Origin of the sequence: Nostoc sp., from assembly GCF_036917635.1 — a bacterium.
In the GTDB taxonomy this organism is placed as follows: domain Bacteria; phylum Cyanobacteriota; class Cyanobacteriia; order Cyanobacteriales; family Nostocaceae; genus Nostoc.
The window spans coordinates 173,015-230,559 of sequence record NZ_JBALCW010000019.1 but is presented as its reverse complement, the minus strand read 5'-3'; the positions used below and the strand labels follow the sequence as shown (position 1 = coordinate 230,559).

General features: G+C 41.0%; 58 protein-coding genes and 1 pseudogene (2 of these 59 running past the window's edge). 33 read left to right on the top strand and 26 right to left on the bottom strand.

Annotated elements, in window-relative coordinates:
* Positions 1–20 carry the end of a hypothetical protein gene (locus tag V7K32_RS05880; protein WP_334991156.1) on the top strand. 106 nt of this gene lie to the left of the window's left edge, so 20 of the gene's 126 nt are visible here — the last part of the coding sequence; its start codon lies off the left edge, out of view; its stop codon occupies positions 18–20.
* A 279-nt stretch (positions 21–299) separates the two neighbouring features.
* Here V7K32_RS05880 and V7K32_RS05875 read toward each other — a convergent pair whose 3' ends face one another.
* Entirely contained in the window at positions 300–1,607 is a 1,308-nt protein-coding gene (locus V7K32_RS05875; RefSeq protein WP_334991154.1) for an Nramp family divalent metal transporter, read from the bottom strand.
* A 308-nt stretch (positions 1,608–1,915) separates the two neighbouring features.
* Here V7K32_RS05875 and V7K32_RS05870 point away from each other — a divergent pair, with 308 nt between their 5' ends.
* The 3 genes from V7K32_RS05870 to V7K32_RS05860 all read left to right on the top strand — a co-directional run bounded on the left by V7K32_RS05870 (position 1,916) and on the right by V7K32_RS05860 (position 4,849).
* A complete protein-coding gene (locus V7K32_RS05870) occupies positions 1,916–3,724 on the top strand; it encodes an ABC transporter ATP-binding protein (protein ID WP_334991152.1) in 1,809 nt (602 codons plus the stop codon).
* A gap of 55 nt (positions 3,725–3,779) precedes the next feature.
* A complete protein-coding gene (ccmS, locus tag V7K32_RS05865; protein WP_334991150.1) occupies positions 3,780–4,208 on the top strand; it encodes a beta-carboxysome assembly chaperone CcmS in 429 nt (142 codons plus the stop codon).
* An 80-nt stretch (positions 4,209–4,288) separates the two neighbouring features.
* Positions 4,289–4,849, top strand: a complete 561-nt coding sequence (locus V7K32_RS05860; RefSeq protein WP_334991148.1) for a shikimate kinase — start codon at positions 4,289–4,291, stop codon at positions 4,847–4,849.
* Between the two features lie 26 nt (positions 4,850–4,875).
* Here the strand turns inward: V7K32_RS05860 and V7K32_RS05855 are convergent, their stop codons facing one another.
* The gene (locus tag V7K32_RS05855) at positions 4,876–5,307 is read right to left on the bottom strand and encodes a biotin carboxylase (RefSeq protein WP_334991146.1); all 432 of its coding nucleotides are present in this window, start codon (positions 5,305–5,307) and stop codon (positions 4,876–4,878) included.
* A gap of 135 nt (positions 5,308–5,442) precedes the next feature.
* On the opposite strand from V7K32_RS05855, the gene V7K32_RS05850 reads away from it, so the two are divergent.
* Complete coding sequence (locus tag V7K32_RS05850) at positions 5,443–6,054, top strand: hypothetical protein (RefSeq protein WP_334991144.1); 612 nt, start codon at positions 5,443–5,445, stop codon at positions 6,052–6,054.
* 127 nt (positions 6,055–6,181) lie between these two features.
* Here the strand turns inward: V7K32_RS05850 and V7K32_RS05845 are convergent, their stop codons facing one another.
* The 4 genes from V7K32_RS05845 to V7K32_RS05830 all read right to left on the bottom strand — a co-directional run bounded on the left by V7K32_RS05845 (position 6,182) and on the right by V7K32_RS05830 (position 9,110).
* Entirely contained in the window at positions 6,182–7,384 is a 1,203-nt protein-coding gene (locus V7K32_RS05845; protein ID WP_334991142.1) for an alpha/beta hydrolase, read from the bottom strand.
* A gap of 93 nt (positions 7,385–7,477) precedes the next feature.
* Positions 7,478–7,849 carry a DUF5615 family PIN-like protein gene (locus V7K32_RS05840; RefSeq protein WP_334991140.1) on the bottom strand — a complete coding sequence of 124 codons (372 nt, stop codon included), beginning with the start codon at positions 7,847–7,849 and terminating at the stop codon, positions 7,478–7,480.
* Positions 7,846–8,076, bottom strand: coding sequence for a DUF433 domain-containing protein (locus V7K32_RS05835; RefSeq protein WP_152589829.1), 231 nt, complete (start codon positions 8,074–8,076; stop codon positions 7,846–7,848). The genes V7K32_RS05840 and V7K32_RS05835 overlap by 4 nt, the downstream gene beginning before the upstream one ends.
* Positions 8,077–8,225: 149 nt before the next feature.
* Entirely contained in the window at positions 8,226–9,110 is an 885-nt protein-coding gene (locus V7K32_RS05830; protein WP_334991134.1) for a shikimate dehydrogenase, read from the bottom strand.
* A 106-nt stretch (positions 9,111–9,216) separates the two neighbouring features.
* On the opposite strand from V7K32_RS05830, the gene V7K32_RS05825 reads away from it, so the two are divergent.
* The gene (locus V7K32_RS05825; RefSeq protein WP_334991132.1) at positions 9,217–10,155 is read left to right on the top strand and encodes an alpha/beta fold hydrolase; all 939 of its coding nucleotides are present in this window, start codon (positions 9,217–9,219) and stop codon (positions 10,153–10,155) included.
* A gap of 201 nt (positions 10,156–10,356) precedes the next feature.
* On the opposite strand, the gene V7K32_RS05820 is transcribed toward V7K32_RS05825, so the two are convergent.
* The 3 genes from V7K32_RS05820 to V7K32_RS05810 form a co-directional block, all read right to left on the bottom strand.
* Positions 10,357–11,007, bottom strand: coding sequence for a sigma-70 family RNA polymerase sigma factor (locus V7K32_RS05820; protein WP_334991130.1), 651 nt, complete (start codon positions 11,005–11,007; stop codon positions 10,357–10,359).
* A 224-nt stretch (positions 11,008–11,231) separates the two neighbouring features.
* Entirely contained in the window at positions 11,232–12,632 is a 1,401-nt protein-coding gene (locus V7K32_RS05815) for a DUF2330 domain-containing protein (RefSeq protein ID WP_334991128.1), read from the bottom strand.
* Between the two features lie 84 nt (positions 12,633–12,716).
* Positions 12,717–13,595: an RnfABCDGE type electron transport complex subunit D gene (locus V7K32_RS05810; protein WP_334991126.1), complete on the bottom strand. Its 879-nt coding sequence runs from the start codon at positions 13,593–13,595 to the stop codon at positions 12,717–12,719.
* 325 nt (positions 13,596–13,920) lie between these two features.
* Between V7K32_RS05810 and V7K32_RS05805 the strand changes: the two genes are divergently transcribed.
* Complete coding sequence (locus V7K32_RS05805; RefSeq protein WP_334991124.1) at positions 13,921–14,604, top strand: polysaccharide deacetylase family protein; 684 nt, start codon at positions 13,921–13,923, stop codon at positions 14,602–14,604.
* A gap of 85 nt (positions 14,605–14,689) precedes the next feature.
* Here the strand turns inward: V7K32_RS05805 and V7K32_RS05800 are convergent, their stop codons facing one another.
* Entirely contained in the window at positions 14,690–15,667 is a 978-nt protein-coding gene (locus V7K32_RS05800) for a carbohydrate kinase family protein (protein ID WP_334991122.1), read from the bottom strand.
* A 362-nt stretch (positions 15,668–16,029) separates the two neighbouring features.
* Here V7K32_RS05800 and V7K32_RS05795 point away from each other — a divergent pair, with 362 nt between their 5' ends.
* The 4 genes from V7K32_RS05795 to rfbB all read left to right on the top strand — a co-directional run bounded on the left by V7K32_RS05795 (position 16,030) and on the right by rfbB (position 19,477).
* Entirely contained in the window at positions 16,030–16,293 is a 264-nt protein-coding gene (locus tag V7K32_RS05795; protein WP_334991203.1) for a helix-turn-helix domain-containing protein, read from the top strand.
* A 283-nt stretch (positions 16,294–16,576) separates the two neighbouring features.
* The gene (locus V7K32_RS05790) at positions 16,577–17,278 is read left to right on the top strand and encodes a DUF6391 domain-containing protein (RefSeq protein WP_334991120.1); all 702 of its coding nucleotides are present in this window, start codon (positions 16,577–16,579) and stop codon (positions 17,276–17,278) included.
* Between the two features lie 87 nt (positions 17,279–17,365).
* A complete protein-coding gene (locus V7K32_RS05785) occupies positions 17,366–18,361 on the top strand; it encodes a glycosyltransferase (RefSeq protein ID WP_334991118.1) in 996 nt (331 codons plus the stop codon).
* A 54-nt stretch (positions 18,362–18,415) separates the two neighbouring features.
* Entirely contained in the window at positions 18,416–19,477 is a 1,062-nt protein-coding gene (rfbB, locus tag V7K32_RS05780) for a dTDP-glucose 4,6-dehydratase (protein ID WP_334991116.1), read from the top strand.
* 289 nt (positions 19,478–19,766) lie between these two features.
* Here rfbB and V7K32_RS05775 read toward each other — a convergent pair whose 3' ends face one another.
* The 4 genes from V7K32_RS05775 to V7K32_RS05760 form a co-directional block, all read right to left on the bottom strand.
* The gene (locus V7K32_RS05775; protein ID WP_334991114.1) at positions 19,767–19,922 is read right to left on the bottom strand and encodes a hypothetical protein; all 156 of its coding nucleotides are present in this window, start codon (positions 19,920–19,922) and stop codon (positions 19,767–19,769) included.
* Positions 19,923–20,003: 81 nt separating this feature from the next.
* Positions 20,004–20,672, bottom strand: coding sequence for a peptide-methionine (S)-S-oxide reductase MsrA (msrA, locus tag V7K32_RS05770; RefSeq protein ID WP_334991112.1), 669 nt, complete (start codon positions 20,670–20,672; stop codon positions 20,004–20,006).
* Between the two features lie 130 nt (positions 20,673–20,802).
* Positions 20,803–21,432, bottom strand: coding sequence for an RNA-guided endonuclease InsQ/TnpB family protein (locus V7K32_RS05765; RefSeq protein ID WP_334991201.1), 630 nt, complete (start codon positions 21,430–21,432; stop codon positions 20,803–20,805).
* A 234-nt stretch (positions 21,433–21,666) separates the two neighbouring features.
* Positions 21,667–21,948 (bottom strand): helix-turn-helix domain-containing protein, encoded by a 282-nt coding sequence (locus V7K32_RS05760; RefSeq protein WP_334991110.1) that lies wholly within the window; start codon positions 21,946–21,948, stop codon positions 21,667–21,669.
* A 73-nt stretch (positions 21,949–22,021) separates the two neighbouring features.
* Here V7K32_RS05760 and V7K32_RS05755 point away from each other — a divergent pair.
* Positions 22,022–22,456, top strand: a pseudogene (locus V7K32_RS05755) (YidH family protein); the annotation flags it as partial.
* A 108-nt stretch (positions 22,457–22,564) separates the two neighbouring features.
* Here V7K32_RS05755 and V7K32_RS05750 read toward each other — a convergent pair.
* Positions 22,565–24,748 (bottom strand): recombinase family protein, encoded by a 2,184-nt coding sequence (locus V7K32_RS05750; RefSeq protein ID WP_334991108.1) that lies wholly within the window; start codon positions 24,746–24,748, stop codon positions 22,565–22,567.
* Positions 24,749–24,835: 87 nt separating this feature from the next.
* Between V7K32_RS05750 and V7K32_RS05745 the strand changes: the two genes are divergently transcribed.
* Entirely contained in the window at positions 24,836–26,176 is a 1,341-nt protein-coding gene (locus V7K32_RS05745) for a proton extrusion protein PcxA (protein ID WP_442938696.1), read from the top strand.
* Positions 26,177–26,263: 87 nt separating this feature from the next.
* On the top strand, positions 26,264–27,535 hold the full coding sequence (gene mltA, locus V7K32_RS05740) for a murein transglycosylase A (protein ID WP_334991104.1): 1,272 nt from the start codon (positions 26,264–26,266) through the stop codon (positions 27,533–27,535).
* Positions 27,536–27,781: 246 nt separating this feature from the next.
* Here mltA and V7K32_RS05735 read toward each other — a convergent pair whose 3' ends face one another.
* From V7K32_RS05735 to V7K32_RS05725, 3 genes are all read right to left on the bottom strand, one after another.
* Positions 27,782–28,015 carry a DUF3134 domain-containing protein gene (locus V7K32_RS05735; protein ID WP_334991102.1) on the bottom strand — a complete coding sequence of 78 codons (234 nt, stop codon included), beginning with the start codon at positions 28,013–28,015 and terminating at the stop codon, positions 27,782–27,784.
* 202 nt (positions 28,016–28,217) lie between these two features.
* Positions 28,218–28,646 carry a hypothetical protein gene (locus V7K32_RS05730; protein WP_190890924.1) on the bottom strand — a complete coding sequence of 143 codons (429 nt, stop codon included), beginning with the start codon at positions 28,644–28,646 and terminating at the stop codon, positions 28,218–28,220.
* A gap of 794 nt (positions 28,647–29,440) precedes the next feature.
* Positions 29,441–30,460, bottom strand: a complete 1,020-nt coding sequence (locus V7K32_RS05725; protein ID WP_334991100.1) for a substrate-binding domain-containing protein — start codon at positions 30,458–30,460, stop codon at positions 29,441–29,443.
* Positions 30,461–32,358: 1,898 nt separating this feature from the next.
* On the opposite strand from V7K32_RS05725, the gene V7K32_RS05720 reads away from it, so the two are divergent.
* From V7K32_RS05720 to V7K32_RS05670, 11 genes are all read left to right on the top strand, one after another.
* Complete coding sequence (locus V7K32_RS05720; RefSeq protein WP_334991098.1) at positions 32,359–32,976, top strand: hypothetical protein; 618 nt, start codon at positions 32,359–32,361, stop codon at positions 32,974–32,976.
* 25 nt (positions 32,977–33,001) lie between these two features.
* Positions 33,002–33,373 carry a hypothetical protein gene (locus V7K32_RS05715; protein WP_100900009.1) on the top strand — a complete coding sequence of 124 codons (372 nt, stop codon included), beginning with the start codon at positions 33,002–33,004 and terminating at the stop codon, positions 33,371–33,373.
* Positions 33,327–36,074 carry a hypothetical protein gene (locus tag V7K32_RS05710; RefSeq protein WP_334991096.1) on the top strand — a complete coding sequence of 916 codons (2,748 nt, stop codon included), beginning with the start codon at positions 33,327–33,329 and terminating at the stop codon, positions 36,072–36,074. The genes V7K32_RS05715 and V7K32_RS05710 overlap by 47 nt, the downstream gene beginning before the upstream one ends.
* A 168-nt stretch (positions 36,075–36,242) precedes the next feature.
* Positions 36,243–37,124 (top strand): hypothetical protein, encoded by an 882-nt coding sequence (locus tag V7K32_RS05705; RefSeq protein WP_334991094.1) that lies wholly within the window; start codon positions 36,243–36,245, stop codon positions 37,122–37,124.
* 176 nt (positions 37,125–37,300) lie between these two features.
* Entirely contained in the window at positions 37,301–38,362 is a 1,062-nt protein-coding gene (locus V7K32_RS05700) for a hypothetical protein (RefSeq protein WP_334991092.1), read from the top strand.
* A 238-nt stretch (positions 38,363–38,600) separates the two neighbouring features.
* Positions 38,601–39,428 carry a hypothetical protein gene (locus V7K32_RS05695; protein WP_334991090.1) on the top strand — a complete coding sequence of 276 codons (828 nt, stop codon included), beginning with the start codon at positions 38,601–38,603 and terminating at the stop codon, positions 39,426–39,428.
* Positions 39,429–39,544: 116 nt separating this feature from the next.
* A complete protein-coding gene (locus tag V7K32_RS05690; RefSeq protein ID WP_334991088.1) occupies positions 39,545–40,249 on the top strand; it encodes a hypothetical protein in 705 nt (234 codons plus the stop codon).
* Positions 40,246–41,880, top strand: a complete 1,635-nt coding sequence (locus V7K32_RS05685) for a hypothetical protein (RefSeq protein ID WP_334991086.1) — start codon at positions 40,246–40,248, stop codon at positions 41,878–41,880. Before V7K32_RS05690 ends, V7K32_RS05685 begins: the two co-directional genes overlap by 4 nt.
* A 124-nt stretch (positions 41,881–42,004) precedes the next feature.
* Positions 42,005–42,574, top strand: a complete 570-nt coding sequence (locus V7K32_RS05680; protein ID WP_334991084.1) for a hypothetical protein — start codon at positions 42,005–42,007, stop codon at positions 42,572–42,574.
* Between the two features lie 425 nt (positions 42,575–42,999).
* Entirely contained in the window at positions 43,000–43,239 is a 240-nt protein-coding gene (locus V7K32_RS05675; RefSeq protein WP_334991082.1) for a hypothetical protein, read from the top strand.
* A 63-nt stretch (positions 43,240–43,302) separates the two neighbouring features.
* The gene (locus V7K32_RS05670) at positions 43,303–43,560 is read left to right on the top strand and encodes a hypothetical protein (protein WP_334991080.1); all 258 of its coding nucleotides are present in this window, start codon (positions 43,303–43,305) and stop codon (positions 43,558–43,560) included.
* 170 nt (positions 43,561–43,730) lie between these two features.
* Here the strand turns inward: V7K32_RS05670 and V7K32_RS05665 are convergent, their stop codons facing one another.
* Positions 43,731–45,470, bottom strand: coding sequence for an ABC transporter ATP-binding protein (locus V7K32_RS05665; RefSeq protein WP_334991078.1), 1,740 nt, complete (start codon positions 45,468–45,470; stop codon positions 43,731–43,733).
* A 100-nt stretch (positions 45,471–45,570) separates the two neighbouring features.
* On the bottom strand, positions 45,571–46,785 hold the full coding sequence (locus V7K32_RS05660; RefSeq protein WP_334991076.1) for a lipid-A-disaccharide synthase-related protein: 1,215 nt from the start codon (positions 46,783–46,785) through the stop codon (positions 45,571–45,573).
* Between the two features lie 109 nt (positions 46,786–46,894).
* Between V7K32_RS05660 and V7K32_RS05655 the strand changes: the two genes are divergently transcribed.
* Complete coding sequence (locus V7K32_RS05655; RefSeq protein WP_334991074.1) at positions 46,895–47,164, top strand: hypothetical protein; 270 nt, start codon at positions 46,895–46,897, stop codon at positions 47,162–47,164.
* Between the two features lie 2 nt (positions 47,165–47,166).
* Positions 47,167–47,361: a hypothetical protein gene (locus V7K32_RS05650; RefSeq protein ID WP_334991072.1), complete on the top strand. Its 195-nt coding sequence runs from the start codon at positions 47,167–47,169 to the stop codon at positions 47,359–47,361.
* A gap of 101 nt (positions 47,362–47,462) precedes the next feature.
* Here V7K32_RS05650 and plsY read toward each other — a convergent pair whose 3' ends face one another.
* The 5 genes from plsY to V7K32_RS05625 form a co-directional block, all read right to left on the bottom strand.
* Entirely contained in the window at positions 47,463–48,140 is a 678-nt protein-coding gene (gene plsY, locus V7K32_RS05645; RefSeq protein WP_334991070.1) for a glycerol-3-phosphate 1-O-acyltransferase PlsY, read from the bottom strand.
* A 78-nt stretch (positions 48,141–48,218) separates the two neighbouring features.
* Positions 48,219–49,481 carry a DUF3086 domain-containing protein gene (locus tag V7K32_RS05640; protein WP_334991069.1) on the bottom strand — a complete coding sequence of 421 codons (1,263 nt, stop codon included), beginning with the start codon at positions 49,479–49,481 and terminating at the stop codon, positions 48,219–48,221.
* 134 nt (positions 49,482–49,615) lie between these two features.
* Positions 49,616–50,002, bottom strand: a complete 387-nt coding sequence (locus V7K32_RS05635; RefSeq protein WP_334991068.1) for a DUF3119 family protein — start codon at positions 50,000–50,002, stop codon at positions 49,616–49,618.
* A 131-nt stretch (positions 50,003–50,133) separates the two neighbouring features.
* Complete coding sequence (locus V7K32_RS05630) at positions 50,134–50,928, bottom strand: MlaE family lipid ABC transporter permease subunit (protein WP_334991066.1); 795 nt, start codon at positions 50,926–50,928, stop codon at positions 50,134–50,136.
* Positions 50,925–51,098: a hypothetical protein gene (locus V7K32_RS05625; RefSeq protein WP_334991064.1), complete on the bottom strand. Its 174-nt coding sequence runs from the start codon at positions 51,096–51,098 to the stop codon at positions 50,925–50,927. Before V7K32_RS05625 ends, V7K32_RS05630 begins: the two co-directional genes overlap by 4 nt.
* 306 nt (positions 51,099–51,404) lie before the next feature.
* Between V7K32_RS05625 and V7K32_RS05620 the strand changes: the two genes are divergently transcribed.
* From V7K32_RS05620 to V7K32_RS05600, 5 genes are all read left to right on the top strand, one after another.
* Positions 51,405–51,701: a hypothetical protein gene (locus V7K32_RS05620; RefSeq protein WP_334991062.1), complete on the top strand. Its 297-nt coding sequence runs from the start codon at positions 51,405–51,407 to the stop codon at positions 51,699–51,701.
* Between the two features lie 529 nt (positions 51,702–52,230).
* Entirely contained in the window at positions 52,231–53,052 is an 822-nt protein-coding gene (gene sppA, locus V7K32_RS05615; protein WP_334991060.1) for a signal peptide peptidase SppA, read from the top strand.
* A 102-nt stretch (positions 53,053–53,154) separates the two neighbouring features.
* The gene (gene aroH, locus V7K32_RS05610; protein ID WP_334991058.1) at positions 53,155–53,568 is read left to right on the top strand and encodes a chorismate mutase; all 414 of its coding nucleotides are present in this window, start codon (positions 53,155–53,157) and stop codon (positions 53,566–53,568) included.
* A 605-nt stretch (positions 53,569–54,173) separates the two neighbouring features.
* Positions 54,174–54,389, top strand: coding sequence for a hypothetical protein (locus tag V7K32_RS05605; protein WP_118167444.1), 216 nt, complete (start codon positions 54,174–54,176; stop codon positions 54,387–54,389).
* Between the two features lie 6 nt (positions 54,390–54,395).
* Positions 54,396–54,800 (top strand): type II toxin-antitoxin system VapC family toxin, encoded by a 405-nt coding sequence (locus V7K32_RS05600; RefSeq protein WP_334991056.1) that lies wholly within the window; start codon positions 54,396–54,398, stop codon positions 54,798–54,800.
* Between the two features lie 516 nt (positions 54,801–55,316).
* On the opposite strand, the gene crtR is transcribed toward V7K32_RS05600, so the two are convergent.
* Entirely contained in the window at positions 55,317–56,207 is an 891-nt protein-coding gene (gene crtR / locus V7K32_RS05595; RefSeq protein WP_334991199.1) for a beta-carotene hydroxylase, read from the bottom strand.
* Positions 56,208–56,586: 379 nt separating this feature from the next.
* On the opposite strand from crtR, the gene pyk reads away from it, so the two are divergent.
* Positions 56,587–57,545, top strand: the 5' portion of a protein-coding gene (gene pyk / locus V7K32_RS05590; RefSeq protein ID WP_334991054.1) for a pyruvate kinase. Its footprint extends 811 nt past the window's final position; only the first 959 of its 1,770 coding nucleotides appear in the window; it begins with the start codon at positions 56,587–56,589; its stop codon lies off the right edge, out of view.

Here is a 57,545-nt window from a genome sequence, read left to right as displayed (position 1 = left end):
ATAGCTGGATTTTTATTTGACAATCCTAGTAGTCTGACAAGTCAACAATGCTTGGTTTGTAGTGAGCGCTTGGGCGCTCAAATCAAGGATTAAAGTCCTTACTACCAAGTTATTCACAATAATTTTACATTACTTAAGTAGGTAGACAAGATAAAACCAAACCATGTAACGAAAAGTAAAATCTCTGTATTTGGCTCGTAGTTGCGCCCTCTTGCGCTTTAGCGCAACTACGAGCCAGTGATGATTATTTGCGCCCACTTACTTAATATAGTTCGATTTATTCACACCGACTTACTTAGTCATCCCAAAAGAGTTTGTAATAGCAACCAAACATTTAAGCCAAGGATAACAATCGCAACTAACCAAGCTAAAGATTTTAACCACAAGGGATTCACAAACTCACCCATCAAACGGCGATTACTCGTAAACATCACCAATGGAATCACTGCAAACGGTAACTGTAAGCTGAGGATAACTTGACTCAGAACTATGAGGCTGCTTGTACTCTTTTCCCCAAAAAGAATGATTGCAATTAACGCTGGAATAATGGCAATTAGACGGGTTATTAAACGGCGTAACCAAGATGGAAAGCGAAATTGCAAAAAGCCTTCCATAACAATTTGTCCTGCGAGAGTTGCAGTTAGCGTTGAACTTTGCCCAGAAGCAAGTAAAGCGATGCCAAAAATAGCACTAGCAGCACTAACTCCTAACAATGGTGAAAGTAATTTATAAGCATCTTGAATTTCTGCCACATTCTGATTACCAGAAAAATGGAATGTTGCAGCAGACACAATTAAAATTGCTGAGTTGATAAACAATGCAAATGACAAAGCAAAAGTTGAATCAATTGTGCCAAACTTAATTGCTTCCCATCTTTTTTTAGTATTAGGTTGCCAATCACGCGTTTGGACAATTGAGGAGTGTAAATATAAGTTGTGAGGCATCACTGTTGCCCCTAAAATGCCGATCGCAATGTAGAGCATTTCTGGATTCTGTAAAATCTCTCTTTTGGGTACATATCCCAACAAAATCCCCTCCATATCAGGGCGGGAGAAAAGTACTTCTGTTGTAAAACAGATGCCTACAGTTGCTACCAGCATTATTACTAGGGCTTCTGTATAGCGAAAGCCTTTATGTTGTAAGAATAACAATACCAGAACATCCAGTGCTGTGATGCAAACACCCCACACTAAGGGAATACCAAATAAAAGTTGTAGCGCGATCGCACTTCCTAGTAGTTCTGCTAAGTCACAAGCTGCGATCGCAATCTCACATAGTACCCACAAACAAAAATTTACCCTGCGGCTGAAATAGTCTCGACAAGCCTGCGCCAAATCTCGCCCTGTTGCAACACCCAAACGTACACATAGTGATTGGAGTAATATCGCCATCAGGTTCGACAGCAGGATTACTGTTAATAGAGTGTACCCAAATTTTGACCCCCCAGCGATGTCTGTTGCCCAATTTCCAGGATCAATGTATCCGACTGAAACCAGATACCCTGGCCCTGTATAAGCCATCATCTTGCGCCAAAAGCTTCTGCTGTTAGGGACTCTAATACTGCGGTGAACCTCTGGTAAACTAGGTTTGTTTTCTGGTGGAATCATTTACTTTGCCCTTAAATATTCTCATATTGTTTTCATAATCCTATAAAATATAAAATAAACATCAACCTTGGGCGAGTAGGATCAATACGCTTGGGTTAGTTATATTTCAATTGCCCCACTTAGAGAGTACTTTGGATCATTAGTAAAGACCTTGAGGATAGATAATAAAATAGAAGCGGTAATCGAGCGATCGCCCGAACGAATTGCAGTAGAACCACTGGTAATGGTGCAGCAATTCCTTCTAATTTGTTGGAAATTCTTAATAGTGAAAGTAATTATTGCTATATTAAAAGAAACAGCAAAAAACTGTGGCTACTGTATTAAAATCTCATCGGATATCAAGAAGGCGTAAACATTCAACGCATCCTATCTGGCGTTTGCTTGAATATGGACACCAGTATCGTAAACAAATTTGGCTGGCGACTACTTATTCTACCCTCAATAAATTTTTCGACTTAGCACCACCCGGCTTAATTGGCGTCGCGGTGGATGTGGTAGTTAAGCAGCAGGATTCCATGATTGCTCAGTTAGGGGTACGCGATGTCTTTCAACAATTTTTGATTATTTCCTTCCTGACTGTGATCATTTGGATACTAGAATCTGTTTTTGAGTACGCCTACGCTCGACTTTGGCGCAATTTGGCTCAAAATATTCAGCATGACTTGCGTTTAGATGCATACAAACATTTGCAAGAATTAGAATTGGCTTATTTTGAAGAACGCAGCACTGGCGGTTTAATGTCTATCCTCAGTGATGATATTAACCAATTAGAGCGGTTTTTGGATGGAGGAGCGAATGATATTATCCAAGTTTCCGCAACTGTTCTAATTATAGGCGCGGCTTTCTTTATTTTGGCTCCTAGTGTAGCGTGGATGGCTTTATCACCGATGCCATTTATCCTCTGGGGTTCCTTTGCTTATCAACGACTCCTTGCACCTCGCTACGCCGATGTCCGCGAAAAGGTAGGTTTCCTAAATTCGCGTTTGTCAAACAATATCAGTGGAATTACTACTATTAAAAGTTTCACTGCTGAAACTTATGAAGCCTCTCGTTTGGAATTAGATAGTGAAGCTTATCGCCGCAGTAACTCTAAAGCAATTACTCTTTCTGCTGCTTTTGTACCGTTAATCCGGATGCTGATTTTGGTGGGTTTCACTGCATTACTTTTATATGGCGGAATGGCAGCAGTTTCTGGAAAAATGTCTGTAGGTACTTACAGCGTATTAGTGTTTTTAATTCAGCGATTGCTGTGGCCTTTAACTAGATTAGGCGAAACTTTTGACCAATATCAACGAGCAATGGCTTCTACTAATCGAGTCATGAATTTGTTGGATACTCCTATCGCTATTCATACAGGTGATGTATCGTTACCTGTAAATGAAGTGCGCGGTGAAGTCCAATTTAAAAATGTTTATTTTGCCTATAAAGATAGATTTCCAGTTATTAAAAATCTGTCTTTGGATATTCCGGCGGGGAAAACCATTGCAATTGTCGGTTCAACTGGTTCTGGTAAAAGCACTTTAGTTAAACTTTTGTTGCGGTTATACGAAGTGCAAACGGGAAGCATTACTCTCGATGGCATTGATTTGCAAAGTTTAAATTTAAAAGATTTACGCCGTTGCATTGGTTTGGTGAGTCAAGATGTCTTTCTATTTCATGGCACCATAGCAGAGAATATTGCTTATGGTAGCTTTGAGACTACAGAGCAAGAAATTATCACGGCGGCGAAGATAGCCGAGGCGCACGAATTTATTATTGAATTGCCCCAAGGTTATGAGACAATTGTGGGGGAAAGAGGACAAAAGTTATCTGGTGGGCAAAGACAACGGATTGCGATCGCCCGTGCAGTCTTGAAAAATCCCCCGATTCTGATTTTAGATGAGGCTACCTCGGCAGTGGATAATGAGACAGAAGCAGCAATCCAGCGATCGCTCGAACGGATTACAGTAGATAGAACTACAATTGCGATCGCTCATCGTCTTTCCACAATCCGCAATGCCGATTGCATTTATGTCATGGAACATGGGAAATTAGTAGAGTCGGGAACCCATGAGCAACTGTTGGAGAAAGACGGGATTTATTCCGGTCTCTGGCGTGTACAATCAGGCTTGAGGTGAGTCTCACTCATTCTTTGTCAATTACGAATTACGAATTACGAATTACGAATTATTTATGTTTTTTGCCAATAATCAACCAGAATCAGGTGATAATAAGTGGCGTCGCCAGTTGGATAAGTTTGTCAAAGCAAATCAGCAAGAATTGGCGGCGCTGTTTTGGGGATTGTGGTTAGCAAATGGTGACAGTCAAGGTACTGTTGGTATTGATTTGCAACCAACGCCGCATTTTGTTTATTGTCCGAAAGAGCAGATTGAGAAGTTAAATATTCAAGTTGAAAATCGACTTCAGGAAATTTTGGGAATTGTGGAGAATCACAAGCCGGATGTGGAAGTTGTGATGATTGGGATTGGGAAGGGGGAAATTAAGTTAGTTCAGTTTGCACCGGAACCAGCGCCACCGATTTGTTTTGAGGAAGTTGGGAAGGATGTGGATGGGTTATTGGAAGTTTTGGAACAAAAGATGACTGAAGAGTTGAAGTTATGAATATACTAAGCCTTCAATAGTAGTAGTGCAGACAGAATTTATTTGTATAGCAGTTATTTATCATCTTTAGGCTTTTAAAAATGAGTCGTAATATTTCAGATATTATTCTCATTGGCCCAATTAGTACAGGTAAAAGCACGCTTGGAAAACTTCTTGCCGAGAAGCTAGGAATTCCACAGTGTTCTATGGACGATGTACGATTGGATTATTATAAAGAAATAAATTATGATGAAAACCTGGCAAAGCAAATAAGAGAAAAAGAAGGGCTTCAAGGTATTTATCGATATTGGAAACCCTTTGAAGCCTACGCGGTTGAAAGAGTACTTTCTGAATATAGCAATTGTGTTATTGATTTTGGCGCAGGCCATTCTGTTTATGAAGATGATGAACTTTTCAGACGGGTGCAACAAGTTTTAGAGCCATATATAAATATTGTGTTGATTCTTCCCTCTCCAGATTTAGAAGAATCTATCCAAATACTTAACGAACGCAATGGTGGTATTGTCAGTAATGGATTTGATTTGAACGAACATTTTGTTAAGCATCATTCAAATTATGATTTAGCAAAACTCGTTGTTTATACAAAGGCTAAGTTACCTGAAGAAACAGGAGACGAGATACTTAAAAGTGTAAAACTTTAAAGCTGATTCCTTGTTATAAATTGGTATTACCTACGGACTTGGCCGCTAAATCCAGCTGCTTTAAACTGCTTCAGCTTCAACGGAGTAGGCTGATTCGCAGGTACAGAAATTCTCAATTCAAAATCGCTAATTCCTGGTGGTACTTCAGCAATAGAACCTAAGCGAGTCCGGTTTTGCATTATCGAGTCATTGTTGGCATCATAGATGCGTCCAAAAATATCTGCGTCGTAAACTGTTTTATAAGTGCCATTTTCTGCTTTGCCAATGACAAGAAAACAATTAGCAGCCGCGCTACCACTACTGAGAACAGCCCCTTTTGCTAGTTCTGGTGGACAATCTTTATAAGAAACATCAAATAATCTAATCTGTGTCAGTGCTACAGCAGGGGGAATGCTCACCCACGATAGAAAGGTGATGAGGCAGGAAATAAAAACAACCGTGAGTGAGCGCAAGCGCATAAAAGACTCCGTGACTTAATTTAACAATATGTAACTTATAACCTCAGCTTACCTGAATTTAAGTACAAGGGATTGAAGACTTTAATTTAACCTTTGTAATAATTAGGGAAATAAACCCTCAATTGCTATTAACTTATGACTCCAGATGAGATTGAAGCATCTATGCTCGCAGCCTTTAATGATTGTGATGCAGCAAGCTGTCCTCTCACTGACACGCAGAAAGAGATATTACTGCAAGTCGTGGAGCTAATTCAGGGAAATTCTCCGTATAGAGCATCAACTATTGCTAATCCCTTAGACGAACTTACCCCAGAGGAGTTAGAAGCATTTTTACAATTTGTTAAGGATGAAGAACAACTCAACCGCACTTGGAAAGTGCAATTACTCAACGACTGGCTACAGCAAAATGACTCTGGAAGAGTACAATTTATCCGGCAACGCTATGGTTTACAGTGGCTCAATCGTGTAGAGTCATATCATTTTGATAAGTATTCTTATTTTGAGGATGCACTAAAGCTAAGAATAGGCGATCGCATTGAAGTTTCCAATGCACTATGGGAATGGGTGCAAGAAGATGGCCCTTGTAAGCGCGAATGGTTTCCCTGTATGGTGATCAAGGTCGAGGAAATTAGCAACGGTGATGATACATCTACTCACTGCGTCGTCCGCTTCTTCAACGGCGCTGAGTATGAAATTCAAGGTATCTACGAATGGAATCGCTATAACTGGCGCTGGCCGCAGAAATAGTTAGGAGTTAGGAGTTTGGAGTTAGGAGTTTGGAGTTTGGAGTTAGGAGTTAGGAGTTTGGAGTTTGGAGCCTTTGAACTCCGTTAATGAGCCTTTAGACTCTGATTCCTGCTCTATGTTAATAAAATTATTGCTTGAACAACGCCCACGCCAAAAACCTCTCGGTATAATATAACGCTAATTGATTGCTCACACCGTTGAAGACGGCATCAAAAGCGTGTTCTGCCCAAGGAATTTCTAGAAAAACCGCAGTATTACCAGAATCATGTAAACGTTCATACATTTGTCTACCAAATCGCGCTTCCACCAAATGATCGCGACAGCCGTAAATTAATAAAGTTGGTGGTAAAGGGTGCGTTAGATAATTTATCGGTGAAGCAATTTCATACTGATTAGGCAATTCTTCTAAAGAACCGCCGATAAATGCTTTTAAAACAGCGCGGGTGTTGATAGGATCGGGATTTGGTGGTGTTTTGTATCCTTCAGTTAAGTTAACAGGTCCGTAATAGTTCACCACACCACGAATAGGTGGTGCGTCTGGTTGATAAGCCGCTAACATTGCTAGGTGCGCTCCCGCAGAACGCCCTAAAAGTACCATCCGTTCTGGATCAGCTTCATATTCTGCTGCATGTTTGCGAATAAAATTTAGGGCTGTACGCACGTCATCTAACTGAATTGGAAACCGATATTTAGGCGCGTGTCGATAAGCGATCGCAAATACCGTATATCCCTGATGAGCGATATATTGATTAAACTCCGAGTTTGCATGAGGGTTGCCATATTGCCAAGCTCCACCATAAATTACTACCACTGCTGGATATTTCCCTACCTCTGAGGGTTGATAAACTTCCATTTTTAAAGGCACTCCCGCAGGAGAAGCAAAAATAATATCTTTTTGATGACGTGTTTTACCTAATGCAATACCCCGGAAGGAATTAACGAAATCAAAGGGATTATTTTGCATCTTAGCCCTTACTTGGACTGGAATTTGCTCTAGATAATTTGCTCCCAATCCTTGTTTCATCGCTTTAGCCATCTGCATTTCAGTTAGTGGAATATTCACTAGCACCCATGCACAAATTAGCAATCCTATTAAGCTGAAAATGCCAGCTAAACGTTGTAATTTACGGCGACGGATGTAGAAAAAAGCAAGTAAGAAAGAGAATAAATTTAATAACAATAACCAAGGACTGACTTCTGGCGCTCCTACTGCTAGCGTCAGTAAAAACATATTTGGAGCCGGAAGAATAATCCAAGAACTAAGAAATAGACTTGCAAAACTTAGTAAAAATACAAGCCCTGATAAAACTATTTTGGGTTTAAGAAACATATATGAATTGACCTAATGCATAAATAAATCCCTCATCATCACTCAAAGTGAATTGAGAAAAACTTATATAGATTCCCAACTCAAAGCACCCAGCTATCCACGTCTAATCGGTAAAATACGCACCCTAGATTGAGCTTGATCAACAGTGACCAATGCACCTGACTCCAGTAAGGACTCAAACTGGTTCAGGGCTGAAATGACTAACTGTTCGATCCTGTTCGGTAAAATATCCTGGGTGCGAACCTGAATGACACTTGGAGTATCAGCATCTGTTGCAGCTAGCAGGGAGCCGAAATCTAAATCATGGGTAAATACGATATACCCATTAGTTCTTGCCCACTCCATAATTACCGAATCTTTCTCACGAGGGTCGCCAACACAAGACCAGTGGACAGAGGAGAAATTGTACTTCTCAAAAACCCCAACCCAATCAGGGGAAAGATTCATATCAATCAAAATTTTCATGCACTTTGGAGCGGGACTTCAATCTCTTCAGCTCGCCATGCAGCATAGGCAAGCGCTTCATAAATATCCGCTTCTTCGAGGTAAGGATATGCCTTGAGGATGTCACTATTACTGTGTCCAGATGCCATTAAGCCGACAATAGTACCAACGGTAACACGCATTCCACGGATGCAGGGTTTGCCTCCCATCACTTCTGGATTGCGGGTAATTCTGGTGAGATTTTGCATGGCTGTTAAAGAGCGGGAACTATTTTATTGGATTGAGAAACCAAAAATGGCTGCGTCAATCAAATTCATTATCGAACTTTCTCCACCTTCTAGCCAGACTGATTGCCAATCGAACCTAACCTGACAAGCTCAGGATAATTATTTCTCCATCAACCTAAACCTAAATGCTTTTGCAATGTTTGGCGCATCACTTCTACAGGTACAGTTTCCTGCTGTAACCAAATTTTTAATGCTGCTACTCCTTGTTGAACTAGCATTTCTAAACCATCGATCGCAATTATGCCTTGTTTTTCTGCCTGCTCTAGAAATTGCGTCGGTTTAGGGATATATATTAAATCGTAAGCGATCGCACCTTTTGGTAAATTCGCTATTTCTTCTCCACTCAAAGGCGACTCATCAACCTTGGGATACATACCTATGGGGGTTGTGTTTACCAGCAGATTAGCTTGGGGAATTAACTTCGGCAATTCTTCCCATTGATGAACTTGTAGATTTTCACTTATAGGTGAATTGCTCCAACTATTGCCAAATTCTTGTAATCTCTGCACATTCCGCCCAACAACATGAATTTTCGCAAAACCTAGTTGGTGACAACCTGCTACAACTGCTCTCGCTGCGCCACCATTGCCTAAAATTACTGCTACCTTCTGACTCCAATCTTGCTTATACGTCGTCTGCAAAGGAGCAATAAATCCTTCTATATCTGTGTTTGTCCCCACCCATTGATTATTTTGGCGACTAACAGTATTCACTGCGCCGATAGCTTGAGCAACAGGGGTAATTTCTGAAAGCAGAGGTATTATTGCCTGTTTATGAGGTATTGTCACACTAAAGCCGACAACATCAATAGCCGCAAAACCTGCGATCGCTATTTCTAAATTCTCTGGTGCTATAGGAAAGGGAAGATAAACATAATCTAATCCTAAATGTGCGATCGCAGCATTATGCATCGCTGGCGAGAGCGAATGCTCCACCGGATGTCCAATTACCCCTAATAGCTTAGTTTTGCCTGTAATTAATCTTTCTTTAGTCATTATTTATTAGTTATTAGTCATTAGTGATTCCCCCCAACCTCCCCTGCTCCCCCACTCCTTGGACTAGCCTACAATTATTAAAAGCTACTTAACATTTCTTTTGATTATGCAGGCAACTACAGCCGCCTCTACAACCCCAATTCCTGGTAAATATTGGCAGTGGCGCGGGCATAACGTTTACTATGTGCGTGCGGGAGAAAAGCAAGCGCAACGTCCGCCTTTGCTTTTGGTACATGGATTTGGTGCTTCTACAGACCACTGGCGCAAGAATATCACAGGATTGTCTCAAGATTTTGAAGTATTTGCGATCGACCTTTTGGGATTCGGGCGATCGGCAAAACCGAAATTGCAGTATAGTGCCGACTTGTGGCGTGACCAACTCCATGATTTTATCAGTGAAGTAATTGGTCAAAAAGCAGTATTAGCGGGTAATTCCCTTGGTGGCTACGCTAGCTTATGTGTTGCAGCCCAACGTCTTGACAGTGCGGCTGGTTTAGTTTTGCTCAATAGTGCAGGGCCTTTTAGCGAAAGCCAGCCGACATCTGAGCCGGAAGCTTTACAATCAGAAGTTCAGGCTCCCAAACAACCCGCTAGTTTACAGAAACTTCTTGGTGACGGCACTAAATGGATTTTTCAACAACCTTTAGCCCAGTCTTTGTTATTTCAATACGTGCGACAAGGTTGGGTAATTCGCCAAACTCTAGAAAAAGTTTATCTTGACAAAAGTGCCATTACAGATCAGTTAGTAGAAGAAATTGCTCGCCCTGCTTACGATCCTGGTGCAATGGAAGTATTTGTGTCAGTCTTTAGCACTCCTCAAGGGGAAAAAGTTGATCTGCTATTAAAGCAATTAACTTGTCCATTATTGATGTTGTGGGGGGAAGCTGACCCTTGGATGAATGCTAGAGAACGTTCGCAAAAGTTTCGTCAATATTATCCTGAACTCAGAGAACATTTCCTAAGAGCCGGTCATTGTCCCCATGATGAAATACCTGATAGAGTAAACCAACTGTTAGGCGATTGGGTTTTGTCTATTACTAAGTAAGTGGGCGCAAATAATCATTATTGGCTCGTAGTTGGGCTTTAGCGCTAAAGCCCAACTACGAGCCTAGTTTGGTTTTATCTTGCCTACTTACTTAAGTGACCACATCTTTTGTAGAGGCAGAGCATTGCTGTGTTCCTACAGCATGGTCTATTTGCGATCGCAAAAGCAGGATAATTAAGAAAAGCCTGAAACAACGTATTTTTATAACAATCCCTGAAATTCGGCGAATTTACGCAAACGTGGTAAACACTGGCGCTGATAAAAACTGCTTAATGTCGGAATTGACAGCCCAAATTCTTCCGATAATTCTTTCCAGCTAACTTCCGGGGGTAGACGTTTAAGAATTAATACCTGACAATTTACATCTGGACGCCCTTTAATACAAGTAGCGCACAATTCTCCTTCAGAATCTGTTTTAGCCCATATCTCCAAGTCTTCCAGAATGGGAGGTGCTTGAGGGGTAGCAGGGAGGTTATCTATAGGATCAATCGTTTCACTTGTTCCACCCGATGTAGACTGACGAACCCAAAGAGGAACTGTTGTGGCTTGTTCCCGGTTTTGGTTAATGTAAAAGTCTTGTAGTCTCCTTTTAAGGTAAGCATTTAGCCAGGTGATGACACTGCCATAAGTGGGGTCATAAGTTTGACCTGTCAAACCTTCACAAACATTGCGGCAAAAATACAACCAAGTTTGTTGTAGTGCGTCTTGATAATAAGGGGTACTTTCTCTCCAGAGTCTACTTGCACTCAAGCGAATAATTTGCGTGAGCAGCTTCTGACGCTGAGGACTTCCTGATGGGTGTTCACAAGCTTCGCTAACTAAGCGGCGTAGCTGTTCATCGAATTGAACCATGAGAATCTTGGCGAAGAAAGCAAGAATATCTTAGTATTGCGTATAACAACAGTGTGAAGTACATACACTTTATCACCTACTTGAAGGGAGGTGAGAGGCTTCTTGCTGTTTTAGCCAAAAAATTTTCGTCAAGATTTTTAGTCATTGGGCATTGGGAAGAGGATAAGGGGAAAGACTTGTTGCAAGTTTTTAGTTCTTGTCCCCTCGTCCCTCACTCCCTCATTTCAATTTACTCCAACGTTATACAAGAAACTTTCCCACAACGAATATGTGAGATTTCCAACACTTAACTTCATTTTGTTGCGAATATCTTGGATATTTCCGTTGGTTAACCTAGCTAGAGTTTGCGCTTCTTGTTCAAAACGCTTGGGTAAAGACCGTTTGTATTCTTTACCCGCCTCACACTTAAGATCCCCTTCAAATGGATATTGCAAAACATAACGCCCTTGGAATAATTCACGGTTGGCAGTTTGTAGGAAAATCAAGTCTTCAGGGAATGTGTCGCGGGTGTAGCGAACATGCAGACGGGAGATGAAGACGTTACTGTTAAAAGCGGGAGGAACAAATTTGCGGATTGGTGTAATCTGGATTGGTTGATTCAGCTTAGTTTGCTTACTTAGAGAATTATCATTTAGCCAAAATACCCCTGCTTCCTTGAGTTCATCTTGGGTAAGGGGATCGGCAGAACAGGGATCGCAACTACCCATGTCCCAAGCGTATTCCAAAAAGCCGACTCTCTTGCCTTCTTTGGTGTAAGCGGTTTGGAACAGGGATTTGTAGAATTCCCCAAATTCATTTTTGACAAACACGGGAATATTAACGTTGGAGGGGATTTTCACCGTCCGATAGTTAGTAATTTGTGCCTCTCCTTGGGGCGAGAGGATATAGACAATTAAATCCTGCTCTGCCGTAGCATTGATCATGCCTAAACGAATTGGCAGCATGAACTTGGGTGATTGATAGGAAATTTGTAGCGGACGGAGTAACTGGTAACCAGATTCCTCGAATTTATCTAAGTTGACTTTGGCAACAAAGAATTTCATTGAGGAACGGATATAGGGCTGAAGTAACTGTTTCGCCCCTTGAGGAATTTTGTAGCCATTTTGTGTGAGCCAAGTTTCCAGTCCGTCAGATTCTTTAGCACTGAGGATCACGATGTCGTATTCGCCCACGTTGAAACTTGCTTCGACCGTCACACCCAAACTGCGATCGCTTCTCTGAAGTTCTGCACTATTATTTACTGCTGCTGATTGTGTAATTACACTATCAAATAGTGGTAGCGGGGTACAAGGATCTGGGTCAAAATATTCCACCAATCGCGGCGCACTAAAAGCATCTAGGCGCTCGATAATTGTGGGTTCAGTCACACGAACTTGCTCTTTTTGCACCACTGTAGGCACTGGTACTACGATCGCAAAATCTTTGACTTCGCCTTGAAAGTCATTTGCCATTGTCAAAACGGTGCGATCGCCATTGCGTGCTATCACCACCTGAGAAGCTTTGTTATACAGCTTCGTATCAGCTTTAGCTACATAAAATCCACAAAATGCCCAAGCTGCGGGTGCAAAGCAAAACACAGCAACAATTGTCAACAGTAATGGCGTTAAAAATCGAAAAATCTTCATTTTTTATACCTCTATATTAAGTGCTGATTTAGGAGTTGGGAGTTGGGAGTTGGGAGTTGGGAGTTGGGAGTTAGGAGTTAGGAGTTAGGAGTTAGGAGTTAGGAGTTCTCCCCCTGCTCCCTCATGTCTCTCATCTCCTTTTTGCCAAGAAAATCGCGGGGCTAACCAGAGAACATCTAGCAGAATGCTCAATGGCGCAAGGATGAACAGCGCCCAGAAGACTGCGGTAGGAACAAAGAAATAATTCCGCAGGATGAAAGTTAATCCAGCGATGCAAGCTGCCCAAACTATCCGCCCAATTCGAGAATTGGGAATCGATCGGGGATCTGTAATCATAAATAGGGCGAACAACAACAACGAGCCGCTCATCAACCGATGCCAGTAAACATCCCAAGTCCAACCCAGCCAGAGATTGCGAATCGCTTCTAGTAAGGAATAGCTACCCAAAAAAGCGGCTGTGGTGTCCCAGCGACCAATGCGCTGCAAAATCATGCCGCCAGTCCCGGCAAATAACAGCGCATACCACCACTCTTCACCCCACTGTCCCGGCGAAACCCAGGCATCAGAGGTGAGAACTAAGGCGGAAATGATGCCAAAATTAGCAGGGTTGAAGAAATGCTTATCATGGAATTGGAAGATAAATTTACTAGCGATCGCACTTGTTGCGGCTATTACCATTGTCGTCCAGTGATCGGCACGCAACAGTAAACTCAGTCCCAGTGAGGTAATTAAAGCACTGCGAAGATTCGTAATTTGTCCTTTGTTATTAGTCATTTGTCCAAAGTCCAATGCTAATGACCAATGACTAATGACAAATGACAATACCGATTGTGTTAATAAACAAGTAGCGATTAATACGCCAATCAACTCTGGCCGCAACGTCCAGTCTCGTGTACTTATTCCCACGACTAGGAACAAGCCCAAAAAGGAAATTTGATAATCTCGTATATCTTTGAACAACATTAACTTTTCATGCAGTGTTTATTCGGAGATTTTTCCTCAATTTAGACAAGTACTAGGTTAAAAAATATTGCTTTTACAGATTTTTTACAAAATAGAGCATTGACATTTTCCAGCCGACTACCGACTGATTTTGCAGTGGTGATTGCTATACCCAAGCGATCGCTCTGATGTTTGAAGCTATAAGGAGGGCTTATACCTGGAACTCTCTGTTTGTCCAGTAAGTTCTAGATATAAGCGATTTAAGCTATGGTTCCCACGTTTAACAGTTATCAACATTAAGTAATCAGTGTATTTATGCAAGATTACGCAAAAAATAAAAAACTTTATGCAGCTAGCTCCCCTGTTCCCAATTTTCTACCGCATTCTCCAGCCGAGTTTTCCCAACTGCCTTTGGGCTGGAAATTCCCATACTAAAGCGATCGCCCTCACATTCGATGATGGGCCGCATCCTGAATACACACCGGAAGTCTTGGCAGTATTAGATCGTTACAAGATTACAGCGAGTTTTTTTTGGTTGGGTGTTTGCGTCAACCGTTCACCAGCCATTGCTAAAGCTGTGAGCGATCGCGGCCACTGGATCGGATTGCATGGCTACGATCATCGCTCTTTTCCGATGCTTTCCCCAAATGACCTGAAGGACAGTTTAGAAAAAACCCAAGCTGCCATCTACAATGCCTGCAATCTGCTACCTGAACAAGTGCGAGATGTCCGCCCCCCCAATGGTTTATTTACACCTACTACTTTAAAATTGTTATTTCAGTGGAATTACCGCCCAGTTATGTGGAGTGTTGTACCAGAAGACTGGGTACGTCCAGGTGTAACTACTGTGGTAGAGCGAATTATGCAGCAGGTCAAAAATGGTTCGTTGATTGTCTTGCATGATGGTGCTTGCGGTGGACAAGATGTTGCTGCCACAATTCAAATTCTGATTCCGAAACTGCTACAACAGGGCTATGAGTTTGTGACTGTTGATACTCTATGGCAATTCTTAATTTTGCGGGGCTGCTAGATCCCCGACTTCTTGAATAAGTCGGGGATCTGAACACCACTAACCTCTCAAAACTTTTGGGACAGACTAGTAGTTGTGTTAGTTCTTAAAGGTGATGAGAGGCTAGAAAAGCTTGGACTTCTGCATCTGTAGGTTGAGAAGCGATCGCACCTGGTTTAATGGTAGTCAGCGCTCCAACAGCACTGGCATAGGTGACGATGCGTTTTGCGGTTTCAGCATCCCGCAAGCTGTGGATGCCATGCTGACTCAACTGGTGGATGAATCCTGCTAAAAAACTATCCCCTGCACCAGTTGTATCAACTACGGGGATAGAAAATGAAGGTAATTTGCCTTCGTTCTCACCCAGACAATAGGCGCAACCGTTTTCTCCATCTGTTACGAGTACTCCGTCAATTGAAGCTAGACGGTAAGTGATGGCTCCGGGATCTGCGGTTTCAAATAGCCATTGGGCTTCTTCTTTGGAGAGTTTGAGGAAATCGACTCGCTTAATTAATTCTGGAATTTTTTGATGAGCGATGTTTGGCTCGTCCCAAAATACAGGCCGCCAGTTGACATCCATCACAATCTTTAAATCGTAATGTTCTGCTAACTCTAGGGCGCGGTGAATTGCCACTTCACTTTCAGGATAGGCTAATTCTAAAGTACCCAAAACCAGAAAATCTGCGTCTTCAAACAGCGAATTTGGCAATTGTTTCGCTTGCAGGCGAGTATCGGCAAACTCTGCGGTATCATACTTACCAAATCCAGCGAAAGTGCGATCGCCTGCTAAATCCCGTGTAACATAAACTTGCCGCGTTGGGGCTGTAGGATGGCGTTGTACGCCTGTTGTCTCTACACCTACATCTTGTAATAGCTTGACCAGTGCATTCCCTGGTTCATCTTCACCAACGGCTCCGATAAATCCTGCTTTAGTCCCCAGCTTGACTAAAGCACAGGCTACGTTAGCTGGTGCCCCTCCTGGATAGGGAGTCCAGGATTTTACTTCTTCCAGCTTTAGCCCCAATTGATCGGCTAAACAATCAAACAAAACTTCACCGAGGCACAAAACACGGGAATTGCTCATTTTATTTTAGATTTTAGATTTCGATTTTGGATTAGTAATTTACAGTATAAAATCTACAATAATTTTCGCTCATCTGTCGCCAGCCCTTCATAGAATGAAATAGCAATTTTTATTACCCCATAACATCTATATGCTTCTGAGTATCATCTACTTTTAATAAGTATATATATGGAGTATATTAGTCTAATTTGTATAATTTATTGCTTTTTAATTTCATGGTTTATATTTTTGCCAACTTGAAATCCAAAGAAAATATTGACAATCGGATTACTGCTAACACTTGAAACCCCCCCCAACAAAAGAATCTTCTAGAATTAGAAAGAGTGATTAAGTACATATACCAAGGGAGGATAGAAATAGTAATGGCTGGTGGCAAGTCTCAGACCCCCGTTAGTCTGTCAGACAGAGAACTGCAAATTATCGACTTAGTAGCCGCTGGCTTAACTAACCAAGAGATTGCAGGAAAACTGGAGATTAGCAAGCGTACAGTTGACAACCATATCAGTAATATTCTTACCAAGACCGAGACAGAAAATCGAGTAGCTCTTGTCCGCTGGGCTTTACAGTGGGGCAAAGTCTGTTTGAATGATGTCAATTGCTGTAATCTGCCTAACCAGATCGAATAAACGATTTATTAGTAGCAACCTAATTGCTCTGGTCTGGTGTAATGGCAAACCAATTTTGAGGTTTAGTGATTATTTCCCTCTTCACGCCTAAATTTTCAGTGTGAACACTCTACCAAAAGTTCCGAGTCCTTCACTCAGCCGGAGTTTATGTTAGTGGAGCCAGCTGACCCTCGGACTCGGAAACTATAAAAGATCAGCACAAAAATTAGTAACAGTTCAGTGGTGCAAACGTTACATTTGAAAGAAATCTATGTTGTCCATTGGCTTTGGGAGCAGTGTTCCAATGAATACTTCCGCTTCTTTTGAGGGTAGCTCGTCTCCCTTTAAATTTTTTAACTTTGATTTTACGACACCTGTATCTGAGAAAATTCCGAATCTTGAAGACCGATTTTCAGAGTTTGTGCAACCCACACAAGATGCCGACTTACTTAGACAGCTATCGTTTATTCCAGGGTTGAAAGAAATTCTGATGATACGGCAGGTTCACGCTTTAGAACACGCTACTGTTTGGGTTCTTAGCGAATCAAAAAGTGCCTATCCTGCCAAAGGGGAACCTACTAACGTTCAACTAGATAACGAACTATTAGGCGGTTTGTCTACTGAGCAAGGATTCTACCTCTATGGTGAGGTGAATATTAGTGATTTGCGGCGTGCGGTCATACTTGCTCGACATCGCCTCACTAGTGGAGAATGGGATTTGGCTGTACATCCCCGTTGCGGCACAAATTTATCAGTAGCAATGCTCTTAACAGCTGGACTAGCTGTCGGTGTGCATCTGTTACTACCATTTCGCCCAATCGAGCAAATTATTGGTTTAGGGTTAGCAGCGACGACAGCCGCCGAACTCGCACCTGATTTAGGTTCTATGGCACAGCGTTACCTAACAACAGCCATTCCTTTTAACCTAACAATTGAAAATATTACCCGTACACACGACGTTTGGGGGCGTGATGCACATTTTGTTAAATTGGGCTGGCAAGAGTAGGGATAAGGGGGACAGGGTAAAATTTTCTCCCTTGTCTCCCCCATCCCCCACTCCCTACTCCCTACTCCCCACTCCCCTAAAAAAATTATGAGAAAACTTTATTTCTTACTCCCCGGTACAGATGGCAAATTTGCCTGTGGTGGTCTTTGGGCTGAGTTAAAAGCACTTAATCTGGCTCAGAATTTCTGTAGTGCTGATGTTGTAACTTACCGTCAACGGGAAAAAGGTAAGCTTTTTATTGATGATTTGCTAAAAGAGAAAAACTTAAATGATGTAATTTTTGTCATCAGTTGGGGATTTGATGTAGCTCAACTCGTAGCTAAACTTAAGCAATACAATGTTGTTTACCATGCACATAGTGCAGGTTATCCATTTAGGCTAAGAGCGAGTATTCCGATCATCACTGTTAGCCGCTATACAATGGGATATTGGGGAGAAAAATCACCCAATTCTCTGATTTATTATTTGCCGAATCAAATTTCTGATGAGTTTAAAAATTTAGGTCGAGAACGAGATATTGATGTTTTAGTTCAGGCTCGGAAATCTTCTGAGTATTTAATGAAAGAATTGATTCCAGCGTTACAAAAACGTTGTAAAGTATTGGTTGTTGATTCATACATAGAGGATTTAACTGGACTATTCAACCGAGCTAAGGTTTACCTATATGATTCGGCTGAGTACTGGGCGCAACAGCGTGTTAGCGAAGGATTTGGTCTACAACCAATGGAAGCTCTTGCTTGTGGTTGTCAAGTATTTTCTAGTGTAAACGGTGGACTGGCTGATTACTTAGACCCTGGGTTTAATTGCTATAAAATTGCTGGATATTCTCAAGAATATGATGTCGAACGGATTCTGAAGGTGATTGATTCTTCAGTAGCTTTTAGTTTATCTGAAGAGTTTTTGGCTGAATATCGAACTGAAAATATTATTAAGCGTTTCCAAGTTATTCTGGATGAGTTAAATGAGTTTTTTGACCATAAGATACAGCAGCCATCTAATATTAAGAGTTTAACGAGAATACGTGTGGTAACATTACTTGCTCAGAGGATATATGGGAAGCTGAGGAAGAAATATTTTAAGTAATAGAAACGAACCGCAGAGGCGCAGAGAACACAGAGAGATAAGAGAGGAAATGGAATGAGTCGGCGGTTATTAGTTACTGGGGGTGCGGGGTTTATTGGGGCGAATTTTGTGCATCACTGGTGTCAGGTTTATCCAGATGACCGGGTGGTGGTGTTGGATGCGCTTACTTACGCGGGAAATCGTCTGAATTTGGCGCTGGTTGAGGGAGGAGAGAATTTTCGGTTTGTGCAGGGGGATATTTGCGATCGCACCATTATAGATGAGTTATTATCAACCGAAAATATAGATACTATCGCCCATTTTGCGGCTGAATCTCATGTTGATCGTTCAATTCTTGGGCCGGCTGCTTTTGTGCAAACTAATGTGGTAGGAACTTTCACCATCTTAGAAGCTTTTCGGCAACATTGGGAGGTAAAAGCACAGCCATCTGATTATCGTTTTCTACACGTTTCTACTGATGAAGTTTACGGTAGTTTGGGCTTAGATGATGCAGCTTTTTGTGAAACTACACCTTACGCTCCCAATAGTCCCTATTCAGCCTCAAAAGCCGGTAGCGATCACTTAGTGCGTGCTTATTACCATACTTACAACCTGCCGACAATTATCACAAATTGCTCTAATAATTACGGACCTTATCAGTTTCCCGAAAAGCTAATTCCTTTGATGTGCATCAACACTTTCATAGGTAAGCCATTACCTGTTTATGGTGATGGTAAAAATGTGCGCGATTGGCTTTATGTGGGCGATCATTGTCGTGCTTTAGATGTGGTAATCAATCACGGTAAACCAGGGGAAACATACACTATTGGTGGCAACAATGAGGTGGAAAATCTCAACCTGGTGCAACTTTTGTGTCAGATGATGGATGAACTAGCACCTGATTTACCAGTACGTCCAGCAAAGCAGTTGATTACTTTTGTCAAGGATAGACAGGGACACGACAGGAGATATGCAATTAATGCCAACAAGATTAAAACTCAGCTTGGTTGGACACCTTCAGTAACAATTGCTGAGGGTTTACGTTTAACTGTTGAATGGTATCTCAATCATCGTGATTGGTGGGAACCTCTGCTATCTGCGGAATATCAAGCTTACTATCGCAAAAATTATCTGTAGAATCACCTAAAATTGCTATCTCGTTAATTTCCCGTACACGGACAACGACTCGCAAGGATGCCAACAAAGTACCGGAATCGTTTTCTTATGCATATTCCTGAAATATCTCAGTCAAATAATCAGCGATTTCTTCCGGGTGCTTGCGGAAGTACTCTTCTTCAAATTCATCAAGTGTCCTAAATTTTCTCACGGATTAGGTACTCCTTTTTCAATAAATTATCTGGCTCCCACAATTTCTCTAGATAATGACTATCCTTGAATATAAGGGAATCAGATGAATTTAGATTTATCAAACTGCTAAAAACTGAAACTCCACAATATGCTCTATCTGATTTGTTTGCTTTAGATAGTCGTGATGACATATATATTGTCCTGAAAGTGTTAAAGCACCTAGCTCATTTAATTCGTAATTCGTAATCTTGTAGGGTGCGTTAGCCAAGGGCATAACGCACCATCCCAATACTTTTGGTATTATTATGCGTAGGCGTAGCCCGTAGTAGACGTCGCTAACACACCCACTCCATTTCTAACTACTAACTTGCGATTCAACTACACCCACGGGACAAGATACGTTTGTCCCTCCTAAACCACAATATCCATTGGGATTTTTAGCTAGGTATTGCTGATGGTAAGCTTCGGCGTAGTAGAATTCAGGTGCATCTAAGATTTCCGTGGTAATATTGCCATAACCTGCACCGTTGAGAGCTTGCTGATAAGCTTCCCGCGATGCTTCTGCTAGCTGCTTTTGACTTTCAGAATATACATAAATTCCCGAACGGTATTGAGTGCCAGCATCATTACCTTGACGCATCCCTTGGGTAGGATTGTGGCTTTCCCAAAAGACTTTGAGCAGTTCAGAATAACTAATTACTTTGGGATCAAACACAACCAGCACCACTTCATTGTGACCGGTTCGCCCACTACATACCTCTTCATAAGTGGGGTTGGGTGTTAAACCAGCAGCGTAACCCACTGCGGTGGTGTAAACTCCTTTAAGTTGCCAGAATTTGCGTTCTGCACCCCAAAAACAGCCCAAGCCAAAAATTACCTTCTCTAATCCATCGGGATAAGGAGATTTTAAAGTATTTTTGTTGACATAATGAGCGGCTGGTACTGACATAGATTGCGCCCTTCCTGATAAAGCTTCTTCAGGTGTGGGGATAACTGCCTTTTTGCCAAATCCGAATAGTGCCATTGATTTTGATAATATATATCTTTACCTTATTTACTATTGTAGTGTTTCCTGCTATATAAAACCTAGACAAGTCTAGACTTTACTTCTTACTTCAACGGGGGCATGGGAGCGGTTATCCCTCAGTAAGCTTTCACGATGAAGCCAACCGCGATAAATTAATTGCCGCGTTTAAATCACGAGCTAAAGAAAACTTACAACTTTCACAACTGTAAGTTCTTTCTTTAAGTGGCATATCTTGAATATGTCCACAGTTTGAGCAAGTTTTAGAAGATGGATACCATCTATCTGCTAGAACTATTTGGGAACCAAACTTCTTGGACTTATACTCAAGTTGACGCTTAAATTCATGGAATCCACAATCACTAATTGCCCCTGCTAACTTATGATTAGAAAGCATCCCAGTAACATTAAGATCCTCTATCACTACTTTTGCGTGGTTTTTGCATAAGTAAGTAGTAATTTTGTGGAGCGTATCTTTTATTAGATTAGATACCTTGGCATGATGTCTAGCAAGTTTTATCTTAGCTTTATGTCTATTTTTAGACCCTTTGGCTTTCCTGGCTAGGGTACGAGATAACCTTTTTAGTTTGGCTAAATTTCCTCTGTAATATTTAGGATTAGGAAAAACTATTCCTGTAGAAAGGGTAGCCAGTTCTTTAACACCTAAATCTACCCCGACGACAGGGTATTGTTTCTCTGATATTTGAAAAACTTGTTCATAAGAAAAAGCAATAAACCAACTATCCGCAGTCCGGGAAATAATAATCTTTGTGCAGGTAGTATGGGGTAAAGCTTCGTAAGTTTTTACTCAACCAATAGTAGGTAACTTAATGCTTTTACCACCAACAGGGATAGGTTTACCCCCATGATCTAAGTAAGTGGGCGCAAATAATCATCACTGGCTCGTAGTTGCGCTGTCTTGCGCTAAAGCGGAACTACGAGCCAAATACAGAGATTTTACTTTTCGTTACATAGTTTGGTTTTGCCTACCTACTTATTGTAAAAGAATCATGATGTCCAATATTAAGAACCTTGGATATTTACCAATACCAGTAAAAAATCTTTGAAAAGCATTACCTAAATTATCAAAAGCGTAGTGGGTTATCTTTTGACAAATACCTTTTTCTTTAATCCATGAATACTCGGTTTTTACATGATTATTAAAGAACTTTTTAAGTAAATATTTGTCAGGTTTTAAACCACTTTTATACAAATCTTGCCAAGTAGCTAAACCCCAATTGTATGTAAACCTTGCGATACCCGCGTGTTTACACATTATTATTTATTGAGCTTTACTTAGTTTTAATTCGGTTTTAAATGATAAAAGCATTACCTAACCTTAGATACTCATGGATAAAATACCAAAAATTGACCGTCAAAGGGAGCATCAAGCGAACGAACGTACTTTTCTGGCTTGGCTACGCACTTCTATTGCATTAATTAGCTTTGGAATTGCTATTGCCCGATTTGGTATATTTTTGCGCCAGCTTAATCTTGCCATTACTCAACAAGAACCTCATGTAAATCCATTATCTAATTCCGAAAATTTGGGTATTGCTTTGGTAATTTCGGGAATTTTCACAATTGTGTTAGCTGCGTGGCGATACAATCAAGTTTTCTGGCAAATTGAACAAGGCGATTATAGACCAACTCGGTTAATGGTTTGGATAATGACTGGAGTAGTAATTATTTTGGGACTTTTCTGTATTCCTTTGATCCTATGGCGTGATAAAATTCCTTATCGTTCTCCTGTTCTAATTCAACCACAGTCCCGAAATTTGCAAAGATTAACCCCAAATTTCAATGTTAGAAAGGGGATAATTACTACTCAATACAAACAAATATTTTATAACAAGATCCCCGATTTATTTAAGAAGTTGGGGATGTGAGCCTTAGTTAGCAGTAGCCTCAGAAATAACTGTTACACAGGCATTTACTAAGGGTAACAATGGCCCTAATTGCTCTTGTCCATTCACGGCTAAATCGCTATGACACAAATAAACTCTTTCAGATACACGAGATAGTAAATCTGTCAATATCCTTCGCAATCTTTGTTCTTCTGCCAATTTCTCATCTTCTGCTGTCCAAGGTTCGCCTAATCTGTCTCGCAGGAAAAACGGCGCACCGAATAAAGTTGCTGCACCACCTTTCGCCCATAGAGGTGAACCAGCATCCAGCCAAAAATGCCAACGGTGCGATCGCCTACTAGATCGATATTGAAATATAGTTGCTAAGGTGACAGCCTTTCTCGCTCCACCAATGGGACGCACAGGGTAAGGGTTGGCGGTAATTGTACCACGTCGCAGTAATTGAATGAATTCGATAATAGTTGTGTGAGGTGTTGTCTCAACTGGGGCAATTTGTCGTAATCTGGTGTCAATTTCCCAATAGTGTTGGGCGGTTTCTAATAATTCTCGCAGTGCTGCTAGTTGTTCGTAGGGAAGATTACTACCATTCCATAAAAAGCGCACAATTGCCCTGTCTAACAGAGAAATGGGACTGGGAATTAACCGCAATTCTTGTTGCGATCGCTGTTGTTCTAACCAGTCTAATATCTCATTATAGGCTGTGGTTGCTGCATAACCGATTCGATCCCAGCGCTCGAAGGCTGATACTGGTAGCAAGTTGGGGCGTGAGGGATGGGGTACAAAGCAGTAATCTGCAATCAAACCAGCGCGTACCGGGTCAATGTCAGTGGTGAGTGAGGAGTTAGATGTTAGGAGTGAGGAGTTTTCTGATGGTTGTTGTTTTCTGCTCAATACAACCAGCATTTCTGCGACGGCATCCCGATCTACCAGTCGTCCCAGTCCGGGATAAACTAGTGCCAACATGGTGAGTAAGGCGCGAATCACGGGCGAACTAATTAGGGGACGTTGGTCATTTAGCGATTCTACTTGGATGTTTTGTTTAACCAGGATTTCTACTAGAGTATAACGAGCGATCGCATCTAAACCTGGTGCAATAATCGCTACTTCTTCTGGTTCTACTTGCTGTGATTGGATGGTATTAGCAATTACCTCTGCTGTTTGTCGCAATAGTTGAGCGCGGGAGGTAGTTTGAATTGAATGTATTGTCTTTGGTAAGCTCAACAGTACCATTGGTTCTGTGAGTAATTCTACCATCTGTTTAGCTTGCTCACCAAGAGACTCTGGAGGCGGCCCAGTCAAGATTTCTACGCGACAACGTTCTGCTAGCCCTTCTAGGTAGTTGGGATCTGCTCCCAATCCCAATCGCACTGCACCATCGGGATTGTAGCTAAACGCCCCGACTGCGCCTCGATCTAATAGCAAGTCAAACAAAAGACGCGCTACGCTTGGATAATCATCTACATCATCCGCCAGTACCGCCTGATAGCGTTTAGTTAAATGCTGTTGGTAATTGCGATCGCTTAACAAATGCTGACTATACAGTTCGGTAATAATCCCATAAGTTAGTAACCCCCTCTCTAAACACCAGTTACGCCAATCTAGGAGCAAAGAGGCGAGAAATTCCGGCTCTAAATTTGTAGTATTTTCTCCCAAACCCCTTGTCAAAATCTGGGCAATATCTTCGCAAGGTATACCACTGTAAGCTGCTAATTGCAATAAATCTAGAATGCGACGCACCAAGCGAGATTCATTCACTCCCGCAACACGTAAAATTTCTTCGTCTAATTCGGGACGCCAAAGTTTGGTTGCTAACTCTTGCTCTGTTTCTGGGCGCAATCTTACCGGAAACTGGGCCTTCAGGCTCAAAGAGTTAATTAGCAATGGCCAAAATAAAATAACTTCATCCTGGAAAAAACCTAGCGGTGTCTTGGCACGCACCGGATATTTTCCTAATGTGGATGTAACAATTATATCTCCCAATTCTCGCCGATTATCATCATTAGCACCTAAGACTAAAACTCCTGGCTCTGTTTGTTTAAGATATAAAAATTCCGGTAGATGAACGCCTTTTTTACGTCCTGGTTTTTTAGTATAAAATGATGCACTATACTGCTTCTCAGGTTGTACCCAACTAGAAAATTGCTCTACCAAACGAGCTGTCTTACCACTGCGGCTAGTGCCAACAATCCAAACCGAATGAGAAACCACAAACTTTCTCCTTGTAGATTTGCTAGTATACCTCGTGCGTTAACTTAAGGTTAATAGTCACCAAATAATGCTGGATGATTGTCTCCAATGAAAAACTCTGTTTTTAGCCAAAAAATCTATTCTTTCTTACTTGATACTTACCGATGGTACTTACAAACTCCTGAACGTTCTTTATATCAAGCTTACGATGCAGCATTAAAAATTAAGGAAATAGAAGATAAGCATTTCAATGGTAATAAAATAGACATGAACTCAGCCATGTACAGTAACAGTGTCATGGATTATTTTGAGTCAGACCTAAAAAAGCTATTAAAAACTGTGCGGATGCGGCTTACAGAGTTGAAAGCAAGCCGTTGGTTTCTAAATGAAGAAAATCAAAAAGCTGCCCAGAAAGCAGGTATAGAGTATCTCAGTCCTTCTTTAGTTTTGGAAAAGCTAAACTTTATCGATCAAGTTATATCCAAATACAAAACAATTTCCGATCAAAGAAGTTCTAAAGCTTTAATAGTTCAACCTCCAAATCTAGCAGCTAACCCTGTGATATCTGACGACAAATCATTGCTCGTCAATAATCCAACGTTATTACCCAAAATACAAACTCAAGACTGGGAGACAAAAGCAAAGGGTAAAGTTGATACAACAGGCGTTTTACCCCGCTCTATTTTAAGTACTATCACTCGTTTGCAAGTTGAATTAGATCCTAATTCGGAACAAGAGGTAATCCAAAGTTTTCGTCAAGCTCAAAGAAGAACAATAATATCTATCAGGTTTATTTTACTATTAATTATCGTACCACTTCTGACGCATCAGATAGCAAAAGCTTTTGTAGTAGGGCCAGTTGTTGAGAAGTTTAGAGGTACTGAGCAAATGCAAGTATTCCTAAATTCTGAAATGGAAGAGGAAGCCCTTGGACAATTACAAAGCTTTGAAGAAAAACTCCACTTTGAAAATTTCATTAAAAATGCCCCGCCACTTTTGCCTGAACAGATAGAAGTTGAAATGAAAAAGAGGGCGGTTGAGCTTGCTGAAGAATTTCGTCACGAAAGCTCTAATGCTATCAAAAATGTTTTTGCCGATATTTTCTCGGTGGGTGCTTTTATCTCGCTTTTACTTGTCAGCAAGTCTTCTATTGCTGTGATTAAAGATTTCTTTGATCGGATTGTCTATGGACTTAGTGATAGTGCCAAAGCATTTATCATCATTTTGTTTACCGATATATTTGTAGGTTTCCACTCTCCTCATGGCTGGGAAGTACTTTTAGAAGGTGTATCGCGTCATTGGGGATTACCAGCAAATCGAGATTTTATCTTCTTATTTATTGCTACATTTCCAGTGATTTTAGATACCATATTTAAATATTGGATATTCCGATATTTGAACCGGATATCGCCTTCAGCAGTTGCAACTTACCGGAATATGAATGAATAAAAAGTAGGGAGTGGGGAGTGGGAAAGAAATAATTAGATTGTTTTTGAATTTGAGGGAAGTGGGATAATATGAAAAATTTGAATTTTGATGAAAAAGACACTTGCTGAGTTAGGAAAGTTTAACAAATTTATCGCCATCAGCTTACCTGTAGTTTTGTCAATTTTCCTGGTGCGTATGCAATCTTTAACGCATCAGGAACTTAGCCCACCTGAATGTCGCCTAAAAAAGTGGGATATACCAGTTTCTTTGACTGCACAAAAGCAAAAAATACCATTAATTCAGAGGTTACCAATCACTTGTTGTCAAAGTGATATCTCTTGTTTGGATGAACATCTCTATGGAGAAATACCAGACAAAAAGGCGCTATTGAGTGCGATCGCTCGCAGTCTCCAATACCTGCAAACGGCTAATGCTGCGGCTGCTTATCAAAACTATCCGGTGGCTGAGATTAAGCGCTCGCGCGTCATCAAAAGCTTGAAAAGATTCCGCGAACTCCTATTAACAACTCATTCTGCAACAGAATTACATCAAGCCATTGAGCGAGAATTTGTTCTTTACCAATCAGTTGGTAAAGACACCAAAGGTTCGGTTTTGTTCACCGCCTATTATGAACCGCTTTATGCAGCCCGTCGCTTTTCCACACCAGAATATCGTTATCCTGTTTATCGATTACCTCCTGATTTAAACTCCTGGCCTAAACCTCATCCTACCCGCGAAGAATTAGAAGGAGCAGATGGTTTACAAGGCGCAAAAGGAAAATTACGAGGATTAGAGTTGTTTTGGTTTAGCGATCGCCTCGAACCATATTTAGCTCAAATTGAAGGTTCAGCCAGACTTCAGCTTCCTGATGGTACTGAAACAACAATAGGTTATGCTGGTCATACTGCTTATAACTACAAAAGTATTGGGCGAGAATTAGTGAATGATGGCAAATTACCGCTAGAAGGTATAACTCTGCCAATTATTCTCGACTATTTCCAAAAGCATCCCCAAGAATTAAATATTTATATTCCGCGCGATCGCAGTTTTGTTTTTTTTCAAGAAAATCACGGGGAACCAGCCCAAGGTTCTATCAACGTACCACTAACAGCAGAGCGTTCTATCGCTACAGATAAATCCCTCATGCCTCCTGGTGCTTTAGCGTTGATTCGCGCTTCTATTCCCTTTGCTAATTCTACCGGAAAAATGCAGGAGCGCATTGTTAGTCGCTATGTTCTTGACCAAGATACCGGAGGTGCAATTAAAGGTGCAGGTAGGGTAGATTATTTTTTAGGTACTGGGAAATTAGCAGGCGATCGCGCTGGTGTTACAGTCAGCAATGGACAATTATTTTATCTATTACTCAAGTCCAAGAATTAAACACACTTGTATTTTAATACTAAAGAATCCCGACTTTTTAGATAAGGGGCTTCCAAATAAAAAAATATTCAATTATTTATTGTGGGGTGGCCCGAAAAGCCCGCCCAGTTTATATGGCTCTCGTGTCGCCCACCCCACAAAATTGGATAATTTATTCCTTGGAGTTTTCTAAGCCGGGATTCTTAGCCTTTCGGGGTAAATCAAATACACATTTCAAATTAATGAAGCGTTTAGGCTAATTACGAATTAGGCTTCGATCTCCATCTCAGCATCATCATCGTCATGATCATAAGGGATATCGTCAAGGTCGATCATTTCTGAAATTTCTTCTACTTCATTTAAATACTCAGATTCTTGATGTTCCCGCTCTATCAAACGACCAGTTGACTTTAACCATTCTAAAAGAATAAATTCATTACTTGTACGAATTACAGGCGCTCGCTGGTTACGAGGTTCTTCACGCAAAGGGCTTATAGGCATAAAAAAAACTCACTTTGAATTATCGGTCAGTGTGCAAAAACAGGAAAATTGTCCCCTAGGGTTAAAAGTCTTGTATCACAAGTCCTTTCTCAACAGATGAAATGTTAAGCATTGGATAATTTATTTTCTTGTCCGTCTAGTTATTTACCACTAAAATGTCTTCGCGTCAGCCCTAATAATAAATCTTCAAGTGGACGCAATCTCACAAAGCATTTGGTAGCTTGGCGAGAGTTTCATACATATTAGATGGTAATGCAGACAATCTGTTCGCTACAGCGACTGCATCAGCTAAGTTGCTAAATTGACACCGGACAATTTCTTGTCCATTTCCTGATGGGAATCGCTTTCTAGCTTTATTAGATACAGCACAAATAATCGCTAAAGCTTTGGCGAATCCATCTTTTGTCAATATTGTTTCTTTAGCGAACCCTTCAACAGGGATAAGGCAGACCTCAAATCGATAGCCCGGTCTGGGAGAAACAGCTATGTCGATATAGGGTTTATCTTCTTTTCTGATTCTGCGTAAATATTGGGCAGTAGAATTTGTATCGTGCAAATCAGTCCCAAGGGCGTAAGTAAAGAAACAATCTTCTGTAAGGGATTCAGGACGGGTAATTATATCCGTTGGCATAAGTTCAAGTAGTATCCGTATATTGTCAGGGTTTGTGACACACTCAACTTGTCCGTCCTAGCACATTTTTGGACAGTGGGATGTATCAGTTTTACACGAAATATTCCAATAAAGTTGCGCTAATTAAAAAATTTCTATTTTTGCAATGCTGAAGACTCTCATCCCTAAAGCATAGATTGGCAATATCAACTGACATAAAACACCTCCAGAATCAAAGGCTGTAGAGATTTAGATTCGGAGAGGTGTCTATATAGTCAGTTACATGACCGAAAATATTTCTCAACTATCTAATTATAACATAGTTGACGGTTGAACTTTTTTAAGTATACTTTAGTTAATATTAATACCCTGGCAATAAGCAAAATACTCAAATCCTCAACCCCTGCGATCGCTTCACTTCGGACAATATTAAAACGCTTAAAAGCGATCGCAATCACAAACTATCTGATATTTATTTATACCCATCTACTTATAAGCTTTGAGGATACTCAATTTACTATCTCTAGTTGAATGAGATCAACTGTTAAAAAAACTTGGCTATGCACTGCTGAAAATACCCTAAATTTGCTAAATCTTAAGGGCATTCTTAAGAGTTATTGCTATAAATCATCGCCTAAATAAATCCCCAGGATTGTAAATATAATCCTGGGGTATAACCTTCATATCCTTACCAAGATATTTATAAACCTAAGAGAGGCAAGGGCGGTTAAGACCAAAAATGGTATTCACGCAATTATGAAGCTACGTAAGTATTGACTAGAGTTGTAGTCTAGGCTGTTGACTTTGTGCATTACCTACGGAGCAGAACCATATCCGAGAGATGGAGCTAAAGCTTTTGCTTTGGTAATGAACCCTTTAAAGTCTAAGTCTGAGTAATACAACAAATAAGTTACTCCGGAAATGGGATAAGCAGTTGCACTCTTGGGATCGGTCAGATTATCAATTTTAGTCAGCTTAGTACCGTATGTTACAACAGTCCCATCTTTAATAGCCGCTGTAATTGAAGCTGGTGAGACAGCAATATACTTACCTGCCTTGTTAAGTAAGAGTGCGGCAGGTAGCTTAGTTAAACGGGTAGCATTATCCACATAACCAATTGCACCAGGAGTAGCTGCGATCGCCTTGACTACAGCACCACCGCCAGTAGCGCTAAGGAAAGCGGTTGGCCATTTAACAGTTGTACCCACTCCATTATTCCATACACTAGCTCCTGGAATACCTGGAGTCGCAGCAGCCTTACATGCAGTATTGAGATGACTACTTAAAACAAAAGTGCTACCACTTGAGTCAGCACGATGTACAACTTTGATGGGTACACTGCCTGCTATTTGGCCACCGTTATCTGCACTAATGCTCTTATCGTTCCAATTTTTGATGCTACCGTTCAAAATACCACAGTAACTAGCTCGTGAAAGCTTAAGTCCACCTGCTGGTACAGTAAGACCACTAGCGTTATAAGATAATGTGATTCCGACACCGACCACAGGCACTTGAACGTAACCACGACCGCCAGTAACTTTTTCTGTTCCGGCTACGGGGTCGTCACTAGCTGCAAAAGAGATTGGGCTAGGAATAGCTGCTGGTGCGGTTTGAGTGAAAAAAGCTGTTAACCCTTTGCCACTACCAACTGGAGCATAATTGATTTTTAGAGCTGTAAATAAAGCATTTACAGTGCTTGCACCGGCACCATTAGGAGGGGTCTGAGCTAGAGATTTCTGAGTAGCAGATTGACCTGCTACTAAACCAATTGTGAGGGCAAATAGAGAAATTGAACCTGCCAACTGGGTCAATTTGCGATCGCGATAGAAAACCATATCAAGTTCCTTCAAGTTAATTTTAGGGTTAAACAAACCAACAAATCCAAATCAAGTGTCAAACTGGCAATTATAAATAACCTTCTTTAAGCAGAAATAATTGACCTTAACAAGGTTATTTATAAATAAAAAGCTTGCACAAACCCCTGAAACATGGAGAACAATTAAAAAGCAAATAAAAAATAATATATAGAGCGCATTTAGCTATTGCTAATCGACTCCATTACATATTATTGTTTGCTAGTCAAAAGCTCTACATTTTAAAGTAAGTTTGTATAAATAAACATTCAGTTGCTTTATCAGGGAGTTATTACTGGGTATTATGAATCGTGCCTCAATTCACATTGCCAGTCTTTTATTTTTCCTTAAAAAGCTATGTTTATTTTTACCCACTTAACTTATTTACGATCGCAATTTTATTTCAATTGCAAAAATCACTTTCTTTCATGTAGATGCACAGCAGTTTGCCACAAGCTACTACTAAGGTGCGAAGTAAAGAAAGTCATGATCATTAGTAATCGTTTCCGATTGCTATAGCTAATAGCTATTAAATTTCGCTAACAAAATCAACAATATAATCCTAAGGTAAAGTCCAAGTCATGATTGCATTATGAAATGATTAAGAAATTTAAATATATTTTTGGATAAAAGTATTTTAAAAGTGGTTTTTGTAGCGTTTTTTTATTAATCTGGCCAGAGAAAAATCGGAAGCTTTCGCTTGTATATGGTTTTCGTTAATTAAGCTTTTTTTTAAAGGTGTTAATAAGTATCTTATAGAACTTAGGTAGTTTACAAATTAGTCAGCATGTGTATCAAGGAAAATACTTTGTTTCAACATTTTATTTAGTTGCTGCGGCGTAGCCCAACCCAGGCGTCGCAAAAAAATAGCTGATAAATTTAGCTAATAAGTTGTTTCAGGCTTTTTTTAATTATCGTGCGATGCCTACGCCGGTAAACTACGCAAATAGGCCATACTGTAAGGAACTGAAGTTCCTTGCTAATAACAAAAGTCTTCTGTTGATAACTAAATATACCTAAAAGTCTTTAGTATACTTTAGTAAACTAAAGCTTGTAGCCTTGAACTTTAGTTATAGACGGGTGAATAAGCCAACATTTAAGCTATTTCTAGGCTTTTCTTGACACCAATAAGCAATGCTGTACTGTTAGGTAAAGATGTGGTTTTTAAAATTAATTTAGTATTTCTTGTCAATGCGTAAGTCCAATAAACTTTGTTATTGATTTTATCCAGATGACTCACCCTGCACTTAGTCGCAAACATAACTAAAGGGTTTTTAAGTATTTTCTCCCAAATCAAAGGCAAAAGGATAAAGCATTATTTATTTCCTGCTAGTGACGGTAGACTGAAATTAATCACATGTGAATGGTAATGTTAACATAATAAATCTCGATAATTATTCCCAAAAGCCTTGGCAGATGGAATACTTTAATCACAACGCTGTCAACTCCCCCAAAGTTGTAGCAATTAATGTAGTATATTTTGTAAGGTCTGATCCTTACAAAACGGTGACTTGGAGTAATAAAATGTTTCCTATAGAACTTGTAACAATGCTCCCAAGCATTGTCTCGCGTTTCTACCGGATTTACCAACCTCTAATTGAGCCAACGCTGGGATAGAAAGAGCTTAAAAGGACTCTCGCAGTTATGCTTTAAAGCTGGAAACCTAGTTTCTCAAACCCTGCATATTTTCCTTTTAAACTAAAATTAATATTTCATTAACTTAAATGAATAATAATTTGTATCCAACGTAACAATTTTCTGGAAAATTTATAATGTTCTTCAAAAAAAATGTTAAATCATGTTAAATTAATTTAAGTATTGTAAATTTATTGTAAATTTTTAGACAATAAACACTCAAGTAAACTATAGGAAAATTAGCAATGTCTAGACAAAGTTCTCACAAGAGAAACTTTTTCAAAGCTTTAACTGGTAGCGCCCTCAAAGGATCTCAGAAGTTAAGATTGGGATTGGAATCCAGCTTGATGATTCTGGTGGAATCCGTACCCTTTTTGATTGCTTGTGCTGTACTTATAAGCGTTATTAGCCTAAAAAGTCCTATCCTGCTTTTTTGTTTACTAGTTGGTAGTTTAATTACAGTCATCATCCAGCAAATGGGGCAGCAGGTGAATTTACCAAGGCGATCGCTAATATTATTACAAATTTTAGCAGCAGCCGTAATTTTGAGTTTGTATTGGTTAGACTGGTTTGCAGCCCCTGCACAAGCACAGTTTTTTGGGGAAGCTGAAAAGTTTTTCAAAAGAAACTTAGGTGGAGCATCAACAGCTGGTGGTGGTAGTGAGACAGCAATAAGTTTGATATTTAATGTGTTGCGGGCGATTTACTTACTCTATATTGCAATTTCTCTAGTTGGTGTGATTAACGCAGTGCGTAAGGATGAGGATTGGCAAAGTATTGCCAGAACTCCCCTATTAGTCGTTGTTGCTGTTACCATTGCTGATGTACTCACACGCTTTGTAATTGGTCCACAAGGGCAGTAAATAATTCAAATATTTCATATTTCAAATGTCTCAAGAGCGGGAACAAGATTTTCGTCCAGTCAATCAGGTTCTAGGAAGCCAACCCTCATTAGGGCCAATCCCTGCCGATCAAATTCTTCCTTGGACGGTAATTGCCTTAGCATCCTACTTTATTGTCAACGGAGTTTTTGGTGGGATTTTCCAAGAAGAATTTCAAAAGTGGTTGTGGACAATACTAATGACTGGTTGGGGAATCGGAACTTGGTGGATTTTAACTGGTGGTAGGAGTTGGAGTTTTTTAAGTAAATTTATAGGCGTTCCCGCTTGGACAAGAGGCTTTGCTCGTTATCAGAGCTTATTGGAAGTTAACCATGAAGCAAAAAATCGGAAAACAAAGCGTCGGCGTCGCCGGAAATGAAGGTAGATTAACACCATTTGAAGATGCCTTGCACTTGGCGACAATGCTACGTGTCGCAATGAATGGACGTGATATTGGCGCATATCTTTTGACAAAAGGCACTCAAAGAGATCGGTTTTGCTTTGTTTTTGGTTTTGACTGTAAGGGAATTCATACCACTTTAAGAGCCGAACAAATCGATACACTCTTTAATAACATTGAAGCCGGATTAAAAGACATTCCTAGCGGTGAAAGAATGACACTGCATTTGGGATCTTTTAGTTCCGACAAAGAGCGCCAAAAAGAATTAGTATCGCTAATCAGAAATGCGCCATCACGAGATATCAAATATTTGTTGATGGCAGAAAGAGCCAGAGTCAAAGAATTGACTATTTCTGGTATTCGTAAGCCGAAATTCTTACGTATTTATGTCACTTACACCATTGAATCTAACTCCAAAAATGCCGATGATTGGATAGAGAAGCTTTTAGTTAAAGCTGAATCATGGTGGTTAAAATTTAAAGGGGATCTTTCAGAAGTAGAAAATCAGCGCATTGAAACCCTGATAATAAATGCTTATAAGCAGGGTTTTCTGCGTTGGGAACAAATTTTATCTAATCAAATGGGATTGGATGTCAAACCTTTGAAAGCTGACGAACTCTGGGAGGGCATCTGGAAAAGGTTTAATGATACGCAGCCAATCCCGATTCCCCAGTTGATGACTTTAGATGAAGAAGGACTGCACGAGGAAGTTAATTCAGATTTAGCTAGTACTAAATTACTTTTAGATAATATCCACGGCACAACTTTGCTGATGGAGTCTAGCGTACCTTGTGCCGATCGCCGTTGGGTTAATGTTAACAATCGTTATATTGGCGCACTATCATTTCTGGAAAAACCCGGAGGTTGGCCAAATAAATCTACTCAATTGCGATATTTATGGGAACTGTTGGCTAGAGAAACAGTAGTAGATACAGAGATTTTTTGTGAGTTGACTGCGGCAAATCCGGCAATGGTGAAAACTACTTTGCAACGAGTCTTGAAGCAGTCAAACATGACAACAATCATGGCTCAAGAAAAAAGTAAAACTATTGATGTCAACGCGCAATTAAAGCTGAAGAAATCGGTAGCAGCACAAGAACAATTATTTGAAGGTGCAGTCCCGATTTATACGAGTATCGTTATTTTGGTACATCGTCGAACTGTCGATAAATTAGATGAGGCAACAAGATATATTGAAAACTGTTTTCAACGTCCAGCAAAATTAATTAGGGAAACTGAGTACGCCTGGAAAATTTGGCTGCAAACTCTCCCAATAGTTTGGGAAGGTTTGTTAGCTACACCTTTTAATCGTCGCCAGCTATATTTAACCAGTGAAGTTCCCGGATTAATGCCTTTGGTTTTAACTAAACGGGGTGATAAACAAGGCTTTGAGTTGATTGCTGAAGAAGGCGGAACCCCGGTACATTTAGATTTGTTTAATCAACACAAAAATTTAGCTTTGTTTGCGACAACTCGTGCTGGTAAATCGGTGTTGGTATCAGGGATTTTAACTCAGGCTTTGGCACATGGGATTCCGGTTGTGGCGTTAGATTTCCCGAAACCTGATGGTACATCTACTTTCACTGATTACACAGAGTTTATGGGGGCTAATGGAGCGTACTTTGATATCTCCAAGCAATCGAATAACTTATTTGAACAGCCAGACTTACGATCGCTAGATCCAGAACAACAGCGCGATCGCTTTAACGATTATACCGCCTTCCTAGAATCAGCTTTGATGACAATGGTTTTAGGATCATCCACTGAAAGTCAAATTTTATCGCAAACCGTGCGATCGCTCCTCAACTTAGCTTTAGAAGCCTTCTTTGCTGATGAGGGCATAAAAGAGCGATATCGGCAAGCGATGGCGGGAGGATTTGGCACTCAAGCTTGGCAGAAAACCCCTACCTTAAAAGATTTTCTGTTTTTCTGTTCATCCGAACACTTGCAGCTAAGTACTTTAACTGGCAGAGTAGAAGACGCTCTTAGTCAAATTCAGCTGCGCTTGCGGTTTTGGCTTTCGAGTCGCGTAGGACAAGCCATTTCTGCACCATCTAGCTTTCCTACCGATGCACAACTATTAGTTTTTGCTCTCAGAAACCTATCAGATAGTGAAGATGCAGCCGTACTATCTCTAAGTGCTTATTCAGCAGCATTACGACGCGCATTAGGTAGTCCCGCTTCTATATTCTTTATTGACGAAGCACCAATTCTATTTGAATTCGAGCAAATTTCTGACTTAGTTGGCCGAGTTTGTGCAAACGGCGCTAAAGCCGGGATCAGAGTTATCTTATCAGGACAAGATCCTGATACAATTGCCAAATCTAAAGCTGCGTCTAAGATTTTGCAAAACTTGACAACACGATTAATTGGACGCATTCAGCCAGTTGCAGTCGATAGTTTTGCAGATATCTTAAAATATCCCCGCAACATTATTGCTCGTAATGCCTCAGAAAGCTTCTTTCCCCGGAAAGAAGGCGTTTATAGCCAATGGCTGTTAGATGATAACGGTATTTATACATTCTGTCGTTATTATCCAGGTTACGAACAATTGGCCGCAGTTGCTAATAACCCTGCTGAACAAACTGCCCGGAGTAAAATGATGCAACTTCATAGCGATAAATATGAAGCAATTTCTGCATTTGCACGTCAGTTAGTGGCTACTCTGCGTAGTAGTTAATCGGCTTCTGTAAGCAGTTAAGAGTGATTCAAAAAGTTATATAGAACTCCTATTTGATTTTTGAAAAAACTCCGTATAACTCGAAAAAGCTGATTCCCTACTCCCTAATCCCTACCTTGCTATAAATCATAGTTAAAAAGCTAAATTACCTTTTTCAGGCACAAATGTATGCGAAAAACTACCATTTTTACTCTGACGTTGCTATCTCTGGCAATTCTACCAGCAATGGCACAAGTTCAACTGGGATCGGGATTAGGCGAGGTTTGGGCTAATTTTAAATTATATTCCACAGATATGGGAAAATATTTTCAAAATAATGTGAGCGAAAACTTAAAGCCTGTAGAAGCACAGACTCGAAATGCTCTTGAGAGTGCCAAGGGAAATACAGAATTGAAGATACCTAACCCCGTCGATGCCGGACAAAATGTTCGTGATAACATTATCTACGAATCTTATCGTTCAGAATCTAAAGCAAGCCGCTTTGAAAATAATGCAGCAGTACGGGCAAATTTAGTTAGTAATGAACTCAATCGTTTTATTACCCGTGGAGCAGCAGAAGCTATTCTTGGTAAAGATGGACAAAATCGGACACAAGTAAAGTTAGAAAATACTGAAAACACACTAAAAGATATTGACGCAATTACCGATACGGCGGGGGCAGGGAACAACCTAGATAGTGCTAGATTTGATAATTTAAGTAGGGGAGTAACGAAAGCTGTACTAGATTCAACGGGTGTAGGAGCGACTCTTTCGGGTTTATCAGAGCTAGGAAAAATCCTAAATGAAAATAATTTGCAAACTATTAAGATTCAACGCGCACAATCAGCAATTATAGGTGAAACATTTGCTCAGACAATACAAACAAATCAGTCTTTACAATATTCTAATTTAAATTTAGCAAACATTTCTCAGCAGGTAGAAGAGGCGAATCGCGCTCGCAGAGTAGATACATCTACAGAAGCGGCGCGACTTTTACGAGCTACTTCTCAACTAGATTTGTTTGGCAGAGAAAAAGTTGGGAAGTCGGATTTGAGGATAAAAAAACTCTAATTTTCCATACAATCAATTTTTAAAATCCTTAAACTTCTTACAAACCAACAGGAAGTCTAAAAAACAGTTTAGTAGGGTGTCTTAGCGACAGCGTAACGCATCAAAAGCATCCTGGATGATGCGTTATATTCCTAACGCACCCTACGAAATCTAAAAAAACAGCCCATCAACTCAAAATGCAACTTGCTATTCAACTAATTTTTGCCCAAGTAGGTGCCCAAGTAGGCATTGATGAGGTTCTCGATAATGGTGCCGCAACTTCTCGAAGTATTGCCGATGGTTGGAACTATCAATGGAAGGATTTATTACTAAATAACACTAGTAATAACTTGTATGGAGCGCTGACAACTCTGGGTATTTTTTTTGCGGTAGGAACCCTGTTATTTTTTATGATACAATTCCTCAAAGACTTAATATCCTACGAATATAGTCGTCCAATATCAGCTTTAATCTGGCCTTTTGTCGTGGTGATCCTCTTAAGTAATTCAGGTAAAGGAAGTATCCTTTCTAATCTGACACTGGGATTACGGGATTTTTTAAATAGTGTGAATCAGCAAGTATTGGTAACAGCAGATGCGAATAAAATGTATCAGCAAGCACTAAATATGAGTATTGCAGAAGAAGTAACTGGTTCTTTTCTGCGTCCTTGTCAATCGCTTACTGGGGTTCAACAAAATCAATGCTTTGTCAGCGCTGCCGATAAAATAAACATTTTATTGCAAAAATATAGAAATACATACGGAAAAGAACCTTGGATAAATAGGCTACAAACTAAGATAGATTATATTAAATATGACAAAGGCTTTCTATCAGAAACCTCATTTAATTCTTTGTTAGGTTCTACAGTCCAAACAAGCATCAAAAACTTTTTAGTTTCGTTGCAATATGCCTTTCAAAATTTGATAGAAGCTACGATGTTGCTGATAGCACTTTTAGGGCCAATAGCTATAGGTGGATCTTTACTGCCTGTAGCTGGTAAACCTATTTTTGCATGGCTGACCGGATTTTTATCTATTGGAATCGCCAAGATTTCATTTAATATTATTGCTGTGCTGACTGCGGCAGTTATTGTAAATGGTCCAGGTAAAAATCCTAGTGCTGATCCCGACTTAATGTGGTTCATAATTTTTTTGGGAATTTTAGCACCAATTTTATCGTTACTTGTGGCTGCTGCTGGCGGTTTTGCAGTCTTCAGTGGGATCAGCAATACAGCTTCTTTAGTAAGGGAGAGAATATAAATTCAAATTTCAAATTTCTCAAAATGAATAAAGTTTTGATAAATGTCGTAACTGCTGAATTATATGCAAATCGTAATTAATATAAGACCTCTAGCAAAAGTCCCTAACACCCCAACCCGTACCCGATGCTTTGGGGAGGGGAGACAAAGCGTAGCTTTGGCGGGGTGGGGTTCTTATTTTTGATTTACGCAAGAGGTCTATAGAATAGCTGAATTTTTTTGCAGGAGGAGGTGAGTAAATGGTGCGTTTATTAGAAAAAAGACAAAGAACGACGGCAAGTGTTTTGACAATTTTTGCGATCGCAACCTTCAGTTTACATATATTAGTTTTATTTTTATTCTTATTACAAGGGCTAAATATTCGCCAACTCAGTCTCAGAAAAGCTCCTAACTTTGTGCAATTAATAGATGGTAAACCAGTAGCTAATATTGATGATTTAGCAAGAGATCCAGAAGCAATTCGCCAATTCATCAGCAAAACGATGATATCAATGTTTAGCTGGTCTGGAACCTTACCAGCACAAAATATCGAGGAAGTTGCAAACCCTAAACCAGATTTAGGAGTTCTTATTCAAACACCTCAAGGGAGTAGCCAAAAAGTTAGTACCAGCAGTTGGATAGCTAGTTTTGCCTTATCCGAAGACTTTCGCAAAGGTTTCTTAAGCACAGTTGCAGAAATGACACCGGCAGAAGTTTTCTCTGAAAATCCCAGCCTAGCTATGACATCACAATTAGTTATTAAGCGGGTTTATCCGCCAAAAGAAATTGCCCCAGGTAAGTGGCGAGTGGGTATAGTAGCCGATTTAATTCAAAAAAACCGAGTTAGTGGTGCAAAACTCATAACTCCTTTTAATAAAGATTTACTGGTACGTGCAGCAGACTACTTTGGTAATCCTCAAGCCGACAATGGCACAGACTTGCAAAAAGCAATTTATAGTGTCCGCGCTGATAGATTAGAAATTTATGAAATTCGTAACTTATGTTTGCTAGATCGCAACAACAGCCTTAACAATGATAAATTTACACAATGCGGGTCTGGACAAACATCTGATAGCTTTATCAGATGAGTAGGGAGTGCGGAGTAGGGAGTAGGGAATCAGCCTTTTTGAGTTGAGGGCTTTTTTAAAAAATCAAATAAGACCTATAGATTTATAATTCACTAATTCAGTTTATATAACTATTAATGCAATTACTCAAACCAGAAAATAGGAAAAATAACCCATTGCCACTGTTAGCAGTCGGAACATTTGGGTTACATGTATTTACCTTGCTTTTACTACTATTTCACGGGTCTATGTTACAGCAGTTAGGCCGTCAACTCACACCTCAAAGTTTAGTGCAACTTGTTGATGGTCGCGCTATAACCGTAGACCCCGAACCCAATTTAGAGCGACAGCCAGACGCTATCCGGCGGTTTGTGGGTGAAACTATGAGTTTAATGCTTACCTGGTCAGATCAACAGCCACCAATGCAAGTCTGGGAAATTAGTTCGCAACTGGTAGCTGATAATTTTAAACAAAAACTTAAGACAGAACTTACCAATTTAAATCCAGATAGCCAATTTGAAAATGTTAATAGGGGAGCAGAGAATATATTAGTAATCCAAAAAATCTCTCAACCTACACAAATAGGTGATGGAAAGTGGAAAGTGGAGATGTTTGCTAATGAACTAGTATTTAGCGGTTATGATAGGTTGGGAAAATCAACTTCGTTTAATAAACAAATTTTAGTTAGAGCAATAGATCAACCCGCAACTTCCCTACCAAATGCAGCACTACCATTGCACTTCGCAGCTTACCGCCTTGGTGAAGCCAGACTAGAAATTTATAATGTATGTGATATCAAAGATAAAAATTGTTCTGGAAATCCCAATCAAGCTTTACCATGACTAAATACTCAACTCCTGCAGAAACACCTGCTCAAAATGGATTTACTCTAGGCGCTGACGCTCACCAACAAGATGTAGAATCTTTTGATTGGGAATCGCGGATGTCAAGGTTAGTCGGCTTTGAAGAAGAATCTTCTCCCGATACCGAAGGATCAGAAGACTCTGCAACGCCGCAAGAGTCGCTATCTCTTCCACAAGAAGTTCAGACTAAGCAACCTCTATCATCTAATCCCTTTGCAAAGTTAGGCTTGGTAGGAGCTGCTACCTTTGCGATTGTTTTGGTGGGTGGTGTGTTTTTGTCGCAGTTGATGAGTAGCAATCCCAAGCCAAAAACTATTGTTTCTCCACAAGTGCGTGAGCAGCCAACTGATGAATCTACCTCTCAACAGCTAGAAGGCGAAGTAGATACTTTGAAAACTAAATTAGCTTTGACTGAACAAGCAGAGATGGTGAAAGCCGCCCAACAACAGCTCAGAACTGTCAAATCAACGCCGACAGTAGTCTTAAAAGCAGAACCGCCAGTATCTTCTAGAGTTACAGAAAGAGTGATCCCAACGCCCCCACCAACAGCTTACATACCTCGGACAGTGACAGTTGAGCGCATTGTTAAAGTACCTGCTTCTCAACCTTTGCGATCGCCCCAACTACCAGTTGTAACGCCAAACACCCAACCTCAGACTGTAGTCAATATAACACCAGCATCTCCACCAAGTCCACCACCAAGCCCACTTGATGAGTGGAGAAGGTTAGCAAAGTTAGGTAGCTACGGTCAAGTTAATACTACCGATCAACCTAGTAACATCGCAGCTGCTCCTGAACCTGCAAACAATCAGCCGCCGCAACAACAACAGACACCACAACCGCAAACTCCCGCTCCTGCGGAGAGTCAAGCACAACCCGTAGGACAAAAATCCTTAGCAGTAGGGACTAGTGCTAAAGCTGTGTTAGCAACAGCAATATTTGGAGAAACTACTACTAAGTCAGGCGGTGGTGATGAAGGAGGCGGAGGGAAAAACGTATTTGTGATCAAATCGCAAGAAGCACTAAAATCTAAGGATGGTACTACCGTTATACCTGCAAACACCGAATTCCTTGCTGAAATTAGTTCCATTAACGAACAAGGTCTTATGCAGATGAACGTAACCAAACTTATCTCGCAAAATAATGGCAACCCTACCGAACAAAGCTTACCTAACAATGCAATTATTATTCGCGGTACCCAAGGTAAACCTTTAGTAGCAAATAAATATCCCGGTCAAAGTTCGTCTATAGCGTCAATGGATGCAGGACTATTCGTTTTGGGAGGTATTGGTAAAGCAGCAGAGTTAATAAATCGCCCTGATACCAAACTCGTGCCATATACTATAACATCTAGCACCACAGTTGAGAACGGCGAAACGACGACGAACAACAACAACAACAACAACAACACCACCAGTACTGGTCTTACTACTATCACTGAAAATAGACGCAACCTTGCAGCTGCGGTTCTGGAAGGTGGTATGAACTCTGTAGTACCCCAAATTGCCCAACGTAATCAACAAGCGATCGCCCAAATGTCACAACCAACTAATATTTGGTTTATGAAAGCCGGCACAAATGTTGAACTATATGTTAATCAACCAATCTAGTTTTAAGAGGTAGGATTTATACCAATTTTAGATTTTTGATTGGGTAATGGTAATTGGGAATTAGTTTTATTTCTATATTTCCCATATTCTCTTGTTCTATGTACCAATTTCCCCATTTGCAACCATGAAAAATAATCCTAAATTGTCAGGAAATACCTCAGGTAATTCTTATTTACTACCTATAGCTTCCTTAATTTTCTCGGTTGCTATGTTATTGTTGGTAGGCCGCGCCGGTGCTAATAACGCTGTTCTGCGTTCCATATTTTCCTGTCAAGCACAGGGTTTAGGGGGAGCAATACCTACGATAGACGTTTGGTATCAACAAGGAACAAACTTAAGCTTTATTCCGGCTGGAGAAGTAATTAAAAAAGTTTGGTTAAACGATCCATCTCAGGTAACTATTGACTTTGATGGTCCAGTATGTATGCAGTTTGGTCAAAATAATAGTAGTGGAGGAGATTGTAAAAACTCCTCAGCGAATGTAATTCAACTCAGACGAATTCAAAAACTAGATATTCCTGGGCTTCCTCCCACTAGCAATACACTTTTAACAGTTGTTACCGAAGGGCAAGGTAGAAATAAGTTGTATACTTTTCGAGTAATATATAAAACAGATAACCCTGAATATCACACTTTAGCAGTTTTTGCCGATCCTTCTGGTCAAGAAGGAGCTTGTGCTAAAGTTTCACAATAAATTTATAGCAGGGAAGACAACTGAAGTTTGCCTCGACAAAAAGCGCTGAAGCCTACGTATGTCTGCATTGTGAGTTGTCAAAAGCCTTGCTCTAATATCAAGTCTGGGTAATTAGTTATGATTCTAATGGTCAACAAGAGGACAAGGATCTGGCATTTCTAGGCTTTTGTTGACACCTATGGGGGAGGCCAGACAAAGCGTTATGGAGGATCTAAGTCTTTGGGCAGTTTTCTTTCTTTATAGAGCAAGGTTAAGATAGGGTATAGGTATTGATGTAGTTCAATCAATTGAAAAACGCTATAACTCAACTGATTTAACTGACTCAGGCATTTTCAGCCTACATGTTTATAAATCTTCAGATAAAAACTAACCACAAATGCCAAATCCGTGCAAATATAAAGAAAAGCTTAAGAGGTTACAGACTCATGGTCACTGCCAAAATGATGCAACAGCTTTGGGCTGTAATCGAGTCTACCCAGGTCAGCACCCTGCTTCAGTTTGACGATGCTGCTTTAGTACAAGTGCTTCTCCAGCAGTTAAAAGCGAAGCAGACTATTGATCCCCAGGCAGATAGCAGCCTTAATACTTATATAACATCTAAACTGCCCTTGATTCGTGATACGGCTGAAGGTCGGTTATCTTTCGGGCAAGGCGGCAATAATTAGCACTATAAATCAAATAATTCCTCACCGCCAAGCATACGCTCAGAGTTGAAACTGTTGAATATTATGAATAACTGGCTAGTAATTGCCCTAGTAGCTTATCTAATTGGAGCAGCGATTGAAGGGGTGACTACAGCCAGTCAGCTATCTCATTCAGTGCCAGAATTAGCTAAAAGCACACAAGCTCACCCTTCAGATTCTGCCACTGAGTCTAGTTCAACTTGGCGAGTTGTGGCCGCGATCGCCTCAGTAAGTATATGTGGAGCTTTTTTGTGGCCTTGTCGCCTTTTCCACCGTTTAATTAAAGGCAAAGTTAATTCCTAAGGGACTGACAAGAAATAAATTATTCCAATAAACGAACCACTTCAGACAAGGCAGCGCGGTCTTGGGGGTTTCCCCCATGAGCGACTGCCGCACAGAGAACGCAGAGAGAAGAAATAGAGAGAGTTTTTGCGTCAGTTTTGGAACATTTTTTTATTTGTCAGTCCCTAAGCTTAATCCTCATCTGTAGAGTAAAACTGTTGGGCATAAAAACGGGCATAGCGTCCTTCCTGAGACAGGAGGGAGGTGTGAGTACCAGATTCAACCAACTGTCCTTGTTCTAGTACGAGAATGCAGTCAGCCCTACGAACGCTGCTCAAGCGATGGGCGATAACAAACACGGTACGGTTTTGCATGACTCGCTTGATCGCTTCTTGAACTAGTGCTTCTGACTCCGAATCTAAGGCAGAAGTAGCTTCATCCAGGATGAGAATTCGAGGATCATTGACGATCGCTCTGGCAATGGCTAATCTTTGGCGTTGTCCTCCAGATAGGTTAACTCCGCGCTCACCAACCCAGCTATCGTAACCTTGGGAAAACTGGGTGATGAACGAGTGAGCGTTGGCAATCTTTGCTGCTTGCTCAATTGCTGCAAAATTTAATTCTTCTAGACCATAACCAATATTTTGGGCGATCGTTCCTGAAAAAAGGGTAATGTCTTGGGGAACAATGCCAATTTGACGGCGCAAACTGAGCAGTGTGACATCGCGGATATCAATATCATCAATCAAAATTTCACCCACTTGAGGGTCATAAAAACGAAGTAAAAGGTTAATTAAAGTCGATTTGCCCGCCCCAGAAGAACCAACTAAGGCAATGACACTACCACCAGAAGCGTGCAGACAAAGATCCTTGAGGACTGGCTCGCTGGGATTGTAAGCGAAATTGACATGACGATACTCTACCTTACCAGCAATTCGTGGCAGTTCCTTAGCATTAGATTTTTCAATTAAACTAGGCTGCTTCGCCATCAATTCCAAGATGCGTTCGACGGAAGCTTCGGTCTGTTTGTACTCGTTGTAATTGCTAATCATCAAGTCGATTGGCTGAATCAGTAAAGCCACAGCAGCTAAGAAACTGATAAAGCCTTGAGCTGTCAGCTGATTCTGAGAAATCTGCCATCCTCCCAAGAGAAACAGCAGCATAATACTAACTGCTTCCAAAAAACCAACAACGGGAAACTGGATGGATTTGAGTTGTTGAGCGCGATACTTAGTTTGGCGATTGCGTTCTGCTTCCTGATTGAATCGCTTGACTTCATACCCTTGTGCTGCAAAAGCTTGAACGACGCGAATTCCGCTAAATACTTCAGTTAACAAAGCCGATAAATTGGAAACTTGATTTTGACTCTGGCGAGATAGCACAAGTAATCGCTGACCAAATAGCCCAATTAGCCAAGCCATCAAAGGAGCCAAAATCAAACCCGCAAGGGTAAGGGGCCAATTCAGGTAGAGCATGTAAATGGGAATCGCAATTAACTGCAAGAGATTGGAAAGAAACTGATGGGATAATTTGTCTACAATCTCGCCTACGCGATCGATATCTTCAGTCAAGCGATAAGTGAGGTCACCCGTCTGTGTGGTTTCAAAGTAATCCAATCCGAGTTTGTGCAGGTGAGCATAAACCCGCTTCCGCAAATTTAAAACCATATTGAGAGCGGCAGCGATCATAAAGACATTCTGCCCGTATTGACAAAGCCCTCGAACTAAAAATACTAAAGTAGCTACTCCGAGCCAGTAGGCAATTTGGTTAACATTTCCCTGACCAACAAAAAAAGCGACCTGACCTGCTAGGTAGGGTATTGCTAGGGTGAGCAATACAAATCCTAAGATACAAGCGAATCCCCGAACTAACAGCGGCCATTCTGGCCACAGATAAGGTAACAGTTGCCAGTAGCTAGAGCGGACTTTCATAGTTCAATTCTTTATGTTATCCTTACCGAAAAAAGGCAGGGGGCGAGGGGGAGAAATCAATTCAAAAATCAAAAACTTCTGACTCCTGACGCAATTTCTACTAAGTTTCTCTTAAAGAGGTTAGCAGAAAGCGGGCTATTCTCTCAGATGCACCGGGCGGTCCAAATCGCTCAGGGCCATTTTTTTGACACTTAGCGAGATAGTCTGCATCTTGTAAAGTCTTGACCACTCGTCGGGCCGCTTGTTTGAGAATCTCTGGGGTTGCTGGCTCAGTGCCGATAGTTTGGGCAGAAATGCCCAATAGCCGTGTTTGCGCCTCTGCAAATTGATAAGTAAATTGAGGGCCTTCTCCGGGAATTTGGATAATTGGTTTGCCGATCGCCACCGCTAAATCTACTGCCAACCCTGCCATGCCAATCACGAGGTTAGAGTAATATACAATATCATTGAACGCATCTGAGTAACATCTGACTTCTACAAGCGGTGATTTTTCAGCATAACTTCCTGGAGGAGAATAGGTAAGTACGCCTTGAGTCAGTTGCCAACCTTGACTTTTAGCAATATAGTCTAGTTGCTCCATCAAATTTGGCACTAAGGCCGCACGAAACTGGAATCGTGACTCAGGCATTACCTTGGCAATTTCTACGATCAGTTGCAACTGCAAACAGAAATTTCGGGCTGCTTCTGGCATGCGTGAACCTGGCAAAAGAGCGATCGTTGGAATGTCCGGTTTCAGGTGCAAGTCTTTGCCAGCAGGAAGGAGGCGATCTAAGGCCGGAATACCACCAAATCGAGCTTTAGCTATCCCTTGCCGTTGGAGGTCAGAAGCGGTATAGGAATCTCTGGTGAAAACTGCCAGACATCGAGCAGAATTCAGATCGTGCCACAGCAGAGGATTGATATGCAATCGACCTTCATAGAGGGCAGAAAGACAAGAGATAAACGAGACGAAGGGGCGCTTTGTTAAGTAAGCAAATGTCTGGGAGACAAAATCCCCAGTAGCCATAATCAAATCGCAGTTGGGAGCATACTGCAACACTGCTTGTAATTGTCGCCACGTTAACCCAAGCAGTCCCGATTGAAAATCTTTGAGCAAATAGAGGCGCTTCATGTAGAAGAATCCTCCAGAGGGCATGGTTTGTGTGGGGCCAATAATGGGAATGTCCAAGCTGCGGTAAGCTTTTCCTTCCCCTACAATCGGCATTGCTGCCATCTCCAGAGAAGGACACAATTGGCGCAGGGTCTGAATAACATGGGAGGTGTGGTTATCCTCTCCGTGGCCGTTACTGATAAACAAGATTCGCTTAGAACACATCTTGGGGTTTGGATTGGTCTAAAATGCTTAGTGAAATTTTTTACCTACATTGGGCGTGTAGGTCAACAAAGTAAAAGGGACTGAGGTAGTTGTCTGTCAACCAGAAAGAATGGTTGAGGATGAAATGCAGATGAATGCAGACGGAAGTATTTTGAAAAAATCCGTTAGCAGATCGCTACTATCGAAAGCCGTTTGGCAAGGAGATTCAGATGATCCATTTACTAGAAGAAAAAGCTCCAAGACAAATGAAAGTGATGAGAACAATATTCGATGGTGTACGGATGAAAACGCCCATCTTTTAATGGCTGAATATTTACTTTTACCCTTATCATTACTCACAGCCATTACTCTAGGACTTACGTACTTTACAAATACATAGTGATGTGGATTAACGATCTTGAGGAAGTTTTCAGGCTTTTCTTAATTATCCTGCGATCGCAAATAGCTGTGCGTCGTGCCTTATTACAGATAGATTACGAAGATTATTTCGTGTGTCTGCTCAAATTATTTAATCTACAACCAAATACTGGAGAAACTGTTGGTAAGAAAAGCAAAGTTCTCAAAGGTTCATATTAGATTTAATCTTGTTGCTTACTCTAAACTCCAGAAGAGATACCAGGCTCACTCAACGGCTTGCTTAGGGCATTGCTTGGGGCGAGGTATATACCAAAAACTTATTATGTAGTTTGTTGTGGTGTCGCTACATTTTGCCCAATTTTTGGTTCTGTTCCAGCCCTCAGTCGGTCAATATTAGGGCGATGGCGCAAAATTACATATAACCCACCGGCAATTCCAAACAGAATATATGGTAATGGTTGATGTAAAATTACCATGAAAATGGAAACAGCGATCGCACCTGCAATTGAACTCAAAGAGACAATCCGCGATATTGCCACCACAATAGCAAACACACCTGCTGTTGCTAAACCCACCTGCCAACTTATTGCCAACAAAATCCCCAAGCTAATAGCAACCGATTTACCACCAGTAAAGCCCAAAAAAATTGATTTACTATGTCCCAGGATGGCAGCTAACCCAGCTATTGTTATTAACCACGGTTGCCACACTTGGACATCTACCGTTGGGGGGATAAAATTTTGAATTGGGTTAAAATTGAATAACCAGTAAACTAGAGCGCTCGCTAATACTCCCTTTAAGGCATCAAGTACTAAAACGAATGCTCCTGGCCCTTTCCCCAACGTTCTTAGTACATTAGTTGCTCCAGTGGAACCTGAGCCAACTTGCCGAATATCAATACCTTTTAACTGCTTCACAGCAATGTACCCAGTGGGAAAAGAACCCAGGAGGTAAGCTATAACTACAATTGCCCCACACAGAGTTAACCAAATAGCCATAATAAAATTCACACATTCAAAATTCAAAAAAGTCAAGAGGTATTACTCTTGACCAATGACTAATGACTAATGACTCATTTAAAAGTCATCATCATAGTTTCTCACGGTTTTGGGGTCAGGAGCAAAAGCTAACCATAGGGGAAATTGCAGCAGTGACAGACTAATTTGCTCCTCTGAATCATCAATGATAATTAAGGGCAGTTGATTGGCTTTGGTCAATCGCTCTGCTTTCTGAGCCAGAGCATCAGACGCTTCAAATAATACCACGCCCCGGTCTGGTCCGAAATCTGGGCGACCGATTCCTAGACAGTCTTGCAAGCCGCGCCGCCATTCACCCAATCGCTCTGGTGTATTAGCTAAGACTAAAGTACGGACGCGATCGCCATACAGCTTGTGTAATATGGAAATTGCGGCTGAGGCAATCAAAATATTTTGTAAGCGGCTACCCATTGTCCGCAAACCACCCCGTCCCCCTTGGGTAAAAAACCAGTTAGAAACTCGTTCTGCGTGGATTGGTTCAAAGGTACGGCGTAGTTGCCACGCTGGGCCATAGTAATCTGGTTTATTGCGGTATTGGTCAATTAGGCGGCGAATTTGCTTAGTAGTATCTTGAAACTGCTGTTGGGCAAATTGCGGTATTCCAGGTTGGCTTTCAACTGGTTTAGCCTCTTTTACAGATGGTTTTTCTCGTTCCACCACACTTGGCGTCAGTTGCAACTGTTCAGCAGCAACGGCCAAATCCTGTAAGCTACCCGTGAGATAGTCTTTAAAACCCTGCACCCGAATTGCCAAGTCTTGAGATGTACCAGCAAAAGTGGTTCGCATCTCGTTGCGGATACGTTCTTGACGGCGTTCTAGTTGTTCTACAGAAATTTGCAGGGTTTGTTTGCGTTGTTCTAACTGCACCAGTGACTCTTGTACAATTCGTCCCAGTGAGGTTTGAGTTTCACCCAGTTGTGACTGAAGGTTTTTGTAAAAAGCTTGCAGCTTGGCTATTTCTTCCTTGAGAGCAGCTTCAGCGCTCTGCAACTCTGCTACTCGCTGCTCTGCTTGTGCATATAATGAATGGTTTTCTGATCCCAGTGCGGTATTTTCCAGTTTCGACTGGGCTACAAACTCGCCATTTGAATTTTCTGTTAGCTCTACAGTTGTAGAATCTACCACTTCTGCATTAGAGATGAGTGGCTCCATTGTGTAGTCCTCTGATGAGCTAATGGCTCCTGTTTCTCCCACTGACTCAACAGATGGATTGAGTGCATGTTCAACTGCATTGTTCTCTTGTTGTTTTTCTGCCAACCGCTCATCAATTGGTTCTGGGGTTTGAGATGCCTCTGGGTTCATAAACAATAGTGTAATTCCTATGACGCGAATAAATAGCTTTCAGAAATATTAGAATTGACCTGCCATAAAAGTCCTGAGTTATGAGTGCTGAATTATGAGTCTACGAAACGACTCAGCACAGATGGAACTCAGGACTAAATACGCGGACAACGTTGTTCTAAGCAAGTTTTCAAGGTATTGGGATCAAATAAAATCGGCAAAAAGTGAATACTTTTAATTTCTTTAAAGTAAAACAGAATGGGGACTCCATTCCAGAAGATCCGCCAGTTTTGCCATTCCTGGTAGGGAAAGCGCCGAATTAATTTTTCGCCTCTGTAAATATCTAAGTCGGTGGCGGTAAATTGCAAACGCAGCGTTAACGCCTGAAACATGAGAAACAAACCAAACAGCGTAAAAACGGAGCCTACCCACGGTTGTACCAACAGTAGTGGAATAGCGGCAATCACCAACACTATAGGTATATTGTAACTAGGCTTGAGTTCCACAGTTGATGTGGAGTTAGGAGCAAATGAACTGGCCACAGTCTTAAATCCTGCTTTATGTACTAGGCATCTCTATCTCCTATTTTAGGAGTCAGGAGTCAGGAGTTAGAAGTTAAGAGTTAGGAGTCAGGAGTTTTAACTCATAACTCATAACTCCTAACTCCTCACTTTTACAGCCCTATGAATGCACTACCAGTCCCCTGAAACATTAACCAAGAAAGAAAAAAGTTGCTAACAAATATAATTAGCAAGGCAGTCACAACAGCACTTGTGGTTGACTGTCCTACACCTTTGGCTCCTCCTGTTGTCGTCAACCCCCAACTGCAACCAATTACGGCGATTAAAGTGCCAAAACAACACGCCTTAATCATGGCGCTAACGATATCCCAGATACCAAGAAAGTTACGGGCTGAGTCTAAAAATGCCGTATCAGACAGGTTGTAGAGATTTGTCGCAATTATTAATCCCCCGAACATCCCTGTTACCAAAGACAGGAGGGTTAAAATTGGTAGCATTAAACAGCAAGCAATGACACGGGGGATAACTAGGTAATCGATTGGATCTGTTTTCAACATCAACATGGCATCGATTTGTTCTGTGACTCGCATGGTACCGATTTCGGCTGCAAAGGCAGAACCGACTCGCCCAGCCAAAACCACTGCTGTCAACACCGGAGCAAGTTCTCGTGTCAAAGCGACAGAAAGGACTCCACCGATAATATTTCCTGCGCCAAAGTTGATAAATTCCCGTGCTACCTGAATGGTAAACACTGCGCCAACAAAAATAGCCGTCAATAGGGCAATAAATAAGGAATCTGGCCCAACTGCTGCCATGTGTTGCAAGGTGTTGCGCCGATGGATTTTGCCCTTCAATAGGTGAACTAGTACTTGCCCACCCAGAAAAATCGCCGCCAGCAGCCGCTGACTCCATTCTCCTAAACTGGATTTGGATGTAGTCTGGTTCAATGTTCTGTAGCTAACTCGGTGACTGCCTTAAGAATAGCGGAAGTCATTGGGATAGGGAATGGGCATTGGGCATTGGGCATTGAGAATTGATCAATAAATAGTTCTTCTTCCCCTGCCTCCCCTGCCTCCCCTGCCTCCCCTGCCTCCCCTGCCTCCCCTGCCTCCCTCATCCCCACTCCCCACAGCGCTAAATATTAACTTTGATTAAAGATGCTCTCAGAAAATGAAGCTCTTATTAAAGGTGTTGCAAACTAATAAATAAGGCTAATTTCAGCTATAAACTTGATTGTGCAAGGGTTTTGTAGATTCAAATTATTTTTGATATCCTCAGCATGTGCTGTAACTGGTAGCCGTTTATTTTAATGAAAACTTAAGATTTTTGACAGATTGGTTGGTCAGGAGCGATCGCACGTATTGTAGAAAATGACGAACTGCTATCTAGCTCTTGTCATCTCTACTCACGGAGTTTGTCTTAAATGGCTATTTTCACTAACTTTCTCCGCTCCCTACTACTGACGAGCATTTTTAGTTTTGTCGCTCCCATGTTACTAGTTGGCGGCGGATTGTTCCTTTTACCCCTCATCGGTTACTTCCCCGGCTTACAAGAATTAACTGAAGTGATCGCTACTCAGATTATGCATTTTCTCGCCACCTTTGGCAGTGGAACTCCCCTCCGGGGATTATTTGTGATTAGTTTGACCTGTAGTTTCGTCGGCGCACTGTTTGACACGTATGTTTATTATCGGTGTCAAATTTTACGAATTGATTCATAAGAGTATAAATAGCTTCATCAGTTGCTCATGGGCTGTACAAGATAGGGAAAAGTGATATTCCCAAAACTGAAAGTACTGCCAATTTTTAGCTAAATAGGGATTACTATTGCTCAATAAATTTTATTAATTAAATTGAGTGGCGTAGTTATTGATTAAATAGTTATTATTCGTTAGTTATTAGTTATTAATTACTGACAACTACTAGAGGTGCGCGACCCTAGTAAACCAATTATCAAAAGGCTAAAAAGCTAAAATACCAAGGGTTGTAGAATTTATAATTATGCAAAACAGCTAAAATAGTCTGTGGTAAATTATCACCTTGGACGCTAAACTAGAGTTTGGCATTTTGCGTTAGCTGCAATCTGCGATATTTATCGAGAATATCAAATAAAACTCACTGCAAAATATAAAAATTTCCTTAAAATCTGGACGATCGCAATGCTTGCTCATGTTTCTTAACAGAGCAAAAGAGGTCGTCTGACCGTTGGGCATCTTATATTAAGTTTATTACGAGGTATGTTGACAGCTCATGATTTGGCCGTTTAAGCCCAAGTTTAGAAAACAAATTGCGCGGATTGAAATTACTGGTGCGATCGCGGGTGCTACTCGCAAACGCGTTCTAGAAGCCCTGAAAACTGTAGAAGAAAAAAAGTTTCCGGCGTTATTGCTACGTATTGACAGCCCTGGCGGTACAGTCGGAGATTCCCAAGAAATCTACAGCGCCCTGAAGCGTCTGCGCGAAAAAATCAAAATCGTCGCTAGCTTTGGCAATATCTCGGCTTCTGGAGGAGTCTACATCGGCATGGGAGCCGAACACATCGTAGCTAACCCAGGTACAATTACTGGTAGTATTGGTGTGATTTTGCGTGGGAATAACTTGGAACGCTTGCTAGAAAAAATCGGTGTTTCCTTCCAGGTAATTAAGTCTGGCCCTTACAAAGACATATTGTCTTTCGACCGCCAACTGACTCAAGCCGAAGAAAACATCCTGCAAGAGTTGATTGACACAAGTTATCAGCAGTTTGTCCAAACGGTAGCTGATGGCCGTTCTTTAACAATAGAAGCGGTAAAAAGTTTCGCTGATGGCCGGATTTTTACTGGACAGCAAGCCCTAGAATTAGGTGTTGTAGACCGTCTGGGTACAGAAGAAGATGCCCGTCGCTGGACAGCCGAACTGGTCGGTCTTGATCCAGAAAAAACTCTCTGCTATACCCTAGAAGAACCTAAACCTTTATTGAGTCGCCTTCTACCAGGAAGTCGTCAAGTTTCATCAGGAATTCGATCTGGAATTAATTGGCTCGAATTTGAAATGTCTACTAGTGGTTTACCCTTGTGGTTATATCGACCCTAATATGAGTTAGGAGTTATGAGTGAGGAGTTATGAGTTAAAAATCTTAACTTCTCATTCTCAACTTTTAATTTATCACTTTTCTGTTTTAAGGAGGATTTTGGCGTGGAGTGGCAAATGCGGGCGATTCGCGGAGCAACAACCGTTTCAGAAAATACCGTTGAGGCAATGCAAGAGGTAGTGACGGAACTTTTAGATGAGTTGGAAAACCGGAATCAATTTCAACCGAGGGACATGATTAGTGTGACTTTCTCAGTTACACGCGATTTGGATGCGATTTTTCCAGCTGCGATCGCCAGATCGCGTCCTGGTTGGGATAATGTCGCCATGTTGGATGTGCAGCAAATGCATGTCGAAGGCAGCTTACAGCGCTGCATTCGCTTCTTAATCCACGCCTATCTGCCAGCCTCCGCCTCAATTCATCATATCTATTTACGCAACGCCGCCAGCTTGCGTCCCGACTGGAGTTTGCCCCAGTCTTTACAAACTTCACAGCCAGTAGTTAAATCAAAAGTGTAAATTACTTAAATAAAATAAAATATATGTAACAAACAGCACAAAAGTATAATTATGGGCTGACGTGGCTGCTCAACCTGCTGCTGATGGGAGAATATTACTAAGTTTGCCGTAGTTATTTGAGGTCTATTTGTGAGGCGATCGCTTCCACCAGTATTAACCTTAGTTATGATATGTCGAATTTATTACTAACTTACAGGAGCGCGATCGCTAACAAAATGAGGTAGATGGAATAAAAAGGCGATCGCTGTGAAGCTTTCATTTTGAAGGTGAACAGTCCAGTTATGGGTTTAAGGATGACACCACAGGCAATAGCCGATTGAATTAAGCAAAAGTCGCAAGATCCCGCAGAATGTCTACAAAGAATCAGTTAGACATAAATCACTCTTTTGATTTTTAGCAAATGCGATCGCACTTTCGGGAAACTTTCGAGGCGATCGCTTTCAGAGGTTATTTTTATGGTTGTTGAAAACTATTTTTAATTTATAAAATTATTTGCGTAGTCAGGCAATAGGCAACAGTCAAGAAGCCTCTTTGAGTTATACTAAATTTTTTAAAAAATCAAAGATGAGTCCTATAGGTTAAAATTTATGTAGGAGGTAAGCTATATGTTAAAAACAATTCAAGGAATTTATAAAAACGGCAAAATTGAATTAGCTGAAACACCAGAAGGTATCACTGAAAGTTTAGTGTTTGTCACCTTCTTAGAAACTAAACCCAGCCAATGGCCAGAAATAATCATGCAATATTCAGGCATAAAAGAAAGTATTATTTTTGAATCATATCGAGAGGAACTGATACCACCGAACGAAATAGAACTTTAATTATGTATGGGTTATTTACTGGATACTTGCGTCATTAGTGATTTTGTCAAAGGAGAAGAAAACACCCTCAAGCGAATAAAGTTAATCTCCCCTACTGAAATTTTTGTTTCATCTATAACAGTTATGGAGGTGAAATATGGATTAGCTATAAACCCACAACGCGCTGTTAAAATCCAATCAATTATTGAAATATTGTTAGGTTCAATTACAATTTTACCTTTTGATTCAAAAGAAGCAGAACAAGCAGCCCATATCAGAAGCTTTCTTAAATTAGCTGGTTCACCTATTGGTGCTTATGATGTACTTATCGCAGCCACCGCAGTAATCAATAATCATATTGTGGTGACATCTAATGTCCGAGAATTTCAAAGAGTACCTAACTTGCAAATCGAAAATTGGCGTTCTGTGTGAATAGCTGACTCCTCCCCTAACTTAACGTCAGCTTCTCCAGCTTGCCTAAATGTACAATTCTTATAGTAAAACGGTATTACCTTCCCTGTAGCAACTTCCGTCTTCCTTGCAGCAACTTCCGCCTTCATGTTTCCGTGTTTCGCGCAGCCTGGAGAAACTTCCGTCTTCCCATATAGCAGCTTCCGCCTTTAATATAACGGGAGTTTAATTACTGCGATCGCATCCATCACCAACCAAAATTACTGATTTGGCTTTGTTTGGAGAGCGATCGCCTACCTGATTTACTTCCATTGATACCCAGCGTTGGCAGTATCCTAGCAACGATCGCTCCAGGTGTGCTTATTGAAATCAAAGATTTGTGTAGAGTTCTTGCACTAAAGCATCCATTTCAAAAATCTGGAACTGTTTGTTGAGCGATCGCACTCAGTTGACTCTGAAGGCTAGCCCTGGTCATGATCTACTTTTGTTAATTTACCAGTACTAGCCATTGGTTTGCGATCGCTTTACGCAACAACTCTATTCTTTTTGATGATGAAACCGAATTCCTAGAAAGATGTCGTAAACAAACTCAAAAAAGTCTTTTTTCTGCAACAATCCTGAACTTTGATAACATCCTTTTTCATCTAACAGAGGCTTCATGACATAGTAAGCAGGTTGGTAATTATACCAAGGAATAGAAGGCCACAAATGATGAATTAAGTGGTAATTCTGTCCCATAATCAGAATATTAAGAACTTGGTTCGGGTAGACGCGAGCATTTTTCCAGCGATCGCGCTCCGCAAAGGGACGATGGGGCAAATAGTCAAAAAATAATCCCAGTGCTATCCCTACCACAAAAGCGGGTATAAACCAAAAATTGAGAATGTAACCCAAAAAGTGGTATTGCACTGATATATAAACAATTACACCAACAATTAAGCGGCTGATGAACCATTCTAATAGCTCATATTTACGCCACAGTCGCCGCTGAAAGAAAAATACCTCATGGTACAAAAACCGCACCGCAATCAGCCATAGCGGGCCACCCGTAGAGACATAATGATCTGGGTCGTCCTTGGGATGATTGACATGTCCATGATGCTGTAAATGCACCCGCGTAAACACTGGAAAAGCAAAAGCTAGCATCAATGCACTGCCATGCCCTAACATCGCATTGATCGCCCGGTTGCGATGGGCTGATTGGTGACAAGCATCATGAATAACCGTCCCAGCACAATGCAAGGCAATAGTGTTAACGCTAAAGCACAGCCAGTGCGGCCATTCCCAAAGCCAGTAACCAAAGTTAGATAACACCAGCATTGCTACAGCTACTAAAAACAGCAGTAGCGTAGGATTAAAATCACCAGGAGGCGCTAAAAATTCTTTCGGCGGGATTGTCAGTGGCTTTTGTGCCTCCGATGCGATCATCTCTAACATTGACTCCTTCTTAATCAAACATTACAAATATACGATAAAGATTAGAGAAGAATAAAATTTTGTAAAGTTTTGTATAGCAATATTTATTCATAGCTTTGCATATCAGTAGATGAATAACGCTATGATTCCAGACGAGGACTAGTCTTTACTGATAGGTGGGGTATGACAATTGGCAAGAAGTTGATGGGATAAACACCTTCGTTGGGAGGATGGATACAAGATTAATGTACTATATCTAGTCTATCCCCCAGCCCTCACTCTCCCATAAAACCTCTCTAGCTGCTTATATCTATTGATATAGCAGTAACCGAAAAGGAGATGCCACTTAAGTTACGATGACTTCCCAGATAGCTCCCTAACTTCAGCCCCTATGCAATTAAGAGATTCTCTGCGCCGGACAAAAATTGTCGCTACTATTGGCCCCGCCACTAGCAGTCCTGAAATGCTCAAGGCGATTATTGAAGCGGGAGCCACGACGCTGCGGCTAAACTTCTCCCACGGAACTCATGCCGATCATCAGCGTAGTATTCGCTTAATTCGGCAAACCGCCTTTGAACTAAATCAGCCAGTGGCTATTCTCCAAGACTTGCAAGGCCCAAAAATTCGGTTGGGGAAGTTTGACAACGGGTCTATAGTTTTGGCAAAAGGCGATCGCTTCACCTTGACAAATCGTCCAGTTATAGGTAGTCAAGAAATTAGCTGCGTTACCTACGATTATTTAGCCGAAGAAGTCCCAGTTGGCGCAAAAATTCTCCTCGATGATGGACGAGTAGAAATGGTTGTGGAGGAGATTAACCGAGACAAAGGTGATTTGCATTGTCGGATCACCGTGCCTGGTAAACTTTCTAACAACAAAGGCGTAAACTTTCCCGGCGTTTACCTGTCAATTAAGGCAATGACCGACAAAGACCGAGAGGATCTGATGTTTGGTCTAGATCAAGGTGTAGATTGGGTGGCACTTTCCTTTGTCCGCAATCCCCAGGACATGATCGAAATTAAAGAACTAATTTCCAGCACAGGCAAGCAAGTACCAGTAATTGCCAAAATTGAAAAGCACGAGGCCATTGAACAAATGGAGGCAGTTCTGGCTTTGTGTGATGGCGTGATGGTTGCCAGAGGTGACTTAGGGGTGGAATTGCCAGCTGAAGATGTTCCGGTACTGCAAAAGCGGCTAATTGCTACAGCAAATCGCTTGGGGATTCCCATCATCACCGCCACCCAGATGTTAGACAGCATGGTGAGCAATCCCCGTCCCACTCGCGCTGAAGTATCGGATGTGGCAAATGCGATTTTAGACGGCACAGACGCGGTAATGCTCTCCAATGAAAC

Bases quoted from the DNA above. Each gene is read 5' to 3' on its own strand.
- V7K32_RS05715 (WP_100900009.1), top strand. From the start codon at position 33,002: ATGTCTCAAGAGCGGGAACAAGATTTTCGTCCAGTCAATCAGGTTCTA.
- V7K32_RS05840 (WP_334991140.1), bottom strand. From the start codon at position 7,849: ATGAAAATTTTGATTGATATGAATCTTTCCCCTGATTGGGTTGGGGTT.
- V7K32_RS05655 (WP_334991074.1), top strand. From the start codon at position 46,895: ATGGTTGAGGATGAAATGCAGATGAATGCAGACGGAAGTATTTTGAAA.
- V7K32_RS05875 (WP_334991154.1), bottom strand. From the start codon at position 1,607: ATGATTCCACCAGAAAACAAACCTAGTTTACCAGAGGTTCACCGCAGT.
- V7K32_RS05685 (WP_334991086.1), top strand. From the start codon at position 40,246: ATGACTAAATACTCAACTCCTGCAGAAACACCTGCTCAAAATGGATTT.
- V7K32_RS05835 (WP_152589829.1), bottom strand. From the start codon at position 8,076: ATGCAAAATCTCACCAGAATTACCCGCAATCCAGAAGTGATGGGAGGC.
- V7K32_RS05735 (WP_334991102.1), bottom strand. From the start codon at position 28,015: ATGCCTATAAGCCCTTTGCGTGAAGAACCTCGTAACCAGCGAGCGCCT.
- V7K32_RS05760 (WP_334991110.1), bottom strand. From the start codon at position 21,948: ATGTGTAAACACGCGGGTATCGCAAGGTTTACATACAATTGGGGTTTA.
- V7K32_RS05820 (WP_334991130.1), bottom strand. From the start codon at position 11,007: ATGGTTCAATTCGATGAACAGCTACGCCGCTTAGTTAGCGAAGCTTGT.
- V7K32_RS05810 (WP_334991126.1), bottom strand. From the start codon at position 13,595: ATGTTGTTCAAAGATATACGAGATTATCAAATTTCCTTTTTGGGCTTG.
- rfbB (WP_334991116.1), top strand. From the start codon at position 18,416: ATGAGTCGGCGGTTATTAGTTACTGGGGGTGCGGGGTTTATTGGGGCG.
- V7K32_RS05695 (WP_334991090.1), top strand. From the start codon at position 38,601: ATGGTGCGTTTATTAGAAAAAAGACAAAGAACGACGGCAAGTGTTTTG.
- V7K32_RS05670 (WP_334991080.1), top strand. From the start codon at position 43,303: ATGAATAACTGGCTAGTAATTGCCCTAGTAGCTTATCTAATTGGAGCA.
- V7K32_RS05675 (WP_334991082.1), top strand. From the start codon at position 43,000: ATGGTCACTGCCAAAATGATGCAACAGCTTTGGGCTGTAATCGAGTCT.
- V7K32_RS05680 (WP_334991084.1), top strand. From the start codon at position 42,005: ATGAAAAATAATCCTAAATTGTCAGGAAATACCTCAGGTAATTCTTAT.
- V7K32_RS05745 (WP_442938696.1), top strand. From the start codon at position 24,836: ATGAAAAACTCTGTTTTTAGCCAAAAAATCTATTCTTTCTTACTTGAT.
- V7K32_RS05705 (WP_334991094.1), top strand. From the start codon at position 36,243: ATGCGAAAAACTACCATTTTTACTCTGACGTTGCTATCTCTGGCAATT.
- V7K32_RS05650 (WP_334991072.1), top strand. From the start codon at position 47,167: ATGTGGATTAACGATCTTGAGGAAGTTTTCAGGCTTTTCTTAATTATC.
- V7K32_RS05800 (WP_334991122.1), bottom strand. From the start codon at position 15,667: ATGAGCAATTCCCGTGTTTTGTGCCTCGGTGAAGTTTTGTTTGATTGT.
- V7K32_RS05625 (WP_334991064.1), bottom strand. From the start codon at position 51,098: ATGAGGGAGGCAGGGGAGGCAGGGGAGGCAGGGGAGGCAGGGGAGGCA.
- V7K32_RS05725 (WP_334991100.1), bottom strand. From the start codon at position 30,460: ATGGTTTTCTATCGCGATCGCAAATTGACCCAGTTGGCAGGTTCAATT.
- V7K32_RS05850 (WP_334991144.1), top strand. From the start codon at position 5,443: ATGACTCCAGATGAGATTGAAGCATCTATGCTCGCAGCCTTTAATGAT.
- V7K32_RS05855 (WP_334991146.1), bottom strand. From the start codon at position 5,307: ATGCGCTTGCGCTCACTCACGGTTGTTTTTATTTCCTGCCTCATCACC.
- sppA (WP_334991060.1), top strand. From the start codon at position 52,231: ATGATTTGGCCGTTTAAGCCCAAGTTTAGAAAACAAATTGCGCGGATT.
- V7K32_RS05775 (WP_334991114.1), bottom strand. From the start codon at position 19,922: ATGCCCTTGGCTAACGCACCCTACAAGATTACGAATTACGAATTAAAT.
- mltA (WP_334991104.1), top strand. From the start codon at position 26,264: ATGAAAAAGACACTTGCTGAGTTAGGAAAGTTTAACAAATTTATCGCC.
- ccmS (WP_334991150.1), top strand. From the start codon at position 3,780: ATGTTTTTTGCCAATAATCAACCAGAATCAGGTGATAATAAGTGGCGT.
- V7K32_RS05700 (WP_334991092.1), top strand. From the start codon at position 37,301: ATGCAACTTGCTATTCAACTAATTTTTGCCCAAGTAGGTGCCCAAGTA.
- V7K32_RS05815 (WP_334991128.1), bottom strand. From the start codon at position 12,632: ATGAAGATTTTTCGATTTTTAACGCCATTACTGTTGACAATTGTTGCT.
- V7K32_RS05805 (WP_334991124.1), top strand. From the start codon at position 13,921: ATGCAGCTAGCTCCCCTGTTCCCAATTTTCTACCGCATTCTCCAGCCG.
- V7K32_RS05795 (WP_334991203.1), top strand. From the start codon at position 16,030: ATGGCTGGTGGCAAGTCTCAGACCCCCGTTAGTCTGTCAGACAGAGAA.
- V7K32_RS05860 (WP_334991148.1), top strand. From the start codon at position 4,289: ATGAGTCGTAATATTTCAGATATTATTCTCATTGGCCCAATTAGTACA.
- V7K32_RS05660 (WP_334991076.1), bottom strand. From the start codon at position 46,785: ATGTGTTCTAAGCGAATCTTGTTTATCAGTAACGGCCACGGAGAGGAT.
- crtR (WP_334991199.1), bottom strand. From the start codon at position 56,207: ATGATCGCATCGGAGGCACAAAAGCCACTGACAATCCCGCCGAAAGAA.
- V7K32_RS05790 (WP_334991120.1), top strand. From the start codon at position 16,577: ATGAATACTTCCGCTTCTTTTGAGGGTAGCTCGTCTCCCTTTAAATTT.
- V7K32_RS05730 (WP_190890924.1), bottom strand. From the start codon at position 28,646: ATGCCAACGGATATAATTACCCGTCCTGAATCCCTTACAGAAGATTGT.
- V7K32_RS05830 (WP_334991134.1), bottom strand. From the start codon at position 9,110: ATGACTAAAGAAAGATTAATTACAGGCAAAACTAAGCTATTAGGGGTA.
- V7K32_RS05720 (WP_334991098.1), top strand. From the start codon at position 32,359: ATGTCTAGACAAAGTTCTCACAAGAGAAACTTTTTCAAAGCTTTAACT.
- V7K32_RS05665 (WP_334991078.1), bottom strand. From the start codon at position 45,470: ATGAAAGTCCGCTCTAGCTACTGGCAACTGTTACCTTATCTGTGGCCA.
- V7K32_RS05845 (WP_334991142.1), bottom strand. From the start codon at position 7,384: ATGTTTCTTAAACCCAAAATAGTTTTATCAGGGCTTGTATTTTTACTA.
- msrA (WP_334991112.1), bottom strand. From the start codon at position 20,672: ATGGCACTATTCGGATTTGGCAAAAAGGCAGTTATCCCCACACCTGAA.
- V7K32_RS05690 (WP_334991088.1), top strand. From the start codon at position 39,545: ATGCAATTACTCAAACCAGAAAATAGGAAAAATAACCCATTGCCACTG.
- V7K32_RS05710 (WP_334991096.1), top strand. From the start codon at position 33,327: ATGAAGCAAAAAATCGGAAAACAAAGCGTCGGCGTCGCCGGAAATGAA.
- V7K32_RS05825 (WP_334991132.1), top strand. From the start codon at position 9,217: ATGCAGGCAACTACAGCCGCCTCTACAACCCCAATTCCTGGTAAATAT.
- V7K32_RS05605 (WP_118167444.1), top strand. From the start codon at position 54,174: ATGTTAAAAACAATTCAAGGAATTTATAAAAACGGCAAAATTGAATTA.
- V7K32_RS05785 (WP_334991118.1), top strand. From the start codon at position 17,366: ATGAGAAAACTTTATTTCTTACTCCCCGGTACAGATGGCAAATTTGCC.
- V7K32_RS05640 (WP_334991069.1), bottom strand. From the start codon at position 49,481: ATGAACCCAGAGGCATCTCAAACCCCAGAACCAATTGATGAGCGGTTG.
- V7K32_RS05620 (WP_334991062.1), top strand. From the start codon at position 51,405: ATGGCTATTTTCACTAACTTTCTCCGCTCCCTACTACTGACGAGCATT.
- plsY (WP_334991070.1), bottom strand. From the start codon at position 48,140: ATGGCTATTTGGTTAACTCTGTGTGGGGCAATTGTAGTTATAGCTTAC.
- V7K32_RS05600 (WP_334991056.1), top strand. From the start codon at position 54,396: ATGGGTTATTTACTGGATACTTGCGTCATTAGTGATTTTGTCAAAGGA.